This window comes from Micromonospora echinofusca (genome assembly GCF_017614955.1).
Classification (GTDB): domain Bacteria; phylum Actinomycetota; class Actinomycetes; order Mycobacteriales; family Micromonosporaceae; genus Micromonospora; species Micromonospora echinofusca_A.
Map to the genome: position 1 here is coordinate 1 of NZ_WVUH01000005.1, position 57,412 is coordinate 57,412.

48 protein-coding genes (1 of these 48 cut by a window edge) are annotated in these 57,412 nt (G+C 72.6%); 27 read left to right on the forward strand and 21 right to left on the reverse strand.

Annotated features, from left to right (window positions below; all coding sequences use genetic code 11):
* Positions 1-201: 201 nt before the first annotated feature.
* The 4 genes from GSF22_RS01675 to GSF22_RS01690 all read right to left on the reverse strand — a co-directional run bounded on the left by GSF22_RS01675 (position 202) and on the right by GSF22_RS01690 (position 9,803).
* On the reverse strand, positions 202-6,036 hold the full coding sequence (locus GSF22_RS01675; protein ID WP_208810912.1) for a ThuA domain-containing protein: 5,835 nt from the start codon (positions 6,034-6,036) through the stop codon (positions 202-204).
* 403 nt (positions 6,037-6,439) lie between these two features.
* On the reverse strand, positions 6,440-7,990 hold the full coding sequence (locus GSF22_RS34390) for a hypothetical protein (RefSeq protein ID WP_244365786.1): 1,551 nt from the start codon (positions 7,988-7,990) through the stop codon (positions 6,440-6,442).
* Positions 7,991-8,065: 75 nt separating this feature from the next.
* Positions 8,066-9,022: an LLM class F420-dependent oxidoreductase gene (locus tag GSF22_RS01685; protein ID WP_208810913.1), complete on the reverse strand. Its 957-nt coding sequence runs from the start codon at positions 9,020-9,022 to the stop codon at positions 8,066-8,068.
* Between the two features lies 1 nt (position 9,023).
* Positions 9,024-9,803 carry an ABC transporter ATP-binding protein gene (locus GSF22_RS01690; protein WP_208810914.1) on the reverse strand — a complete coding sequence of 260 codons (780 nt, stop codon included), beginning with the start codon at positions 9,801-9,803 and terminating at the stop codon, positions 9,024-9,026.
* Between the two features lie 273 nt (positions 9,804-10,076).
* Between GSF22_RS01690 and GSF22_RS01695 the strand changes: the two genes are divergently transcribed.
* The gene (locus tag GSF22_RS01695; protein WP_208810915.1) at positions 10,077-11,102 is read left to right on the forward strand and encodes an ABC transporter substrate-binding protein; all 1,026 of its coding nucleotides are present in this window, start codon (positions 10,077-10,079) and stop codon (positions 11,100-11,102) included.
* A gap of 97 nt (positions 11,103-11,199) precedes the next feature.
* Positions 11,200-12,051: an ABC transporter permease gene (locus tag GSF22_RS01700; RefSeq protein WP_208810916.1), complete on the forward strand. Its 852-nt coding sequence runs from the start codon at positions 11,200-11,202 to the stop codon at positions 12,049-12,051.
* Between the two features lie 62 nt (positions 12,052-12,113).
* On the opposite strand, the gene GSF22_RS01705 is transcribed toward GSF22_RS01700, so the two are convergent.
* On the reverse strand, positions 12,114-13,286 hold the full coding sequence (locus tag GSF22_RS01705) for an ABC transporter substrate-binding protein (RefSeq protein ID WP_208810917.1): 1,173 nt from the start codon (positions 13,284-13,286) through the stop codon (positions 12,114-12,116).
* Positions 13,287-13,735: 449 nt separating this feature from the next.
* On the opposite strand from GSF22_RS01705, the gene GSF22_RS01710 reads away from it, so the two are divergent.
* The 6 genes from GSF22_RS01710 (at position 13,736) to GSF22_RS01735 (ending at position 21,217) form a co-directional block, all read left to right on the forward strand.
* A complete protein-coding gene (locus GSF22_RS01710; protein ID WP_208810918.1) occupies positions 13,736-17,116 on the forward strand; it encodes a sensor histidine kinase in 3,381 nt (1,126 codons plus the stop codon).
* Positions 17,113-17,520 carry a roadblock/LC7 domain-containing protein gene (locus GSF22_RS01715; RefSeq protein WP_208810919.1) on the forward strand — a complete coding sequence of 136 codons (408 nt, stop codon included), beginning with the start codon at positions 17,113-17,115 and terminating at the stop codon, positions 17,518-17,520. The genes GSF22_RS01710 and GSF22_RS01715 overlap by 4 nt, the downstream gene beginning before the upstream one ends.
* Positions 17,521-17,593: 73 nt before the next feature.
* Positions 17,594-17,974 carry a DUF742 domain-containing protein gene (locus GSF22_RS01720; protein WP_208810920.1) on the forward strand — a complete coding sequence of 127 codons (381 nt, stop codon included), beginning with the start codon at positions 17,594-17,596 and terminating at the stop codon, positions 17,972-17,974.
* On the forward strand, positions 17,955-18,578 hold the full coding sequence (locus GSF22_RS01725) for a GTP-binding protein (protein WP_208810921.1): 624 nt from the start codon (positions 17,955-17,957) through the stop codon (positions 18,576-18,578). The genes GSF22_RS01720 and GSF22_RS01725 overlap by 20 nt, the downstream gene beginning before the upstream one ends.
* Before the next feature lie 235 nt (positions 18,579-18,813).
* The gene (locus GSF22_RS01730; protein ID WP_208810922.1) at positions 18,814-19,776 is read left to right on the forward strand and encodes a ferritin family protein; all 963 of its coding nucleotides are present in this window, start codon (positions 18,814-18,816) and stop codon (positions 19,774-19,776) included.
* Between the two features lie 505 nt (positions 19,777-20,281).
* The gene (locus GSF22_RS01735) at positions 20,282-21,217 is read left to right on the forward strand and encodes a LysR family transcriptional regulator (RefSeq protein ID WP_208810923.1); all 936 of its coding nucleotides are present in this window, start codon (positions 20,282-20,284) and stop codon (positions 21,215-21,217) included.
* Between the two features lie 64 nt (positions 21,218-21,281).
* Here the strand turns inward: GSF22_RS01735 and GSF22_RS01740 are convergent, their stop codons facing one another.
* Genes GSF22_RS01740 through GSF22_RS01750 form a run of 3 tightly spaced genes read right to left on the reverse strand, consistent with a single transcriptional unit; the run spans position 21,282 to position 22,898 of the window.
* The gene (locus GSF22_RS01740; protein ID WP_208810924.1) at positions 21,282-21,824 is read right to left on the reverse strand and encodes a GntR family transcriptional regulator; all 543 of its coding nucleotides are present in this window, start codon (positions 21,822-21,824) and stop codon (positions 21,282-21,284) included.
* Positions 21,825-21,836: 12 nt separating this feature from the next.
* Positions 21,837-22,025 (reverse strand): DUF397 domain-containing protein, encoded by a 189-nt coding sequence (locus tag GSF22_RS01745; protein ID WP_208810925.1) that lies wholly within the window; start codon positions 22,023-22,025, stop codon positions 21,837-21,839.
* Between the two features lie 15 nt (positions 22,026-22,040).
* Complete coding sequence (locus tag GSF22_RS01750) at positions 22,041-22,898, reverse strand: helix-turn-helix domain-containing protein (protein ID WP_244365787.1); 858 nt, start codon at positions 22,896-22,898, stop codon at positions 22,041-22,043.
* Between the two features lie 232 nt (positions 22,899-23,130).
* Here GSF22_RS01750 and GSF22_RS35305 point away from each other — a divergent pair, with 232 nt between their 5' ends.
* The 3 genes from GSF22_RS35305 (at position 23,131) to GSF22_RS01760 (ending at position 24,247) form a co-directional block, all read left to right on the forward strand.
* Complete coding sequence (locus tag GSF22_RS35305; protein WP_280116737.1) at positions 23,131-23,253, forward strand: hypothetical protein; 123 nt, start codon at positions 23,131-23,133, stop codon at positions 23,251-23,253.
* A gap of 143 nt (positions 23,254-23,396) precedes the next feature.
* A complete protein-coding gene (locus GSF22_RS01755) occupies positions 23,397-23,723 on the forward strand; it encodes a hypothetical protein (protein WP_208810926.1) in 327 nt (108 codons plus the stop codon).
* The gene (locus GSF22_RS01760; RefSeq protein WP_244365789.1) at positions 23,720-24,247 is read left to right on the forward strand and encodes a hypothetical protein; all 528 of its coding nucleotides are present in this window, start codon (positions 23,720-23,722) and stop codon (positions 24,245-24,247) included. The genes GSF22_RS01755 and GSF22_RS01760 overlap by 4 nt, the downstream gene beginning before the upstream one ends.
* 138 nt (positions 24,248-24,385) lie before the next feature.
* Here GSF22_RS01760 and GSF22_RS01765 read toward each other — a convergent pair whose 3' ends face one another.
* The 5 genes from GSF22_RS01765 to GSF22_RS01785 are packed head-to-tail and all read right to left on the reverse strand — an operon-like array spanning position 24,386 to position 31,941.
* Positions 24,386-25,474, reverse strand: a complete 1,089-nt coding sequence (locus GSF22_RS01765; RefSeq protein ID WP_208810927.1) for a uroporphyrinogen-III synthase — start codon at positions 25,472-25,474, stop codon at positions 24,386-24,388.
* Positions 25,464-25,874 (reverse strand): nitrite reductase small subunit NirD, encoded by a 411-nt coding sequence (gene nirD, locus GSF22_RS01770; RefSeq protein ID WP_208810928.1) that lies wholly within the window; start codon positions 25,872-25,874, stop codon positions 25,464-25,466. The genes GSF22_RS01765 and nirD overlap by 11 nt, the downstream gene beginning before the upstream one ends.
* A complete protein-coding gene (gene nirB / locus GSF22_RS01775; protein ID WP_208810929.1) occupies positions 25,871-28,396 on the reverse strand; it encodes a nitrite reductase large subunit NirB in 2,526 nt (841 codons plus the stop codon). Before nirB ends, nirD begins: the two co-directional genes overlap by 4 nt.
* The gene (locus GSF22_RS01780) at positions 28,393-29,832 is read right to left on the reverse strand and encodes an FAD-dependent oxidoreductase (RefSeq protein ID WP_208810930.1); all 1,440 of its coding nucleotides are present in this window, start codon (positions 29,830-29,832) and stop codon (positions 28,393-28,395) included. Before GSF22_RS01780 ends, nirB begins: the two co-directional genes overlap by 4 nt.
* Positions 29,833-29,835: 3 nt before the next feature.
* Positions 29,836-31,941 (reverse strand): molybdopterin oxidoreductase family protein, encoded by a 2,106-nt coding sequence (locus tag GSF22_RS01785; protein ID WP_208810931.1) that lies wholly within the window; start codon positions 31,939-31,941, stop codon positions 29,836-29,838.
* 250 nt (positions 31,942-32,191) lie between these two features.
* Between GSF22_RS01785 and GSF22_RS01790 the strand changes: the two genes are divergently transcribed.
* The 4 genes from GSF22_RS01790 to glmM all read left to right on the forward strand — a co-directional run bounded on the left by GSF22_RS01790 (position 32,192) and on the right by glmM (position 36,176).
* A complete protein-coding gene (locus GSF22_RS01790) occupies positions 32,192-33,592 on the forward strand; it encodes an MFS transporter (RefSeq protein ID WP_208810932.1) in 1,401 nt (466 codons plus the stop codon).
* Positions 33,593-33,773: 181 nt separating this feature from the next.
* The gene (gene rplM, locus GSF22_RS01795) at positions 33,774-34,217 is read left to right on the forward strand and encodes a 50S ribosomal protein L13 (RefSeq protein WP_208810933.1); all 444 of its coding nucleotides are present in this window, start codon (positions 33,774-33,776) and stop codon (positions 34,215-34,217) included.
* A 20-nt stretch (positions 34,218-34,237) separates the two neighbouring features.
* Positions 34,238-34,690 carry a 30S ribosomal protein S9 gene (gene rpsI, locus GSF22_RS01800; protein ID WP_208810934.1) on the forward strand — a complete coding sequence of 151 codons (453 nt, stop codon included), beginning with the start codon at positions 34,238-34,240 and terminating at the stop codon, positions 34,688-34,690.
* Between the two features lie 127 nt (positions 34,691-34,817).
* Positions 34,818-36,176, forward strand: coding sequence for a phosphoglucosamine mutase (glmM, locus tag GSF22_RS01805; RefSeq protein WP_208810935.1), 1,359 nt, complete (start codon positions 34,818-34,820; stop codon positions 36,174-36,176).
* Positions 36,177-36,317: 141 nt separating this feature from the next.
* Here glmM and GSF22_RS01810 read toward each other — a convergent pair whose 3' ends face one another.
* Positions 36,318-37,496, reverse strand: a complete 1,179-nt coding sequence (locus tag GSF22_RS01810; RefSeq protein WP_307803673.1) for a pyridoxal phosphate-dependent aminotransferase — start codon at positions 37,494-37,496, stop codon at positions 36,318-36,320.
* A gap of 282 nt (positions 37,497-37,778) precedes the next feature.
* Between GSF22_RS01810 and glmS the strand changes: the two genes are divergently transcribed.
* Complete coding sequence (gene glmS, locus GSF22_RS01815) at positions 37,779-39,677, forward strand: glutamine--fructose-6-phosphate transaminase (isomerizing) (protein WP_208810937.1); 1,899 nt, start codon at positions 37,779-37,781, stop codon at positions 39,675-39,677.
* A gap of 51 nt (positions 39,678-39,728) precedes the next feature.
* Here glmS and GSF22_RS35575 read toward each other — a convergent pair whose 3' ends face one another.
* Together GSF22_RS35575 and GSF22_RS34400 are read right to left on the reverse strand one after the other, a co-directional pair.
* Positions 39,729-41,303, reverse strand: coding sequence for an alpha/beta hydrolase (locus tag GSF22_RS35575; RefSeq protein ID WP_307803672.1), 1,575 nt, complete (start codon positions 41,301-41,303; stop codon positions 39,729-39,731).
* A complete protein-coding gene (locus GSF22_RS34400) occupies positions 41,300-41,704 on the reverse strand; it encodes a hypothetical protein (RefSeq protein ID WP_244365790.1) in 405 nt (134 codons plus the stop codon). The genes GSF22_RS35575 and GSF22_RS34400 overlap by 4 nt, the downstream gene beginning before the upstream one ends.
* Positions 41,705-41,854: 150 nt before the next feature.
* Here GSF22_RS34400 and GSF22_RS01825 point away from each other — a divergent pair, with 150 nt between their 5' ends.
* From GSF22_RS01825 to tsaE, 4 genes are read left to right on the forward strand one after another with little or no spacing between them, the layout of a single operon-like run.
* Complete coding sequence (locus GSF22_RS01825) at positions 41,855-43,357, forward strand: NAD(P)H-hydrate dehydratase (protein WP_208810939.1); 1,503 nt, start codon at positions 41,855-41,857, stop codon at positions 43,355-43,357.
* Between the two features lie 9 nt (positions 43,358-43,366).
* The gene (alr, locus tag GSF22_RS01830; protein ID WP_208810940.1) at positions 43,367-44,479 is read left to right on the forward strand and encodes an alanine racemase; all 1,113 of its coding nucleotides are present in this window, start codon (positions 43,367-43,369) and stop codon (positions 44,477-44,479) included.
* Complete coding sequence (locus GSF22_RS01835) at positions 44,472-45,560, forward strand: alpha/beta fold hydrolase (RefSeq protein ID WP_208810941.1); 1,089 nt, start codon at positions 44,472-44,474, stop codon at positions 45,558-45,560. The genes alr and GSF22_RS01835 overlap by 8 nt, the downstream gene beginning before the upstream one ends.
* The gene (gene tsaE, locus GSF22_RS01840; protein ID WP_208810942.1) at positions 45,557-46,078 is read left to right on the forward strand and encodes a tRNA (adenosine(37)-N6)-threonylcarbamoyltransferase complex ATPase subunit type 1 TsaE; all 522 of its coding nucleotides are present in this window, start codon (positions 45,557-45,559) and stop codon (positions 46,076-46,078) included. Before GSF22_RS01835 ends, tsaE begins: the two co-directional genes overlap by 4 nt.
* Here the strand turns inward: tsaE and GSF22_RS01845 are convergent.
* Positions 46,047-46,727: a hypothetical protein gene (locus tag GSF22_RS01845; protein WP_208810943.1), complete on the reverse strand. Its 681-nt coding sequence runs from the start codon at positions 46,725-46,727 to the stop codon at positions 46,047-46,049. The genes tsaE and GSF22_RS01845 overlap by 32 nt on opposite strands.
* Positions 46,728-46,826: 99 nt before the next feature.
* Here GSF22_RS01845 and ung point away from each other — a divergent pair, with 99 nt between their 5' ends.
* Positions 46,827-47,528 carry a uracil-DNA glycosylase gene (gene ung / locus GSF22_RS01850; RefSeq protein WP_208810944.1) on the forward strand — a complete coding sequence of 234 codons (702 nt, stop codon included), beginning with the start codon at positions 46,827-46,829 and terminating at the stop codon, positions 47,526-47,528.
* Here the strand turns inward: ung and GSF22_RS01855 are convergent.
* On the reverse strand, positions 47,517-48,242 hold the full coding sequence (locus GSF22_RS01855) for a helix-turn-helix domain-containing protein (RefSeq protein WP_208810945.1): 726 nt from the start codon (positions 48,240-48,242) through the stop codon (positions 47,517-47,519). The genes ung and GSF22_RS01855 overlap by 12 nt on opposite strands.
* Positions 48,243-48,422: 180 nt before the next feature.
* Here GSF22_RS01855 and tsaB point away from each other — a divergent pair, with 180 nt between their 5' ends.
* The 6 genes from tsaB (at position 48,423) to GSF22_RS01885 (ending at position 54,609) form a co-directional block, all read left to right on the forward strand.
* Entirely contained in the window at positions 48,423-49,100 is a 678-nt protein-coding gene (tsaB, locus tag GSF22_RS01860; protein WP_208810946.1) for a tRNA (adenosine(37)-N6)-threonylcarbamoyltransferase complex dimerization subunit type 1 TsaB, read from the forward strand.
* An 8-nt stretch (positions 49,101-49,108) separates the two neighbouring features.
* Positions 49,109-49,558: a ribosomal protein S18-alanine N-acetyltransferase gene (gene rimI, locus GSF22_RS01865; protein WP_208810956.1), complete on the forward strand. Its 450-nt coding sequence runs from the start codon at positions 49,109-49,111 to the stop codon at positions 49,556-49,558.
* A gap of 21 nt (positions 49,559-49,579) precedes the next feature.
* Positions 49,580-50,626 (forward strand): tRNA (adenosine(37)-N6)-threonylcarbamoyltransferase complex transferase subunit TsaD, encoded by a 1,047-nt coding sequence (tsaD, locus tag GSF22_RS01870; protein ID WP_208810947.1) that lies wholly within the window; start codon positions 49,580-49,582, stop codon positions 50,624-50,626.
* A gap of 56 nt (positions 50,627-50,682) precedes the next feature.
* A complete protein-coding gene (locus GSF22_RS01875) occupies positions 50,683-50,937 on the forward strand; it encodes a hypothetical protein (RefSeq protein ID WP_208810957.1) in 255 nt (84 codons plus the stop codon).
* 91 nt (positions 50,938-51,028) lie between these two features.
* Positions 51,029-52,738, forward strand: coding sequence for an ABC transporter transmembrane domain-containing protein (locus GSF22_RS01880; protein WP_208810948.1), 1,710 nt, complete (start codon positions 51,029-51,031; stop codon positions 52,736-52,738).
* Positions 52,738-54,609 (forward strand): ABC transporter ATP-binding protein, encoded by a 1,872-nt coding sequence (locus GSF22_RS01885; protein ID WP_208810949.1) that lies wholly within the window; start codon positions 52,738-52,740, stop codon positions 54,607-54,609. Before GSF22_RS01880 ends, GSF22_RS01885 begins: the two co-directional genes overlap by 1 nt.
* A gap of 30 nt (positions 54,610-54,639) precedes the next feature.
* Here GSF22_RS01885 and GSF22_RS01890 read toward each other — a convergent pair whose 3' ends face one another.
* The 3 genes from GSF22_RS01890 to GSF22_RS01900 form a co-directional block, all read right to left on the reverse strand.
* Positions 54,640-55,596, reverse strand: a complete 957-nt coding sequence (locus GSF22_RS01890; RefSeq protein WP_208810950.1) for a hypothetical protein — start codon at positions 55,594-55,596, stop codon at positions 54,640-54,642.
* A 176-nt stretch (positions 55,597-55,772) separates the two neighbouring features.
* Positions 55,773-56,954 carry an ROK family transcriptional regulator gene (locus tag GSF22_RS01895; RefSeq protein WP_208810951.1) on the reverse strand — a complete coding sequence of 394 codons (1,182 nt, stop codon included), beginning with the start codon at positions 56,952-56,954 and terminating at the stop codon, positions 55,773-55,775.
* A gap of 97 nt (positions 56,955-57,051) precedes the next feature.
* Positions 57,052-57,412, reverse strand: partial view of a sugar ABC transporter permease gene (locus GSF22_RS01900; RefSeq protein ID WP_208810952.1) — the 3' portion only. The gene runs 899 nt beyond the window's last position; only the last 361 of its 1,260 coding nucleotides appear in the window; the start codon falls outside the window, past its right edge; the stop codon is at positions 57,052-57,054.

Consider the following 57,412-nt stretch of genomic DNA (forward strand, 5'->3'; position numbering starts at 1 on the left):
GAGGGCGAGCAGGGCGGCGACGGTCCGGATGGGGCGCATGGGTCGATCCTTCCGCTTCGGTGCTGGTGGGAGACGCTTCCGCTCCGGTGATGGTGGGCGAAGGCAGCACGGCGGTGCCGTCGGACGACGGCACCGCCGTACCTGGTGAACGAGGGGTGGAGGGGCCCGTCCGGGGTACGCCCGGACGGGCCCCTCCGTCGGTCAGAGCCGGCTACCCGGTCGGACCCGGGTCGGGTCCTCGGCCAGCCGGCCGGTGCCCTTGAGCGACCCGCCGTCGTTCGCCGCGATCCCGGCGGCGCTGGCGGTACCGCCCAGCCGCTGGATCATGGCGTCGGCGTCCCGGACCAGGACGGCCCGGACCTCGGCCTCGGGTACCAACCCGGCGTTGCCGGCCAGGGTGCGGAACGCCTGGAGGTGCTTGATCGCCTGGGCGTCCCGGCCCTTGGCCTCGGCGGTCCGGGCGTCGGACAGCTTCGCCGACAGGTCCCGGTACGCCTTGGCCGACAGGCGGCCGGTCGCCCGGAACCGGTCGAGCAGGTTCTGCATGTCCCGCAGCGAGGTGGTGACGTAGAACCGCACCGTCGAGGTCGTCGTGTTGCCGGCCCTGTCCGTGGCGGTCACGGTCAGCTCGTGCAGGCCGAGGGTCAGCTCGTACATGGCCTGCAACGTGCCGGTGGCGTACGCCTGACCGTCGAGCGTGCCGACGGTCGCCTGGACGCCCGAGGTGGGGTCCACCGCCTCGAAGGTCACCCGGACGTCCTGGCTGTCACCGTAGAGCTGCCCGTCGGCCAGCCCGGCCACGATCACCGTGGGTCGGGTGCCGTCGATCTTCAGGATCGCCGACTTGAGCGTCTCGACGTTCCCGGCCGCGTCGGTGGCCCGGTACAGCAGTTCGTGCTGCCCGTCGCCGCTGACGTCGACCGGCTCGGTGTACGGGGTCCACGGGCCGCCGTCGAGCGACCATTCCAGTCCGGTCACCCCGGAACCCGCGTCGGTCGCGGTGAGGGTGACCGGGGTACGGCCGGCCTGCCACCCGTTGTCGTTCGGCGGGGCGAACGACGCGGTGGTGACCGGGGCGGTGGCGTCGATCCGCACGTCGACGCTCTTCGTCGCCTCGACGTTGTCCGCCTTGTCCACCGACCGGAAGCGCACCTGGTGGGTACCGTCCCCGGAGACCGCGACCGGCCCGGTGTAGGCGGTCCAGCCGGTGGCGTCGTCGAGCTGGTACTCGGTCCGGGCCACCCCGCTGCCACCGGCGTTGTCGGTGGCGGTCAGCGTCACCGTGACCGGGCCGGTGTACCAGCCGCCGTTCGCCGTACCGTCGACCGTGGCCGTGGTGACCGGCGCCGCCGCGTCACTCGGCGGGGTGGTCAGCCGGAAGTAGTCGAACGAGGCGGTCTTCGACGCGGTCTGGCTGGCGCCGAGGGTGAACAGCCCGACCTTCGGCGTGGCGCCGACGACCGTGTTGGTCAGCGACTCGAACGTCGTCCAGTTCGTGCCGTCCGCCGAGTACGACGCGGTGTAGACGTTGCCCTTGCGGGCCAGTCGCAGGTGCCACACCGCCGAGGTCAGGTCCTGCACCTGCGGCTGCGGGTTCTGCACCGCACCGGCGACCTCGCTGCGGTACTCGATCCGCCGGGCGACGGGCTGCCCGACCTGGTTGTCCGCGATGAAGTCGAACTTCAGGTAGTTGTCGTCGTCGGCGTACACCAGCAGACCGGCCTGCTGGTACTGCTCGTTCAGCAGGCTGCCGTCGACCTTCGTCTCCAGGGTCCAGTCGCCGGCCGGCGCGGTCTGGAGGATGAAGTTCGTCGGCCCGGAGTTGCCGGTGCCGTAGATGTCACCGTTCGGCACGTCGATCCGCAGCGCGCCACCGTCGACCCGGTAGGCGGTGGCGTCCTCCCGGACGATGCCGTTCCACCGGCACTTGTCCAGGGTGGCGCCGTCGAACTCGTCCGACGGGGTGACCGGCCCGGCCGGGGCGTCCGGCGAGAGCTGGAACCAGTCGAACGAGGCGTTCACCACGGTCGCCGTGGTGCCGCCGTTCAGGGCGAACAGCCCGACCTTCGGGTTGCTGATGCCGGCCAGCGCGGCCGTCCGGCCCACCGTGGTGAAGGTCTGCCCGTCGGCGGACATCGCCGCGGTCAGGTTCGTACCGTCACTGGTCACCCGCAGGTAGATGGTGTCCGAACCGGCGGGGGCCGCCGTGCTGTCGGCACCCTCGTTGCGCGGGGTACCGGCGGTCTCCCGGATGAACTCGACCCGGCGGCTGCCCGACCAGATCACGTCCAGCTTGGCGTAGTTGTCGTCGTCGCCGTAGACCAGCAGACCGGCCTGGTCGTAGTTGGCCGCCGCCGCCAGGTTGACCTTCGTGGTCGCCTGCCAGGCCCCGGCCGGTGCCGGCTGGAGGACCAGGTTGGTGGCGTCGTTACGGTTGCCGTAGAGGTCACCCGGTGAGGTCGGCAGCACCAGCGCCCCGTTCACCACGGAGTAGAGCTGGTTCTCCCGGACCACGGTCGTCCACCGGTCCCGGTTCAGGGCCGAGCCGAGGAAGTCGTCCGAGCGCGCCCCGAAGCAGGACGTGTTCGGTGCGTCCACCTTGACCGTGGTGTTCGCGTACGACTTCGCACCCTTGGCGTCGGTCACCGTCAGGGTGGCGGTGAACGTACCCGGCACGGTGTAGGTGTGCGTGGCGTTCAGGGTGGACGCCGTACCGCCGTCACCGAAGTCCCAGGCGTACGTCAGCGGGGTGTCGTTCTCCGCGTCGGTGGCCGTACCGGTGAAACTGACCTGTACCGGCGCGGTGCCGGTGGCCGGCGTGGCGGCGGCGGTGACCACCGGCGGCGCGTTGTCGGTGACGCCCCGGCCGAGGAAGTCCACCCAGTTGACGTTGAACAGCGAGCCGTTCTCGGTGCTGCCCACCGGCCGGCGGGCGACGAAGTACAGCGGACCGCTGGTGGTGCTCGGTGTCGTGACGGTGGCCGTCGCGTCGACCCAGGTCTGCCAGCCGCCGGTCGATCCGAAGGTGGCGGTGGCCACCAGCGGGCCGTCGGCCGCCCCGGTCCGGACCTCGATCCGGCCGCCCACGGTGGCCGAGGCCACCCGGAAGCGCAGCGCGTCGATGCCGGTCAGGCTGGCGGGGTCGAAGGTCCACCAGTCGCCGTCCTCGATCCAGCCGATGTTCTGACCGCCGCCGGCTGGGTCGGTGGTGGCCTCCTCGCCCACCCCGGGGTCACCGGTGGCGGTGCTGTCCGGCACCCGGCCGGTCGCCGCGAAGTACTCGGCCTGCTTCCGCTTGGGCTGGAGCTGCTCCAGGTCCCGGCCGGTCAGCGGGTTCGCCCCGCCGGAGCCGCCGCCGTCGGTGTAGGTGGCCTCGAAGACCGCGAACACGTTGGCCTCGGCGCCGTGCCCGGACGCCAGCGAGGTCTGCACCACGCCGGAGCAACCGGTGTACGACTGGAGCGGGTGGGCGTGCTCGTCGTGCCCGAGGAAGGTCTGGAGCACCACCTTCGCGCAGTCGATCTCGCCGTCCTCCGGGTCGGTCACCTTGACGGTGTACCGGACCTGGTCGCCCCACTCGAAGAAGCCGCCGTCCGGCGGGAACTCGATGCGCACCGTCGGTGCGGTGTTGCCGACCGTGATCGGCACGTTCGCCACGGCGGTACGTCCCTGCGGGTCGGCGACCGTGAGCTGGGCGGTGTAGTTGCCGGCCGTGGTGTAGGTGTGCGACGGGTTCGCCTCGGTGGAGGTACCGCCGTCACCGAACGTCCACGCGTAGGTGATCTCCTCGCCGTCCGGGTCACGGGAGCCGGCGCTGGAGAACTGCACGGTCAGCGGAGCCTGACCCGAGGTCGGCTGGCCGGTGGCGGCGGCGATCGGAGCCCGGTCGCCGGCCACGTAGTCGACCCGGTAGACCCCGGAGTTGTCGTTGTTGCCGCCGAAGCCGCTGCCCCACTCGATGAGGTACATCGCGCCGTCCGGGCCGAACTCGAAGTCCATCGGCCGGACGAAGGTCATGCCGGTGAGCAGCTGGTTGATGTCCACCAGGGACCGACCGTCCGCGGTGACCTGCATGGTGTACATCTTCGACTGGTTCCACTCGCCGAACAGCGCCTTGCCGTCGTAGTACGCCGGCCACTTCCGCTCCGAGTTCAGGTTGGCGTCGAAGCGGTAGACCGGGCCACCCATCGGCGCCCCGCCGCCACCGATCTCCGGGAAGAGCGGGTTGGTGGCGTAGCCGTACCAGACGGTCGCCGGCAGGGCCGGCGGCAGGTTGGTCAGGCCGGTGTTGTTGGGCGAGTCGTTGACCGGCGCGGCGCAGTCGAACTTCGCCCCGCTCGGCCCGGACGGGAAGGTGTAGTCGTTGTACGCCGAGTTGGCGCCGGTGCAGTACGGCCAGCCGTAGTTGCCGGGCTGGGTGAGGATGTTCCACTCGACCAGGCCCTCCGGGCCCCGGCTCGGGTTGGCCGAACCGGCGTCCGGTCCGTAGTCACCGACGTACACCGTGTCGGTCTTCGGGTCGATGCCGATCCGGAACGGGTTCCGGAAGCCCATCGCGAAGATCTCCGGGCGGGTCTTCGCGGTACCCGGCGCGAACAGGTTGCCGGCCGGCACGGTGTAGCTGCCGTCGTCCTCCGGGTGGATCCGGATCACCTTGCCGCGCAGGTCGTTGGTGTTGCCCGAGGTCCGCTGCGCGTCGTAGTCCTGCCGACCGGCCCGCTCGTCGATCGGGGTGTAGGCGTTGGACTCGAACGGGTTGGTGTTGTCCCCGGTGGCGAGGTAGAGGTTGCCCGCGCTGTCGAAGGCCATGCTTCCGCCCGCGTGGCAGCAGGTGTTGCGCTGGGTGTCGACCCGCAGCACGACCTTCTCGCTGGCCGGGTCGATGGTGTCCCCGCTGACGGTGAACCGGGAGAGGTTGTTGTGGGCGATGCCGTCGTCCGGCGCGTAGTACAGGTAGATCCACCGGTTGGTGGCGAAGTCCGGGTCGAGCCGGAGCCCGATCAGCCCGTCCTCGTTGCCGGTGAAGACGTCCAGGGTCAGCGCGGTGACCGTGCTGCCGGTGTCCGGCTTGATCACCTGTACCCGGCCGTCCCGCTCGGCGTAGAAGACCCGACCGTCCGGCGCGATGTCCAGCTCCATCGGGTTGCTGGTGTTGCTGTCCAGCGTTACCTTCTCGAAGCTGCTGGTCAGCGAGGCACTGCAGTCGGCGTCGAGGACCCCGGCCGCGGTCCGGATGCCGCCGAGCAGGTGGGCGAGGAACTGCGGTTCGGCGTACGACTCGTCGGTGTGGCCGCCACCGGTGTACCACGCCCGGCCGCCGTCGTAGTCCTGGCACCAGGAGGTCGGGTGGTCCGCCCCCATCGCCCCGGCACCCGGCGCGTAGCTGGTCTCGTCGAGGCTGGCCAGGACGTGCACGCTGCCGCGCGGGTTGGTCTGGAAGTTGTACCACTCGTCGTAGCGGGACCAGCGCTCCGGCAGGTGCTCGGTGGCCGGGTGGTCGTGGTCCTCCACCTTGACGGTGGCCTGCTGGTTGGCCGGGTGCGAGGCGAAGTACGAGCCGACCAGCTTGCCGTACCAGGGCCAGCTGTACTCGGTGTCCGAGGCGGCGTGGATGCCGACGTAGCCGCCCCCGGCCTTGATGTACCGCTCGAAGGCGGCCTGCTGCGTGCCGTCGAGGACGTCACCGGTGGTGGAGAGCCAGATCACCGCCTGGTAGCGGGCCAGGTTCTCGTCGGTGAAGGTGGCGGCGTCCTCGGTCGCGTCCACGGTGAAGTTGTGCGCGGTGCCGAGCTGCCGGATGGCGGCGATCCCGGCCGGGATCGAGCTGTGCCGGAAACCGGCGGTCTTCGAGAAGACCAGTACGGAGAAGGGGTCCGTCTCGGCAGCCGCTGCGGGGGCGGCGGCCGGTACCGGGGCGGCGGCGGGCTGGGCGGTTGCCGGTGCCCCGACCAGCGCGGTCGGTACCACCAGCGCGGCGGCGAGCGCGGCGCGGGTGAGGACTGCGGGCAGGGGTAGTCGTCGGCGATGTGGGGACACGTCGTCTCCTCGATCCACACGGACAGTGGTGGTGTCCCGTACGGCTCGCCGAAGACCGTCCGGGGTGAAGCCTGTGCGGAGGCGCTGCCGAGGCGACTCCGCATTCTGTCAGGCCATTGAACAAATTAAGGCGGCTGCGCAGGGCCGGAGCAATACGGCCGCCAGTCAAATCTGGTAACGGTTGGGTAACGGCACTCGTCTATTTCATCGCAAGCCCGACGAATGGCGTCGATGCCGGGTCCGCCCCGAGGTGGACCGGGGCCGGCGGCGTGGCTGGTCGGTCCGCCCGAAAGTGGACCGGGGCCGGCGGCGTGGCTGGTCGGTCCGCCCGAAAGTGGACCGGGGCCGGCGGCGTGGCTGGTCGGTCCGCCCGAAAGTGGACCGGGGCCGGCGGCGTGGCTGGTCAGTCCGCGTGGTGCCGACCCGGCGACCGCAGGGTACGGCGCGGGATGTGCTCGTCCCGCCGGGGTGCCGGGTCGGGCACCGGCCGGCTCAGCCGGCTGACCCAGTCCACGTACTCGTCGTCCGGCGTGGCGGACGGCGGGACGTCGTCCGGGGCGGCCGGTCCCGGCTCGGCCCGGTCCCGCCGGAACAGACCCCGTCGCCACCGGCCCGACCGGGGCCGCCCGTCCGAGGGTGGTCCGGCCGGCTCCGCGTCGGCTGCGGTCCCCGCCCCGGCTGTGACCCCTTCTGCGGTCTCCGTCTCGGCCGTGGTCCCCCCTGCGGTCTCCGCCTCGGTCCCTACCGCGCCTGCCGTCTTGCCGTCTGTCCCGGCTGCCCTCTCGGCTTCCAACCCAGGTGCGGGCTCGGGAGTCGGTGCCGGTGCGGGCTCGGGAGCCGGGGCCGGAGCGGCGGCCGGCACCGGGGCCGGAGCGGGGACGACGGGCTGCTCAAGGGCCGGAGCGGGGACGACGGGCTGCTCAAGGGCCGGTTCGCCCACGGTCTCGACGTCGGTGACCTCCCCGTCGTAGCCCGGTCCCGGTACCTCCGGCCCGGATGCGGAGCGGGGGAGGGGCGCCAGGATGTCCGTCGGTTCGATCGCTGCGCTCCGGGTGGGACGGGTCACCAGGGGCCAGCGCCACAGCACGGCGAGAGCCGAGCCGAGCGCACCGCTACCGACCGCGACCAGCACCGGCCAGTACGGCGTGGGCTGGTGGCCGGCACCGACTCCGGCGACGAGCTGGCTCACCGCGTACATGGCCGGACCGACCGCTCCGGCACCACCGGCCCACAGCGACCGGTCACCCTCCCGGCGGGCCAGCAGGCCGACCAGGATGCCGGCCAGCAGCGCGAGGATCGGCACGACCAGCGGGTCGGGCAGCCAGGCGAGACCCGGGCCGGGCGCGCCGAGCCGGACCTGCGGCAGCGGGTCGGTCGGTCCCAGCGCGGGTACGACCGCAGCGACGGCGAGCACCCAGAGCACAGCGGTCAGCAGGAGGACGTTCCGTCGGACCGGCCGGAAGTGGAGCGCCGCGACGGCGACCAGCATGCCGAACGCGACCGCGACGCCGACGGCCAACCCGACCGCCGCCACCGGGCCGAGCGCACCGACCGATACGGCGCGGGCCGGGAAGGCGGCGAACGGTAGCACCACCAGGGCGCCGACGGCGGCCATTGCGCAGCCGAGCAGTTGGCGGGCGACCCTGCGACCCCTGTCGGTACGGCCGGTGGGGGCCGGCCGGTCCGGATCGGCCCCGGTCGGATCGTCGACCCGGTCCGGGCCGGCGCCGGTTGCCCGTCGGCCGCCGACCAGCGCCCCGGTCACCGTGGCGACCAGCGCGACCCAGGCTGCCCAGGTCAGCTGCGTGGCCCATTGGTCCGTGGTCAGCCCGGTGAGGCGGGGCGGTAGGCGCAGCAGACCGAGCCCGTACCCGACGCCGAGCTGGGCGCTGCCGGTGAGCAGAGCGACGGCGAACGCGACGGGCAGCGGTCTGCCCCAGCTCCGGTGGGCCATGCGGGGCAGGTTACGGCCCGTCCGCACCGCCCGCCACCCGTGGCTGACCCGACGGTCAGGGCACCGGCCCGGCGGTCAGCGTACGGGCCCGGCGGTCAGTTGCGGGAGCACGTCGCCGGCGATCAGCTCCAGGTGGTCGAGGTCGGCGAGGTCGATCAGCCGCAGGTGCACCCGGGTGGTGCCGATCGTGGCGAACTCGCCGATCCGGTCGACGAGCTGGGCGGGCGAGCCGATCACCGGGTCCTCGGGCGGGAGGGCGCTGCGGACCTGCAACGGTGCCGCCCGGCGCTGCGCCTCGGCGTCGGTACGGCCGATGGCGACCACGATCCCGGCGGAGAGGGTCAGCGGGGCGCGACCCCCGGCGGCCCGGTCGAACCGGTCCGTGGCCTCGGCCACCCGGTCGTACGCCTGCGCGGTCTCGGCGACCCCCTTGAACGGCATGTTGAACTCGTCCGCGAAGCGGGCGGCCAGCTCCGGGGTACGTTTCGGACCGCGCCCGCCCACGATGACCGGTGGCCCGGGCACCTGCACCGGTTTGGGTAGCGCGGGCGCGTCGACCAGCCGGTAGTGCCGGCCGGTGTAGCTGAAGCCCGTTCCGACCGGGGTACGCCACAGCCCGGTGACGATCTCCAACTGCTCGGCCAGCCGGTCGAAGCGTTCCTGCACGGGTGGGAACGGGATGCCGTACGACGTGTGCTCCCGCTCGTACCAGCCGGCGCCGATACCCAGCTCGACCCGGCCCCCGCTCATCTGGTCGACCTGGGCGACCAGCATGGCGAGCGGACCGGGCAGCCGGAAGGTCGCCGAGGTGACCAGGGTGCCCAACCGGATCCGGGAGGTCTCCCGGGCCAGGGCGGCCAGCGTCAGCCAGGCGTCGGTGGGGCCGGGTAGCCCCGGGTCGTCGCCCATCGACTGGTAGTGGTCGGCGCGGAGGAAACCCTCGAAGCCGCCGTCCTCGGCGGCCCGGGCGAACCGGAGCTGGTCGTCGTAGCTGGCCCCCCGGTGCGGCTCGGTGAAGACGCAGACCCGCACCTCACCGGCTCCCGGACCCGGCGGGGGCGTCCCGTTCCATCAGCAGTTCGTGCAGGTCGGCGCTGCACCGGGCGACCTCTTCGAGGTGGGCGTTGCGGCCGAGGGTACGGGGACGGGGGATGTCGATGTCCACGATCTGCCGGATCCGGCCGGGGCGGGGACTGAGCACCACCACCCGGTCGGCGAGCAGCACCGCCTCGTCGATCGAGTGGGTGACGAAGACGATGGTGGCCGCGTTCTCCATGTGTACCCGCTGCAACTCGCCGGAGAGTTCCTCCCGGGTCAGCGCGTCGAGGGCGGAGAACGGCTCGTCCATCAGCATCACCCGGGGCTGCCCGATCAGGGACCGGCACAGCGACACCCGCTGCTGCATCCCGCCGGACAGCTCGTGCGGCAGCCGCTTCTCGAAGCCGGCCAGCCCGGCCAGCTCCAGCAGCTGGACCGCCCGGTCCCGGTGGTCGGCCTTGCGCCAGCCGAAGATCTCCACCGGGAGCAGCACGTTGTCCAGTACGGACCGCCACGGCAGCAGAGCCGGTCGTTGGAAGAGCATGGCGATGTCCCGCCGGGAGCCGGTGACCCGCTCACCGGCGACGGTGATCTCGCCGCCGGTGACCGGTAGCAGGCCGGCGATCAGCCGGAGCAGAGTGGACTTACCACACCCGGACCGCCCCAGGACCGCGACGAACTCGCCCTCGGCGACGTCCAGGTCGATCCCGCGCAGAGCCTCCACGGTGCCCGAACGTCCGGTGAACGTCCTGGACACGCCCGACAGTCGGATCATCCGGGGGCTCTCCATCCACAGGCGATCTACAGATCCGGCCAGGTTATCCGGACCGTGGACCGGTGTCGTCTACGGGGGCCCATACAAAGTTGTTTCCGTTCCGCAACCCAACACGCCTTGTGTCACAAACGTGATCTTCTCGTACGCTGTGCCCGCGAAGGATTCCACACAGTGGCGGTGCCGGGTTCCCACCCCTCTCCTCCGGCACCGTCCTGATTCGACGAACCCCTCCGTTGGCGTACTGCCCGCGGTCGGAAAGGACAAAAGGTGCACATGAACAGGCTCGCCCGTACGATCGCCGCCGCGTCCCTGGCTATGGGGCTCGCGTTCGTGGCGGGTTGCAGCAGCGACTCGGACAGTGGGTCCAAGGGCGGCGACGGCAAGTCCCTGGAAAAAGTGACGTACCTCACTTCCTTTGGTAACTTCGGCCGTGACTCGTACGCCTGGGTCGCGAAGGAGAAGGGCTTCTTCAAGGAAGCCGGCTTCGACGTGGAGATCCAGGCCGGACAGGGTACCGGCGCGGTCATTCAGCAGGTCGTCGCGGACAAGGCGCAGTTCGGCCCGATCGACCTCACCGGTGGTCTGCTCCAGATGGGCAACGGGCAGGCCAAGGACTTCGTCGCGGTCGCCGCCATCCAGCAGCGCACCATGGCCGCCATCGCGACCACTGCGGACAAGGGCATCACCACCCCGAAGGACCTGGAGGGCAAGAAGCTCGCCGACACGCCCAGCTCCGTGGTGCGCAACCTCTTCCCGACGTACGCCAAGCTGGCCGGCGTCGACCCGGCCAAGGTGACCTGGGTCAACGGTGACGCGGCGACCCTGATGGGCACCCTCGCCTCGGGCAGCGTGGACGGCATCGGCCAGTTCGTGGTGGGTAAGCCGACCATCCAGGCGGTGACCAAGAAGGACGCCGTCCTGCTGCCGTACAGCGACGTGATGACCGACCTCTACGGCAACGTCCTGATCACCTCGGCCAAGCTGGCCAAGGAGAAGCCGGACATGGTCAAGCGCTTCTCCGCCGCGCTGCTCAAGGGCCTGGAGTACAGCCTGGCCAACCCGAAGGAGGCCGGCGAGATCCTGAAGAAGAACGTCGACGCCGCCAACCCGCTCGCCGCCGCCGCCGAGCTGGAACTGATGGCCGCGTACGTGCGCTCCAGCAACACCGGTACCGCGATCGGCACCCTGGACGCCGGCCGCGTCGCCAAGAGCATCGCGATCCTCCAGGGCGCCGGGGCCCTGAAGCAGGGCATGACCCCGGAGCAGATCATCGACTTCAACCTCGCGCCGAAGGCCTGACCGGCCACTTCGACCCGTACACTGCGCCCCGCCGGCTGTCCGGCGGGGCGCACCGGTTTCGGCACCGGCCTCAGCCGGTCGATCCGAGGAGGATGAGATGACGCTGACCCGTACCCCAACACCGGCTGCCGCCCCGGCGGACCCGGCACCGGCCGCGGCCTCCGGGCGGCGGGCGGCGGCCGGTCGGAGCGCCGGCAACGCGCTGCTGCCGGCAGCCGGACTGCTGGTCGCCCTGGCGGCCTGGTGGCTGCTCACCTCCGGGTTGGAACTGGTCCACCCGCTGGTGCTGCCGACGCCCGGGTCGGTGCTGGACGCATTCGTGGCCGCCCCGGCCCGGATGCTGGAGCACACCTGGGCCACCACCCTGGAGACGCTGATCGGCTTCCTGCTCTCCACCGTGGCGGGCATCCTGATCGGACTCTCGCTCGCCGCCTCCCGGGTGGTCGAGCGGATGTTCTCCCCGCTGCTGGTCGCGGTGAACGCGGTACCGAAGATCGCGCTCGGCCCGCTGCTCGTGGTGGCCCTCGGCTGGGGTCAGAAGCCGATCCTGACCATGGTGTTCCTGCTCTGCTTCTTTCCGATCGTGCTCTCCACCGCCACCGGGCTGACCTCGACCCCGGCCGACCTCGCCGAGCTGGCCCGGTCGCTGTCCGCCTCCCGGTGGCAGGCGTTCCGCAAGGTACGGCTGCCCGCCGCTCTGCCGCAGATCTTCGTCGGCCTGAAGGTGGCGATGCCGCTGGCGGCGATCGGCGCGGTGATCGGCGAGTTCCAGGCCGGCGAGGGCGGGCTCGGCTACGTGATCGTGCAGACCAGCGGGGTGGGGGACAGCGCCAGCGCCTGGGCGGCGATCATCCTGATCGCGCTGATGAGCATCCTGCTCTACTTCCTGCTGGTGCTGGTGGAGCGGCTGGCGTTGCCCTGGGTCCGGGAGACCACCTCCGCCCGCTGAGATGTAAGGAAGGGCCCCTTCCTATACCGAATGCGATAAGAAGGGGCCCTTCCTAACACCGGTCAGCCGGCGAGGCGCCAGCGTCCGCCCCGGGAGACCAGGGTGGTCAGCGCCTGCGGCATGAGGCCCGAGTGGTTGTCCGGGGTGATCCGGATCGGCCCGGAGAGGCCGTCCATCTGGGAGGTTTCCAGCACGCTCCGTACGCCGTCGCGGTCCACGCCGGCCCCGGAGCGGCTCACCGCGTCCACGATGAGCTGCACGGCGTCGGCGGCGAACGACGAGAAGCCGTAGTACCCGCCGAACCGGGCGGTGTAGTCCCGGAACCACTGCCGCCGGGCCGCCTTGGCCGGAGTGGTGGCAATCACGTCATCGATGACCATCGTCTGCGTGAAGATCAGCGTCGTGGTGTTGGCCGCGTGGTGCCCGCCCCCCATGAAGAGGTCACCGGCAGCGGCCGCGTCCAGGAACAGCGGGCCGGTGAACTTCGCCTGCTCGGCGGCGGTGTGCACCAGCCGGGCCTGCTCGGCCGGGGTCCAGATGATCAGGGCGGCCGGGTCCTCGTCGACCAGCTTACGGACCGGTGCGCTCAGGTCCGTGTCGGTGACCTTCGCCGACTGCGAACCGGTGAGCTTGATCTGCGCCTTCGCCAGTTCGGCGGTGAGGCTCTGCAGACCCTCCCGGCCGTAGTCGTCGTCGCTGTGCAGCAGGGCGACCTTCTTGACGCGCTGCCGCTTGAGGTCGGCGGCGAGTACGGCGGCGGTGTCGGCCGCGTTCGGGGCCAGCTTGAACATGTACCGACGGTCGGCCACCGGGCTGGCCACCGCGCCGGCCGGCGCCAGGGCGATGGTCGGGATCTTCCGGTCGGTGACCGCCTTGGCCGCGCCGACCGCACAGGCGTTGCAGCTGCCCATGATGACGGCGGTGACGGCGTCGTCCTCGGCGAAGTCGTCGACGTTGCGCAGCGACTCGGCCGGGTCGGAGCGGTTGTCCTTGACCCTGAGGTCGATCTTCCGGGCGCCCAGCGCGCCGGACTCGTTAAGCTGTTCGACCTTGAGTTCCAGGGCGCGCTGGTACGCCCGGCCGATGGGTGCCGTGGAGCCGGAGAGCTCCAGGTCGGCGCCGATCACGATGGGGCTGGCATCCTGTTCCTCCGCACCGAACTGGCAGCCGGTGAGCGTGGTGGCCAGGACAGCCGATGCGAGCGCCGCGATTGTCGCGGAGCGGATGGGGCTCAACTCAGTCCTCCAGATGCGCGGCGCGCGGGCGATTGCCCGGTCACCGCGGCTTGGTCCGTCCTCCGTGGAACGACGGTAGTGGTCTGCCGTACGGTGTGCGCGAAGCCTGGAAAACCTTGCCAATGGCGGGCCCCCCGGTCAAGCGAGGACCTTGCAACGTTTCGGGATCTTCATCCCACATGCTGGCGACGACAGATGTTTGCAAACGCTCACTTTGCAGATGCAAGCGAACACTCTGGGGATAATGCCCTGTTCAGGGCCTTGGGGAAATGAAGGTATTCATTGACCACATCAATGGTTGCGTGCTGTCCGACCGTTTCCTGCCTCACTGCGACTTCCCAAAGTCGATCTGTTCTGATGAAATCGCGCCCGTGCCGCGCGCGGCGCTGTCCGCTGCATCAGGCGCGGTTCGGCGGGTCGGGCGTGGAAGAAACGACGGAGGCGATGTCGTGAGCACCGGACCTACGACCCTGCCCGAGAGCGGCCTGCAGGAGGAGCAGACCCGGCGTCGGTGGCTACCCCGGCTCCGGGACGCCCGGATCCGGTCCAAACTCGCGCTGATCCTGGTCGTGCCCGTTGCCGCCGTCATCGCGCTCGCTGCCATCCGGCTCGTCGCCGTCGGCCAGGGCGCCCTCGACGCCACCCAGGTGCGTGCCCTCACCGCGCTCTCCCTCGACATCTCCGCGCTGGCCCAGGACGTCCAGAAGGAACGGATGGCCGCGGCCCAGTTCCTCGCCGGGGCGCAGGCCAAGCCGGACGCGTACAACCTGGTGGTCCGCCGGACCGACGAGCAGATCAGCGAGTACAACAAGGAGCGCCGGGCGCTCGGCGAGGTGCCGGCCGCCGTCCGGGACCGGCTGCGGGCCATCGACGACCACCTGGCCACCCTGAACAGCACCCGTCAGGAGGTGCTCGACCGGGAGCAGATGCCGGTCGCCGAGGCCGTCCTGCGGTACGGCGTGATCCTCACCGACCTGGTCTCCTACGGCGAGTCGCTCGCCCAGCTCCCCGGTGACGACAGCCTCGCCGACGCCCGGCGGTCGGTCGCCGCGTTCGCCCGCGCCAAGGCGGCCACCGCCGAGGAGGAGGCGGTCGTCTTCGCCGCCCTCTCCTCCGGCCAGCTCGACGAGGAGCAGTTCTCCTCCTTCGTGGCCACCCTGACCAGTCAGCAGGAGGCCCTGCTGGCCTTCTCGCTGGCCGCCGACGCGCCCCAGCAGTCCCTGGTGAACCGGACCGTCACCGGCGACGCCGTGGTACTCGCCGACCGGGTCGCCACCGACGTGACCCGCTCGGTCGGGCAACGTACGCCGCTGGTCACCGCCATGGACGCGGCGACCGCCATCGGCGCCGTCAACGACCTGATGCGGTGGGCCGAGATCCAGCTCCAGAACCAGTTGCTGGCCGACGCCGACCAGGCCCGCTCGGACGTGATCCAGCAGGCCATCGTCGAGTCGGTGCTGGTCCTGCTCGTGCTGGTCGTCGCCATCGTGCTGGCCGTGGTGCTGGCCCGGTCGCTCAACCACTCGCTGCGGCGGCTCCGGGAGGGTGCCCTCTCGGTGGCCAACCACGACCTGCCCGACGCGGTCGCCCGCCTGCAGAACGTCGGCAGTGTCGGCGACGGCGGCGTGGACGAGATCGTCCGGCAGGTCCGGGACCCGATCAAGCTCCCCAACCGGGACGAGGTCGGGCAGGTCGCGCAGGCGTTCAACGTCGTACACCGGGAGGCGGTGCGGATCGCGGCCGAGCAGGCCGCCCTGCGGACCAGCGTCTCGGCGATGTTCCTCAACCTGGCCCGGCGTAGTCAGACGCTGGTCGACCGGATGATCGGCGAGCTCGACATGATCGAGCGTGGTGAGGAGGACCCGAAGCGTCTCGCCAAGCTCTTCGAGCTCGACCACCTGGCCACCCGGATGCGCCGTAACGACGAGAACCTGCTGGTCCTCGCCGGTGCCGACTCGGCCGCACCGCGCCGCGACGACGCGCTCCTGATCGACGTGCTGCGCGCGTCGCAGTCCGAGGTGGAGCTCTACAACCGGATCGAGTTCGGCACCGTCGACACCGACATCTCGGTCGCCGCGCACGCGGTCAACGACGTGGTCCGGCTCGTCGCCGAACTGCTGGACAACGCGACCCGGTTCTCCCCGCCGACCACCACGGTGGTGGCGGACGCCCGGCGGATCCGTGACTACGTGCTCATCCAGATCGAGGACCGGGGTCTCGGGCTGACCGACGAGCAGCTCGACTCGCTCAACCGGCGGCTCGCGGCCGCCGCCACGGTGGACGTCGCCGCGTTCCGGCTGATGGGTCTGGCCGTGGTCAGCAAGCTGGCCGCCCGGTACAACATCCGGGTCGAGCTGCGCCGCAACGTCGAGGGCGGCACCGTCGCGCAGGTGACCCTGCCCAACGCGACCGTGGTCCTCCCGCAGCCCCGGGGCCTGGAGCAGCCGCGTACCCGTCGTCAGCCGCTGCCCGTCGAGTCGGCCCCGGCCGGCCCGCCGTCGCCCGCGCCGGCCGCCTTCGGCGAGCCGATGGCACCGGTCGGCCGGACCGCGACCCTGCCCGACCAGTGGCGTACCGAGACGCCCGGCCCGACGCCGTCCTGGCAGGAGCGGGCCGACTCGCGGGACGACGCGTTCACGGTGAACGCCGGTTCGGCCACCGCCGGCTACCCCGCACTGAGCGGACCGACCGGGTTGAACCCGCAGACCGGCCTGACCAACCCGGCCGCGCTGACCAACTTCGGCGGGCCCAACCCGTCGTCCGCCCGCAACGACGTGCGTGCCGACAGCGGCGCCGGCCTGACCACGCCGAACCTGTTCACGCCGGTCAACAGCCAGCCCCCGGGTACCGTGCCGGGCGCACCGGCCGGTCCGGCCGGGCTGAGCGGCCCGACCACCCCGCTGACGACGACCGGGGGTCCGAACCCGGGCTCCTCGACCCAGGCGTACCCGGCGGTCGGATCGCTGCCCAAGCGTTCCCCGGGGGTGGCGACCCAGCCACTGGTGCCGTACACCCCGCCGCAGCCGCCGGCACCGCACCTGCCCCAGGGCGGTGGCCTGCCGGCGGGCCCGGTGGCCGGGATGGCCGCTGCCTCCGCCCCCGGGGTACGCCGCCCGGACGAGCCGGTCGAGGCACCGATCTTCCGCGAGATGGAGGCCGTCTGGTTCCGCTCGCACGGCAACGACTCGACGGCCATCTTCACCATGCCGCCGATCGAGCCGGAGAAGCCGCCGGTGCCGCCGGCCGCCCAGCCCGTCGCCCAGCCGGTCTCCCAGCCCGTCGCCGGTTACCAGTCGGGGGCCACCGTGGCCGGCGCCATGGCCACCCCGGGCCGCCCGCCGCTGCCCACCCGCTCGCCGGGGGAGTCGGCCGGGACGACCACTCCGACCTCGTCGTACCCGGGAATGCAGGTGCCGACCCAGAACCAACCGCAGGTGGCAGCGCCCGCTCCGGCACCGGCTCCGGTGCAGCCCGCCGCCCCGCCGACCCCGGAACCCGCCCCGGCGGCTGCCGGCCCGACCGGCAACGAGGCGTGGCGGACCGCCGCCGACGAGGGCTGGGCCCGGGCCACCCGGGCCGCCGAGCCGGCCGTAGCCGGGACCACCCGGTCCGGTCTGCCGAAGCGGCAGCCACAGGCACAACTGGTACCCGGTGGGGTCGAGACCAAGGCCAGCCGGGACCGCAGCCGGCGTACGCCGGACGAAGTACGGGGTCTGCTGTCGGCGTACCACCGTGGGGTGCAGCGCGGCCGAACGGCCGGCGGTGACCTCACCGGCCGCCCGACCGGCAGTGACCCGAACAGCACCTCAAACAAGGAGACGAGTCGATGAACAGGCCAGCTGTGATGCAGGACATGGGTTGGCTGCTCAGCAACTTCGCCGACAGTGTGGCCGGGATCGCGCACGTGGTGGCGGTCTCCGCCGACGGGCTGCTGCTCGCCTCCTCCCGGGACCTGCCGACCGACCGGGCCGACCAGCTCGCCGCGATCGCGTCCGGTGTGGTCAGCCTGACCGACGGGGCGGCCCGCATGTTCAGTGCCGGCGGCGTACTCCAGACCGTCATCGAGATGGACAGCGGGTACCTCTTCCTGATGTCCATCAGCGACGGTTCGTCGATGGCCGTCCTCGCCGCGCGGAGCTGCGACGTCGGGCAGGTCGGGTACGAGATGGCGCTGCTGGTGGAACGGGTCGGTGCGGCACTCTCGCCGCTGCCGCGTGAGGCCGTGACGCGCTGACCGGTGGGTACCACCACCCGCCCGGTGATGCCCACCGCTGGCGGTAACTGCTGGAGAGGGAGGTGATCGTGTTATGGACAGACGTGACGATCCACATCGGCGTGACGATCCGCGTGGGGCGCTGGTGAGGCCGTACGCGGTCACCCGCGGCCGGACGGAACCACGCCAGGACATCGCGCTGGAGGCGGTACTCACCGCGACCAGCGCGGCGGTGGCCGAGTCCCGGTTCGCCGGGCACGACAAGCACCGCATCGCCACGATCTGTGAAGGCCGGGCCCAGTCGCTGGCGGAGATCGCCGCGTACACCCGCCTGCCGCTGGGTGTCGCCCGGGTGCTGGTCGCCGACATGGTGGCCGACAGCCTGCTGACGTTGCACAGTTCCGCTCCCGCTGAGGCGTACGAGGAGCGGATGGAACTGCTTGAGAGGGTGTTGAGTGGACTTCGCAGGCTATGACCCGGCCAGGGCGCAACGCAACCGGGGGATCACCTCCGCCAAGATCGTGGTTGCGGGCGGCTTCGGCGTGGGCAAGACGACACTCGTCGGCGCGGTCTCGGAGATCACTCCGCTGACCACCGAGGCGGTGATGACGGCTGCCGGGGTGGGCATCGACGACCCGTCCAAGGTCCCGGGCAAGGAGACCACCACGGTCGCCATGGACTTCGGCCGGATCACCATGGCCCAGGACCTGATCCTGTACCTCTTCGGTACGCCCGGACAGACCCGGTTCTGGTTCATGTGGGACGAGATCATCCGGGGTGCCGTCGGTGCCGCCGTGCTGGTCGACACCCGCCGGATCACCGACGCGTTCGCGCCGCTGGACTACTTCGAGAACCGGAAGCTGCCGTACGTCGTGGCGCTGAACGCCTTCGACGGCGCCCCCCGCTACGACCTGGAGGAGGTCCGTGAGGCGTTGGCGATCGCGCCGCACGTACCGCTGATCATGACCGATGCGCGGCACCGCGACTCGGTCAAGCGGGTCCTGGTGACCGTGGTCGAGCACGCCATGATGCGGTTGCAGGCCGAGCACGGCCGGGGGTATCCCGCCCCGGTCGGCTGACCCGCGTCGTCCGTCGCCTGGTGGGGCCGATCGCGGGGAATCGGCCCCCTGCCCCGAACAGACAGTGGCCACAACGCCTTCGTTGTGGCCACTTTTCGTCGTACACGCGGGTCCTCGACCGACGGGTACGTGACGGCGGTGAGACGCGGCTGCCGGTAGGAGTTGCCGGGGGCGCGGGCGGGTGCCGGTCGCGGTACGTCGCCGCGCGGATCGGCGAGCCGTCCGGGAGACGACGATGAGAACAGCAAAAGGTATGTCCATCATGGTGGTGAGCGCGACGCTGGGGCTCGCCCTGGTCGGCTCGGCGTCGGCGGCGCCCCGGCCGGTCGAGGTCGATCCGGGTACCCGGGCGGACGCGTCGACCGCGATGGCGGGGGAGGCGTACACGTACGCCAGCTACCTGGCGTACGGGCAGGTGGCCGACCGGACCGGTGACCGGCGGCTCGGCCGGCTCTTCCGGGACACCGCCCGGGTCGAACTGTACGACCACTTCACCGCCGAGGCCCGGCTGATCGGGTTCGTCGGCGGCAACGAGGAGAACCTGGCCGACTCGATCGCCGGGGAGGAAGAGGAGGCCACGGTCACCTATCCGGCCTTCGCCGAACAGGCCCGCCGGGACAACTGCCCGGAGGTCGCCGCGCACTTCGCGGAGCTGGCCGCCGACGAGGCGGTGCACGCCGGACGGTTCCGGACCGCCCTGACGGCGGTCACCGACCCCGGCTCCGGTGTCGAGGTACCGGTCGGGGAACGGGTCCAGCAGATCCCGGTCGAGGTGACCGAACCGCAGTGCTCCGGGCAGACCCTGGCGAACCTGCGGGCGACGCTGCGCGGTGAGGCGTTCGCGACCGCGAAGTACACCCTGCACGCCCAGCAGGCCCGGCGGACCGGGCAGACCCGGCTGCTCCGGCTCTGGGAGAACACCGCCTGGCAGGAGCTCAACGAGCACTTCGCCGGTACCGCCAACCTGGCCGGACTGGCCGGCTCGAACGAGGAGAACCTGCGTACCTCGATCACCGGTGAGACCGACGAGGCGACGGTCATGTACCCGACCTTCTCGCGGGAGGCGTACGCGGTCGGCGACCGGGCGGCCGGTGCGCTGTTCCGGGAGATCGCCTACGACGAGGCCGACCACGCCTCGGCCTTCCTGCGGGCCCTGGTCCGCGTGGTCACCCCACCCGGCGCCGGTACCCGCACCTGACCACCGTCTACGCACGTCGGTATCGGTGTCGTGGCGGTCATCGGCAACGCCTGGCCGGGCGCTTCAGAGGGAAGCGCCCGGCCAGACCCCTGTCCCTGCCAGTCACTGTGCCGGAGACGCCCTGGTTGACGCCGCCCCCCGTTTCGATGGCAGATGCCAGCGGCGTCGTTACGATGGGTTCCGTCATGTGCGGTTGGTGTGGTGGGGACAGTTCAGGTTCGCCCGCTGGTTGCTCCGCCGGAACCACAAGTTGATCATGAAGTTGTTGTCAACTGGTCCGGCGTGTCGTGGCGATAACTTCATGATCAACTCCCGTGCGATCATCAGCTCCGGGGTGCCCCGTCCTGTCTACGTATCGACCCTGGGATGCACTGTCAGGGGCAGTAGGCTGACGAATGGCTTCTGGGGCGGATCCATAGGTTGGTGCTTATGGTTGGTGCTGTGGGAGAGCGGCGGGCTGATGGGTCGTCCTGAACAGGCTCGGTCCGCTTCCCGTGAGCCGAGCGTGCGGCAGTTGCGGCAGTTCCTGGTGCTGGCCGAGGAGTTGCACTTCGGCCGTGCGGCACAGCGACTGTTCCTGAGCCAGCCGGCGCTGAGCCAGCAGATCCGGGCACTGGAGGAGCGCCTCGGGGTCGACCTGGTGCGACGTTCCTCCCGCCGGGTGGAACTCACCGCCGCAGGTGAGGCTCTGGTACCCGAGGCGCGTGAACTCGTCGCGGCGATGGCCCGCCTCCAGGGGGTCGCCGATTCCTACCTCCGTCAGACGCGGGGGCGGCTGAGGATCGGGGCCATCGGCGGCGAGGCCTTCATGCCCTACGTGATCGACATCCTCGCCGAGCTGTCCGCCCGGCATCCCGGGATCGACGTCGAGGTCCGTTCCCTCGATTTCGTCGAGCAGGTCTACGCCCTGCCCCGGGGGGACGTCGACGCCGCTTTCCTGCGCCCGCCGCTGCCGCCCGGTCTACGGAGCCTGCACCTGTCGACCGAACCCCGGGTGGTCTGTCTGCCCGCAGACGACCCGCTGGTGGATCGGGGCCCGCTCACCCTCGCGCAGCTGTCCGACCGCGTGGTGGTCGACGTCCCGATACCCGAGCTGCGCCAGTGGTGGGACTTCTGGACGATCAACCCCCGCCCCGACGGTAGCGCCGTCCGCTACGGTCCGACGGCCGGCGACATGGACGCGCTGCTCTCGGCCGTGGCCCGTGGTCAGGCGATCGCCTTCCTGCCCGCCGAGGCCCGCCGCGACTACTCCCGCCGAGGCATCGCGTACGTCGACGTCACGGATCTGCCCCTCACCACGGCGGCCCTGGCCTGGCTGCCCAACCCTGACCACGCGGCCCTCACCGCCCTGCTCCAGGTGGCGCGTGCCGTGCTACAGCGCAACAGCTACGGGGTCGACCATGCGGACCCGTCAGTCAAGCGCCCGTCTGCCAGCCGGTGAGGACCAGGCCGGAGCCGCCACCAGGCAACAGCGGCCCAGCACCGCCAGCGGTGCCGGATCAGGTTTAGTCGATCATTAGTTCGTACCGGAGGCGACGCTGCTCGGCCAGCATTGTCATCATGCTGACCTCGATCGGCTGGCCGCTTGCGGTGCTGAGCAGCCGGGTCAGGGTGAGGACCCAGTCCCCGGCCGGTAGGGCGAGTGCCGCCCGCTCCTCCTCGGTGGGCCGGCGCGCACAGACGTCCTCGCAGGCGTGTCGGGGCCGGTGGCCGAGTTCGGTGAGGAGGCCGACCGCCCCGCCCCTGATTTTGCGATGCTCGGCGAGCGCGGTACTCCGGGCGATCGTCGTCGGGTAGTACGAGTCGGTCAGTTCCACCGGGCGATCGTCCAGCAGCATCAGCCGGCGCCGCACCACGACTGTGGCGCCGTCCTCGACCCGTAGCGCCTCGGCCACCTCGGCGGGCGGCACGACCTCGGCGACAGCCAGCAGGCGCTGGGTGCCGACACCGCCGTGTCGGGCCGCCTCCGCACCCCAGGGCTCCGGTTGTCCGTCCGCCCGTGGGGCGACGTACGGCATCGACACGCTGACCCACCCGGGGTGACCCATGGCTCTCCCCGGTCAGTGACGCGTCGCGCCGTCGACGAAGGTGCGCCAGGCGGTGCGGGGGAAGGTGAGGACTGGGCCGGAGCGGTCCTTGGAGTCCCGGACGGCGACGACCTCGCCGGCGTCGGCGACCTCGACGCAGTCGCCATTGCCGCCCCCGCTGGAGCGGGTGCTCTTACGCCACACGACGTCTCGCAGATCCATGGCCGTCAGCCTCCCCTAGAGCGCGTCCCGCGCCGCCGCGATCAGCTCCCGGGAGTCCTCGACGCTCGCCGCCGCTGCGCGCAGGTAGTCGAAGGCAAGGGTAGACGCTTCGACGTCCTCGGCGCTCTCCACGTTGACGTCCCCGGTCAGCGACTCGACGAAGAGCGCCGCCGGATGGTCCTGGAAGGACATCAGGGTGAAGGCACCGTTCAGGCCGGCGTGCCAGACGGTCTGCTGCCGGAGCACCTGGATGACCACGTTGTCCGGCAGGGTGAGCAGATGGTCGAGCTGGCCCCGCAGCACGTCGGTGCCGCCGATCGGCCGGTGCAGCAGGGACTCGTCCAGCACCGCCCAGAGCCGGAGGGAACCGTCGGTGAGCCGCCGTTGGCGGGCCATCCGGGCCTGGACCAGCTTGTCGACCTCGCCGGCACTGCGGCCCCGGCCGGCGGGCTCGCCGCCGAACGTCGCCCGGGCGTAGTCGCCGGTCTGGACCAGGCCGTTGATCGTCCCCCAGGACCAGGTGCGCAGCTCGGTCGCCTCGGACTCGAACGCGATGTAGGCGCTCAGGCCGCCCGTGATCACCTCCCGGTAGTCCTCCCACCAGCCGCGTCCGCGCGCCTCCCGGGCCAGTTTCCAGTACCGCTCCTTGGTCGCCAGGTCGGACAGCCCGTAGAGGTCGAGCATCAGATACAGGTCGCCCTTGCTGATCCCGGTCTGGGCCAGCTCGATCCGGGAGACCTTGCCCTGCGAGCAGCCCAGCGCCTCGGCTGCCTGCTCTGCGGAGAGCCCGGCTTCGCTCCGGAGGCGTTTCAACTCGATGCCCAACTGCCGTCCCCGCACCGTGGGCGTCCGCCGGTCGCGCTTGATGACCATCCGTCAAGTCTCGACTACACGAAGAGCTGATTCAAGGGTGACGCATCGCAAGGTGATGCTTGCGTTACTCATGGTCATGTGATTACGTCTAGTGCGTCCAGTGTGAATGATGCACATCGGACTTCGGCGCGAGTGTCGGCGTCACACAGTCCAGAGAGAGAACGGACCGGGGTGGGTCGGTTTGGCGGCCTCTCCCACTCCCGGTCCGGCACGAGTCGACGGGAGCAATCACATGGACCACGTCCCGGGGTACGACTCCCCACCTGTCTACCACCCGCCGGTCGCCGGGTACACCCGCGCCGCCGCGCGTCGGGGCGTACCCGGTCATTGCCCCTGCGACCCGGTGGTGCGCTGACCCGACAGCGCGCCACCGGCCTGCGCCGGGGCGGGCGCACGGCCTCCGCCGTACGGCAATACGGCCCCCACCTGCCGCGATTCTTCCCCCTCGCGGCGGGCCGGTGAGCCGTGCGCCCGCCCCTGCCATCCGGAGGGGCACCAATGACCGTCTACCGATCGTCGAGCAGCCTGCGGTGGCACCGGGACGAGGCGGACGCCGACGCCGCCCGACAGGTGCTCGCCGAGCACGTACCCGATGACGAGACCGGCCGGTGCGTGGTCTGCCTGACCCCCGCACCGTGCCGCCCGGCGAACGCGGCGGCGAACCGCCTGGTCGACCTGGGCCGCCCGATCGGCCCACCCGACGAACCGGACACCCGTCGGCCACGGGGCTGGCGGGGCTGGCTGACCCCGCGCCGCCGGCCGATGCCGCGCAGCGCCCCGCTGCTGACCTTCGGCTGGCGGGTGCGACTGGGCCTGGTGACGTGAACCGGCCCCGCCCGCCGGTCGTCCGGATCGGCGACATCGTGACCGTGGACGAGGGGCGGTACTGCTACGGCCTCGGCCCGCTGACCGTGGAGGTGATCGAGGTCGGGGCCCGGGAGCGGCACACCGACGGCCTCTGGCTCAACCTGCGCGGCGTGGAACTGTGCCCGGTCGACGGGGTGCGGCTGCGTCAGCGCCGGGTCCTGGTCCGGCTGGACGCGGTCCGCATCCGGCCCGGCCCGCTGTCCCGGGCCCGCCGCGCCGGCCCGCTGCCACCCGTCCCGGCGGGAACTGCGGTGCTCGCGCACCTGGCGGCCCGCCCGGCCTGGACCTGCACCGGGTGCGGGGAGCCCTGGCCCTGCCCGGCCCGCCGGGCGCGGCTGTCGACCGAGTACGCCGACAGCCGGCTGAGCCTGCTGGTCTACCTGGCCGGGTACCTGCTGGATGCGGCAGCCGACCTGCGGCACCTCCCCGCCGACGAGTTGTACGCCCGATTTCTCGGCTGGGTGATCAGAGGGGGAATCTGACGGTGCCGCAGGACGAGAGCGCAGACCGGCTGCGCAGGGCCGGGGCGCTGGCAGCGTTGAGCGCCCGCGCCGAGACCGGTGACTTCGACGAGCTGCTGGACAAGCAAACCTACCGCTCGCGATGCTGGTCGGGACCGGTCACTCCACCCGGAGCCGGTAGCCGCGCTTGACCACGGTCTGCACCACCCGGGGCGTACCGAGACCGGCCCGCAGCCGGGCCACCGCCATCTCCACGGCGTGCTCGTCCGCGCCCCGGGGCAGGGTACGCAGCAGGGCCGTCCGGGACAGCACCCGCCCCGGTGACTGGGCGAGCGCCCGGAGCACGGCCATCGGGGCCGGGGCGAGCGGGCGTAGCTCCCCGTCGAGCAGGGCCGCGTGGCCGCGCAGGGTGAGCTGGTGACCGGCCACCCGGAGGTCGAGGGTGCGTCGGGGCAGTTCGTCGACGATCGTACGGACCAGCGCCCCGAGCCGGGCCCGGCCCGGGGTGACCACCGGTACGCCCCGTTGGCGCAGCGGCTCGGCGGTGACCGGGCCGACGCAGGTGGCCAGGACGTCCCGGCGCAGCGCGTCGAGGACCGTCTCGACCCGTTCCCCGGCGGTCCGCAGCAGTGCGCTCACCGCTGCGGCCGAGGTGAAGGTGACCGCGTCGACCAGTCGCCCGGCGACCAGGTCGACCAGCCGGTGCAGCGGGGCCGGGTCGGTCGGCGGCGCCCACCGGTAGACCGGTACCTCGATCACCGTGGCGCCGGCGTCCTCCAGGGCCTCCGTGCACTCCGGCTGCCGTTCGCCGTGCAGTTGCATGGCCACCACCTTGCCGGCCAGCGGCCGGCGGATCAGGTGGTCGACCACCTCCTCGCAGCTCTCCGAGTCCGGTGACCACTGGTCGAACAGCCCGGCGGCCCGGATCGCGCCGCGCGCCTTGGGCCCCCGGGCCACGATGTACGCCCCGCTCAGCGCGTCGCGCAGCGGTTCGGCGAGCCCCCAGCCCTCGGCCGCCTCCAGCCAGCCGCGCATGCCGATGCCGGTGTTCGCCATCAGGATGTCCGGCGGCCGGGACAGGCAGGCCCGGGTGGCGGCCCGCAGTTCCGAGTCGTCGGCCAGGGGCACGATCCGTAGGGCCGGGGCGAGCACCACCCGCGCGCCGCGCCGCTCCAGCAGGGCGGCGAGTTCGTCGCGACGGCGGTCGGCGGTCACCCCGATGGTGAACCCGGCAAGCTCACCGCCCATCAGGGCGCCCGTTCCCCGGCGGGCGCCGCAGGAGAGAAGGGGGCGCCGACCGGTCGAGGAGGACCTCCACCAGGCCGTCCCGCTCGCGGACCGGGTAGCTGACCAGCGCGACCCCGGGCAGGTCCAGGCAGCGGCCGGTGCGCAGGTCGTACACCTGCTTGTGCAGCGGCGCGGCGAGGGTGGGCACGTCGCCCCGGCTGCCGATGATGCCCCGTGACATCACGTACGCGCCGGTGACCGGGTCCCGGTTCTGCACGGCGTACAACTCGTCGCCGCAGCGGAACAGGGCCACCTGTTCGCCGTCCAGCAGTGCGGCCACGCCCCGGTCCGGCTCCAGCCGGTCGTACCGGCAGACCGCCGTCCACGCGGTCAGGACAGGAGCCAGGACGTCCGTGCTCATCGGGCCACCTCCGGCATACCGAGTACGACAGGGCGCCGCTCGGGGACCGGCTGTCCCCGCTCGACGGTGAAACTGATCGACGGGTCGGGGACCTCCGGCGCGTTGACGAACGAGGTGAACCGGCGCAGCCGGTCCGGGTCGGCGAGGGTGTCCCGCCACTCGTCGGAGTACGACCCGACGTGCCGGGCCATCGCCGCGTCGAGTTCGGCGGCCAGCCCGAGCGAGTCGTCGACGATCACCGACCGGAGGTGGTCCAACCCGCCGTCCATCGCCTCGATCCAGGCGGCGGTACGTTGCAGCCGGTCGGCGGTACGGATGTAGAACATCAGGAACCGGTCGACGTGGCGGACGAGTTCCTCGGTGGTCAGGTCGGTGGCGAACAGGTCGGCGTGCCGGGGCCGAAAACCGCCGTTGCCGCCGACGTAGAGGTTCCAGCCGTTGTCGGTGGCGATCACACCGAAGTCCTTGCTGCGTGCCTCGGCGCACTCCCGGGCACAGCCGGAGACCGCCGACTTGATCTTGTGCGGGGCACGCAGCCCCCGGTAGCGCAGCTCCAGGGCGATGGCCAGGCCGACCGAGTCCTGCACCCCGTACCGGCACCAGGTCTCCCCGACGCAGGACTTCACCGTGCGCAGCGCCTTGCCGTACGCGTGGCCGGACTCGAACCCGGCGTCCACCAGCCGGCGCCAGATCTGCGGCAGCTGCTCGACCCGTGCCCCGAACAGGTCGATCCGCTGCCCGCCGGTGATCTTCGTGTAGAGCTGGAAGTCCCGGGCCACCTCGCCGATCACGATCAGCTTCTCCGGGGTGATCTCCCCGCCCGGGATCCGGGGCACCACCGAGTACGTGCCGTCCCGCTGGATGTTGGCCAGGAAGTGGTCGTTGGTGTCCTGCAACGACGCCTGCTCGCCGTCGAGGACGTACCCGTTGCCGAGCGAGGCGAGGATCGAGGCGACCACCGGCTTGCAGATGTCACAGCCCCGGCCCCGGCCGTGCTCGGCGATCAGCCGGGAGAAACTGGTGATGCCCCGGACCCGGACGATGTCGAACAGCTCCTGCCGGCTGGCGTCGAAGTGCTCGCAGAGCGCCGTGGACTGCACCACCCCGGCCGAGTCCAGCAGCTGCTTGAGCATCGGCACACAGGAACCGCAGCTCGTGCCGGCCCGGGTGCACGCCTTCAACGCCGGCACGTCCGCGCACCCGCCACCGATGGCGGTCAGGATGTCGTCCTTGGTCACCGCGTTGCACGAGCAGACCTGCGCGGTACCGGGCAGCGCGGCCAGCCCGGCCGCCGCCCCGGCGCCGCTGTCGGCCGGGGCGAGCAACCCCAGCGGCGGGCCGGGCAGCGGGCCGCCGACACTGGCCCGCAGCGTCGGATAGGCCGAAGCGTCACCGACCAGCACTCCGCCGAGCAGGGTCTTCGCGTCGTCGGAGAGGACCAGTTTGGCGTACACCCGGGTGGCCGGGTCGACGAACGTGACGTCCAGGCAGCCGGGGGTGGTGCCGTGCGCGTCACCGAACGACGCCACGTCCACCCCGAGCAGTTTGAGTTTGGTGGCGGTGTCCGCACCCGGGAAGACCGCCGACCCGCCGAGCAGCCGGTCGGCGACCACCTCGGCCATCGCGTACCCGGGGGCGACCAGCCCGTAACAGACCCCGTCGACCGCCGCGCACTCGCCGACCGCCCAGATCCGCTCGTCGTCGGTGCGGCAGGACGGGTCGACCAGGATCCCGCCCCGGGCGCCGACGGCCAGTTCGGCAGCCCGGGCCAGTCCGTCCTGCGGTCGGATGCCGGCGGCCACCACGACCAGGTCGGTGTCGAGCCGGTTGCCGTCGGAGAGGCTCAACCCGGCCACCGCGCCGTCCGCGCCCGGGTGCAGCGCGGTGGTCGCCACCCCCAGGTGGGTACCCACCCCCAGCTCCTCGACGTACCGGCGGAGCATCGCCCCACCGGCCTCGTCGACCTGTACCGGCATCAGCCGGGGGGCGAACTCGACCACGTGGGTGTCCAGCCCGAGCAGGCGCAGTGCGTTCGCCGCCTCCAGCCCGAGCAGCCCGCCCCCGATCACCGCGCCGGTACGCCGTCCGGCGGCGTACGCCCGGATCGCCGCCAGGTCGTCCAGGGTGCGGTAGACGAAGACCCCGGGCAGTCCGGTACCCGGCACCGGCGGGACGAACGGGTACGACCCGGTGGCCAGCACCAGCGCGTCGTACCGGTACTCCCCGACGGCGGTGGTGACCACCCGGCGGTCCCGGTCGATCCCGGTGGCCGCCTCGCCGAGCCGTAACGTCACGCCGTCGTCCGGGGTGTGCAGGTTCAACTCGTCGGCGTCCGCACCGTCGAAGAACGCCGACAGCCGGACCCGGTCGTACGCGGGCCGGGACTCCTCGGCCAGTACGGTGACCCGCCAGCGCCCGCCGGTGTCCCGGGCCCGCAGCGCCTCCACGAAACGCTGCCCGACCATGCCGTTGCCGACGACGACGAGTTCGCCGCCGGTGGCCCCCACCGGTTCGCCGCTCATGCTCCCACCTCCACCGAGTCCACTGCGGACAACCACTTGACGATTCCCTCGACGGCGTCCCGGCAGCTGCCGCAACCGGTGGTCGCCCGGGTGGTGGCGACCACCTCGCCGACCGACCGGGCCCCGGCCCGCCAGCAGCGCACCAGCGCACCCTTGGTGACCGTGTTGCACTGGCAGACGGTGGTCGCGTCCGGCATCAGCGCCGGGGAGGTGACCGGGGCCGCCGCCGGCACCCCGGTGGCCCGGCCGAGCAGCAGCGAGCGCCGGTCCGCCGGCACCGGGGCACCCCGGTCGAAGAGTTGGATGACGGTGCCGACGCTCGGGTTGTCGCCGAGCAGGATCGCCCCGGTCAGCCGGTCGCCGTCGATCAGCAGCCGGGCGTACGTGCCCCGGGCCGGGTCGGTGAAGGTCAGCTCCTCACCACCGGCCACCGGGTTCGGCTCGCCCATCGCCGCCAGGTCGATGCCGGCCGCCTTGAGCCGGGTCACCACCGGCTGCGGCCGGTACCGGGCGCCCGGCTCGTCACCGGTGAGCAGCCCGGCCACCACCCGGGCCTGGGCCCAGGCCGGGGCGACCAGCCCGCCGACCGTGCCGTCGTGCTGGGCGCAGTCGCCGATCGCCGAGATGTCCGGATCGCTGGTACGCAGCCGGTCGTCGACCACCACGCCCCGGTCCACGGTCAGCCCCGCGTCCCGGGCCAGCCCGGTCTCGGGGCGTACCCCGCAGGAGAGCACCAGCAGGTCGGCGTCGAGTCCGGTGCCGTCGGACAGGGTCAGCCGTACCCCGTCCGGGCCGGCGGCGACGGCGGTCGCGGCGACCGCGAGCCGGGTGCGCACACCCAGGTCGGCGAGGGTACGGGCGAGCACCGCGCCGCCGGCCGGGTCGAGCTGCCGTTCCATCAGGTGCCCGACCGGGTGCACCACCTGCACGTCCAGTCCCCGGGTGGCCAGTCCCCGGGCGGCCTCCAGCCCGAGCAGCCCGCCACCGAGGACCAGGGCGCGGCGGGCGCCCCCGGCGGTGGCCAGGATGCGCCGGCAGTCGTCCAGGGTGCGGAACACCGCGACCCGCTCCGGCAGCGCCACCGGGTCCAGTCCCGGCAGGGGTGGTACCACCGCCCGGCTGCCGGTGGCCAGCACCAGGTGGTCGTATCCGATCCGGTCCCCGTCGGCGGTGCGTACCGTCCGGTCGGCCCGGTCGACGGCGGTGACCGCCACCCCGAGCCGGACGTCGACGGTCTGGCCCGCCGCCCCGGCCAGCTCCACGTCGGATTCGCCGACCTTCCCGGCGAGCAGGTTGGAGAGCATGATCCGGTTGTAGGCCCGGTGCGGCTCGGCACCGAGCACGGTCACCTTGTGGTCACCCGGCCGGGCGGCCAGCTCGGCCGCCAGTCGGGCGCCGGCCATGCCGTGGCCGACGATGATGATGCGTCCGGTCAACGGTCAGCCCACCTTCTCCACGCGCACCGCGCAGACCTTGAACTCCGGCATCCGGGAGGTCGGGTCGAGTGCGTCGTTGGTCAGCGAGTTGGCCCGCCCGGTCCCGGCCCAGTGGAACGGGGCGAAGACGGTGTCCGGGCGGATGGTCGGGGTCAGCCGGGCCGGGGCGAGCAGTTCCCCCCGGCGCGAGGTGACCCGCAGTTCGTCCCCGTCCGCGACGCCGAGCCGCTCGGCGAGGTCGGGGTGGAGTTCCACGAACACGCCCGGCGCGGCGGTGCGCAGCGGCGTGATCCGGCGGGTCTGCGCGCCCGACTGGTACTGGGCCAGTACCCGACCGGTGGTCAGGTAGAGCGGATAGTCCGGGCTGACCTCCTCGGCCGCCGGCCGGTGCTCGACCGGGTGGAACCGGGCCCGCCCGTCCGGGGTGGGGAAGCGGTCGACGAAGAGGCGCGGGGTGTCCGGCCCGGCCACCGACGGGCACGGCCAGAACACCCCGTCCCGGTCGTCGATCCGTTCCCAGGTGACCCCGGTGTAGTCGGCCGGCCCGCCGGCCGACGCCCGGCGCAGCTCGTCGAAGACGGTGCGCGGGTCGGCACTGAACCGCCCCGGGCTGCCCAGCCGTCCGGCCAGCTCGGTCAGCACCGCCAGGTCGGTGCGGACCCCGGGCGGTGGCTCGCGCAGGGCCCGACGGCGCAGCACCCGCCCCTCCAGGTTCGTCATCGTGCCGTCCTCCTCCGCCCACTGCGCGGTGGGCAGCACCACGTCGGCGATGGCAGCGGTCTCGGAGAGCACCAGGTCCGACACGACCAGCAGGTCGAGGCTGCGCAGCCGGGCCTCGACCCGGGCCGCCCGGGGTGCCGACACCACCGGGTTGGAGCCGAGCACCAGCAGCGCCCTCGGGCCGTCCGGGGTACCCAGGGAGTCCAGCAGTTCGTACGCCGACACCCCCGGGCCGGGCAGGTCGTCGGCGGGTACCCCCCACACTGCGGCGACATGTTCGCGGGCCGCCGGGTCGTCGATCCGCCGGTACCCGGGCAACTGGTCGGCCTTCTGCCCGTGTTCCCGGCCACCCTGCCCGTTGCCCTGCCCGGTCAGGCAGCCGTACCCGGAACCGGGGCGGCCGGGCAGGCCGAGGGCGAGCGCCAGGTTGACGTACCCGGTGACCGTGTCGACGCCCTTGGCGTGCTGCTCGGCGCCGCGCGCGGTGAGGATGACGACCCGGCCGCCGGTGCCCAGCGCCCGGGCGGTCGCCTCCAGGTCGGCCACCGGTACCCCGGTGAGCCGTTCCACCAGCGCCGGCCAGTACCCGGCGACCACCCGGCGGACCGCGTCGAACCCGGTGGTCCGGGCGGCCACGTAGTCGTGGTCCACCCAGCCCTCGGTGAGCGCGACGTGCAGCAGCGCGTTCGCCACCGCCAGGTCGGTGCCGGGCAGCGGTTGCAGGTGCCGGGTGGCGGCGCGGGCGGTGGCGGTGGCCCGGGGGTCGACGACGATCAGTTCGCCACCGGCGTCCCGCTGCTCGGTGAGGTAGCGCATCAGCGGCGGCATGGTCTCCGCCGGGTTCGCCCCGACCAGCAGCAGGGTGTCCGCCCGGCCCAGGTCGGCCAGCGGGAACGGCAGCCCCCGGTCGATGCCGAAGGCGCGCATCCCGGCCGCCGCCGCCGAGGACATGCAGAACCGGCCGTTGTAGTCGATGTTGCGGGTGCCCAGCGCCACCCGGGCGAACTTGCCCAGGGCGTACGCCTTCTCGTTGGTCAGCCCGCCGCCGCCGAACACGGCGACCGCGTCGCGGCCGTGCCGGGCCTGGATGTCCCGGATGCCGTCGGTGATCCGGGTCAGCGCATCGTCCCAGCTCGCCGGGCGGAGTTCGCCGGTGGTCCGGTCCCGCAGCAGCGGGGTGGTCAGCCGGTCGGGGTGGTCGAGCAGTTCGGCGGCGGTCCAGCCCTTCTGGCAGAGCCCGCCCCGGTTGGTGGGAAACTGCCGGGGGTGGACCTCCACCCGGCCCTCGACGTGGCGCAGGGTCATCCCGCACTGGAGGGCGCAGTACGGGCAGTGGGTGGCCGCCTCCTGCGGAGCCACCGCTGTCCCGGGTCGCGCACTGTCCGTCATGACGGCAAAGCGTGCCGCCGGGCGGTTTCGGCCCGAGGTCCCGTTTGTTTCGAGCCTGTCAAGCAGTACGCACACCGCACAGCGGCAGCCGGATGTCTCGCAAGGTCGGACTCCCGCCCACCGGGGTTTTCACGAATGCTCCGGCCCGCCGGTGCGATCTCCGTAGCCGACCCGACCCGGGACGGGCAATCTCGCCGAAACGGTCGCTTCGTAGCTTCGGCTCCGGCACCCACGGAGAAGGAGCAGGCCGATGAGTACGGTGACCAGCCCGGTGGACGTCCCGGCGACCACCACCACGACGACTGCCCGCCGGCACCGCCTGGCCGACTGGCGCCCGGAGGATCCGGCGTTCTGGGCGCGCACCGGGGCCCCGATCGCCCGCCGTAACCTGCTCGTCTCGATCTTCGCCGAGCACGTCGGATTCTCCGTCTGGAGCCTCTGGTCGGTGATGGTGCTCTTCCTCGGCCCCGCCTACGGCATCGACCCGGCCGGCAAGTTCCTGCTCACCGCCGTACCGGCCGCGCTGGGCGCGGTGCTGCGGCTGCCGTACACCCTGGCGGTGGCCCGGTTCGGCGGCCGGAACTGGACGATCTTCAGCGCCCTGATGCTGCTGGTACCGGCGGTACCGATGGCGGTACTGATCGAACCGGGCGTGTCCTATTCCACCCTGCTGGTGCTGGCCTGCCTGGCCGGCGTCGGCGGCGGCAACTTCGCCTCGTCGATGGCGAACATCAACCTCTTCTACCCGGACCGGCTCAAGGGCTGGGCGCTCGGGCTGAACGCCGGTGGCGGCAACCTCGGGGTACCGGCGGTGCAACTCGTCGGGCTGGCGGTGCTGGCCACCGCCGGGGCCGCGTACCCCCGCCTGGTCCCGGCGGTCTACCTGCCGCTGATCGTGCTCGCCGCGCTCGCCGCCGCCCGCTGGCTGGACAACATCCCCGGCGCCCACAACGAACCGGGCGCGCTGCGTGAGGCGGCCCGGGACCGGCACACCTGGATCATGTCGCTGCTCTACATCGGCACCTTCGGCTCCTTCATCGGCTTCGGTTTCGCCTTCGGGCAGGTGCTCCTGATCCAGTTCGGCGACCGGTTCGCCACCCCGGTCGAGGCCGCGTACCTGACCTTCCTCGGCCCGCTGGTCGGCTCGCTGATCCGGCCGGTCGGCGGTGCGCTCGCCGACCGGTTCGGCGGGGCCCGGGTGACGTTCTGGAACTTCGTGGCCATGGCACTCGGCGCGGCCGGGGTGCTCGCCGCCGCCCGGGACCGGTCGTTCGTGCTCTACCTGGTCGGGTTCGTGTCGCTCTTCGTCTTCTCGGGCATCGGCAACGGCTCGACGTACAAGATGATCCCGGCGATCTTCCGGGCCCGGGCGACCGCGGCCGGCTCCCCGGGGACGATGGCCCCGGCCGCCTCGGCCGACGAGGTGGCCCAGCGCTGGGCCCGCCGGATGAGCGGCTCGCTGATCGGTATCGCCGGGGCGGTCGGCGCGTCCGGCGGGGTACTGGTCAACATCGCCTTCCGGCAGTCCTTCCTGACCACCGGGAACGCCGAGGCGGCCTACGTCACCTTCATCGGGGCGTACGTGGTCTGCGCGGTGGTGACCTGGGTGGTGTACCTGCGCCCCGGCCGGCACCGGCTGCGTGGCGTGTGACCTGGGTGACCGTACGTTGGCGGCGGTGTACCCCGTTTTGACCTGAGGGTGGGGCACCGAGTATCGTCGCCTGCTGTTGTGCGACATCAGAGGGCGTGCCTCATCAGGTACGCTTGGTCGTTCGTGCGCGTCTGGTCATCCGGCGCGCGATCCCAGACCGACGACGAGACAAGGTAGACCTGTGCGTACGTACAGCCCGAAGCCGGGTGAGATCGAGCGTCAGTGGCACGTCATCGACGCCTCTGATGTCGTGCTGGGCCGACTGGCCACCCACGCTGCCACGCTGCTGCGTGGTAAGCACAAGCCGACCTTCGCGCCGCACGTCGACACCGGCGACTTCGTCGTCGTCGTGAACGCGGGCAAGGTTGCGCTGACCGGCAACAAGCGGCAGACCAAGATCGCCTACCGGCACTCCGGCTACCCGGGTGGTCTGAAGCAGGTCGGTTACGACGAGCTGCTGACCAAGAACCCCGAGCGGGCCATCGAGCTGGCTGTCAAGGGCATGCTCCCGCACAACAAGCTCGGCCGTAAGCTGATCAAGAAGCTGAAGGTCTACGCCGGTGCCGAGCACCCGCACGGCGCGCAGCAGCCGGTGCCGTTCGAGATCAAGCAGATCGCGCAGTGAGCGCGGGCGAAGGAAGCAGCATGACCGACACCATCGCGACCGAGGTCGCTGAGGCTCCGGCGCCCGTTGCCCGCGCGCCGCGTGGCGACCGGCCGATCCAGACCGTGGGCCGCCGCAAGGAGGCCATCGTCCGGGTGCGTATCGTCCCCGGCAGTGGCAAGATCACCTGCAACGGCCGGGAGCTGGAGAACTACTTCCCGAGCAAGGTGCACCAGCAGCTGATCAAGGACCCGCTGGTCACCGCCGAGAAGGCCGAGACCTTCGACGTCATCGCCAACCTGCGCGGCGGCGGCATCACCGGCCAGGCCGGTGCGCTGCGGCTGGCCATCGCCCGGGCGCTCATCGCGAGCGAGCCGGACGACCGCCCGGCCCTCAAGAAGGCCGGCTTCCTCACCCGGGACGCCCGGGTCAAGGAAAGCAAGAAGTACGGCCTCAAGAAGGCCCGCAAGGCGCCGCAGTACTCGAAGCGCTGACCAGCTACACCTTGTACGTCTGACGGACGGCCGGTCCGCCTCCCCCTCACGAAGGTGGTGGCGGCACCGGTCGTCCGGCTTTTTCAGCAGTTCTCCTCATCGGGTGCTCATTCGGAGGTTCTCGGGTATGGGTCGGTTGTTCGGCACGGACGGCGTACGCGGTCGCGCGAACGTCGACCTGACACCCGAGTTGGCGATGGCCGTCGCGGTCGCCGCCGCGCACACGCTCGCCGAGACCGACCGGAGCCATCCGCCCCTGGCCGTCGTCGGCCGGGACACCCGGGCCAGCGGCGAGATGCTGGAGGCGGCCGTGGTGGCCGGACTCGCCAGCGCCGGCGCGAACGTCATCCGGGTCGGTGTGCTGCCCACCCCGGCGGTGGCGTTCCTGGTCGCCGAGGCCAAAGCCGACCTGGGCGTGATGCTCTCCGCCTCGCACAACCCCATGCCGGACAACGGCATCAAGCTCTTCGCCGCCGGTGGGCACAAGCTGCCCGACGAGATCGAGCTGAAGATCGAGGCGGCGATCGAGGCGAACGCCACCACCGCCTGGTCCCGACCGGTCGGTGCCGGGGTCGGTCGGGTGCACGACCTGCTCGACGGCGCGGACCACTACGTGCAGCACCTGACCGGGACCATCGGCCACCGGTTGGACGGGCTGAAGGTCGTGGTGGACTGCGCGAACGGCGCCGCCGCCGAGGTCGCACCGGTCGCCTACCGCGAGGCCGGCGCCGAGGTGATCGCGATCCACGCCGAGCCGGACGGGCTCAACATCAACGACGACTGCGGCTCCAACCACATCGACGGCCTCCGGGCCGCCGTGGTGGAGCACGGCGCGCACCTGGGGCTCGCCCACGACGGTGACGCGGACCGGTGCGTGGCGGTCACCGCCGACGGGGACGAGGTGGACGGCGACCAGATCATGGCGATCCTCGCGCTCGCCATGCGGGACGCCGGCACGCTGGCCGGCGACACCCTGGTCGCCACCGTGATGAGCAACCTCGGTCTGCGACTCGCGATGTCCGCCGAGGGCATCCGGCTGGTGGAGACCAAGGTCGGTGACCGGTACGTGCTGGAGGAGCTGCGCGCCTCCGGGCTGGCCCTCGGTGGCGAGCAGAGCGGGCACATCGTCATGCCGGCGCACGCCACCACCGGCGACGGGGTGTTGACCGGCCTGCACCTGATGGCCCGGATGGCGCAGACCGGCCGCTCCCTGGCCGAGCTGGCCTCGGTGGTGACCAAGCTGCCGCAGGTGCTGATCAACGTGCCGGTCGCCGACCGCACGGTGGGGGCCGGCGCGCCGGCCGTACTGGCTGCGGTGGAGGCGGCGGAGGCCGAGCTGGGGGAGACCGGCCGGGTCCTGCTGCGCCCCTCCGGTACCGAACCGTTGGTCCGGGTGATGGTGGAGGCGGCCACCGGGCAGACCGCCCAGGCGGTGGCCGAGCGGATCGCCACCGAGGTACGCACGGCCAGCCCTGCGGGCTCCTGACCTCGTACGAAGTCGGCGTGGGGTCGGGGCCCGGCTGACCGCCCGGCGCGGTCAGGCTTGATCCCCTCGCCGGTCACCCGGGCCCCGACCCCGGGAGCGATTCTGCCCGTGGGGTCAGGGTCCGGTTGGCCGGTGGCGCGGTCAGGCGAGGGCGCGTAGCCGGGTGACCGCCTCGGTGAGCATCTCCGGGCGTTTGCAGAAGGCGAACCGGATCAGCCGGCGGCCCGCCTCCGGGTCGTCGTAGAAGACCTGGGTCGGCACCGCCACCACCCCGCACCGCTCCGGTAGGGCGCGGCAGAACTCCACGCCGTCCCGGCCGCCGAGCGGGGCGATGTCGGCGGTGACGAAGTACGTCCCCTCCGGGGTCAGCACGTCGAACCCGGCGTCGACCAGGCCGCCGACGAGCTGGTCCCGACGTTGCTGCATACCGGCCCGGAAGTCGTCGTAGTAGCTGTCCGGCAGGGCCAGGGCGACCGCGACCGCCGGTTGCAGGGGCGCGGCGTTGACGAAGGTCAGGAACTGCTTGACCCGGGTCACCGCCGAGACCAGCCGGGCCGGCCCGCTCACCCAGCCGACCTTCCAGCCGGTACAGGAGAAGGTCTTGCCGGCCGACGAGATGCGCAACGTCCGCTCCCCCATGCCCGGCAGGGTGGCCAGCGGTACGTGCGTGCCGGCCGCGTCGGTGAACACCAGGTGCTCGTAGACCTCGTCGGTGACCGCGTACACGTCGTGCTCCTGGCAGAGCCCGGCGATCAGGGTCAGTTCGTCGACCGTGAAGACCTTCCCGGTCGGGTTGTGCGGGGTGTTCAGCAGCACCAGTCGGGTACGCGGTCCGAAGGCGGCCCGCAGTTCGTCCGGGTCGAAGGCGTACCGGCCGTCGGCGGCGGGACGCAACGTGACCGGGCGACGGACCGCACCGGCGAGCGCGATCGAGGCGGCGTACGAGTCGTAGTACGGCTCGAAGCAGACCACCTCGTCGCCCGCCTCGCAGAGAGCGAGGATGGTGGCGGCGATCGCCTCGGTGGCGCCTGCGGTGACCAGGACCTGCCCGTCCGGGTCGTACTCCAGTCCCCAGAACCGGCGCTGGTGGTCCGCCACCGCCGTCCGCAGGGCGGGGATCCCCGGGCCGGGTGGGTACTGGTTCTGCCCGCCGCGCAGCGCCTCGGCGGCGGCGGCCAGCATCTCCGGTGGGCCGTCGGTGTCCGGGAAGCCCTGCCCCAGGTTGACCGCGCCGGTGGAGACGGCCAGCGCGGACATCTCCGCGAAGATCGTGGTGCCGAAGGGGCGCATCCGGGCCACGAGCGGGTCGGTATCGGCGATCGTCGTCACGCCGCTCAGCCTAGGCGACCAGCGGGGCGTTTCCGGGTACGCGGACCCCTCCCCGTCGATCATGGACCTGTGGTGGGGGGATGCAGGTCTTATGCACCTTTTGCGGGGCGCCACAACTCCATGGTCGACGCGTCGGAGGGGTGGGCGTCGGCGGGTGGCGGCGTCGTCGACGTTGTCGGATTTTCCGCCACCCGCCGTATCGATCAGGTAGGCTGCGTGTTTAGCCGTCTTTCGCGCAAGCAGCGTGAGCGAAAGTAGGTTAGGCTGCGGGCCATGTGCGGAATCGTGGGTTACGCCGGTGCCCGACCGGCGCTGGGCATCGTGCTGGACGGCTTGCGGCGGCTGGAGTACCGCGGCTACGACTCGGCGGGCGTGGCGATCGTCTGCGGCGACGAACTGCTCACCGAGAAGAAGGCCGGCAAGCTGGCCAACCTGGAGAAGATCCTCGCCGAGCGGGACGCCGCCGACTGCGACGCGCTGGGCATCGGGGACGGCACCACCGGCATCGGGCACACCCGCTGGGCCACCCACGGCGGTCCCACCGACCGCAACGCCCACCCGCACGTCGCCCGGGACGGCCGGGTCGCCGTGATCCACAACGGCATCATCGAGAACTTCGCCCGGCTCCGCGCCGAGCTGGAGGCCGACGGGGTGCAGTTCACCAGCGACACCGACACCGAGTGTGCCGCCCACCTGATCTCCATCGCGCTCGGCCAGCTGCGGGCCGCCGGGCACGCCGACTCCCCGCAACTGCTCGCCGAGGCGATGCGGCAGGTCTGCCAGCGGCTGGAGGGCGCCTTCACCCTCCTCGCGGTGGACGCCGGCGTCCCCGGCGCGGTGGTCGGCGCCCGGCGCAACTCCCCGCTGGTGGTCGGCCGGGGCCAGGGGGAGAACTACCTGGCCAGTGACGTCTCCGCATTCATCGAGCACACCCGGGACGCGGTCGAGCTGGGCCAGGACCAGATCGTGCTGATCACCGGCGACAGCATCGAGATCACCGACTTCGACGGCAACCCGGCCGCCGGCAAGGACTTCCACATCGACTGGGACGCCTCGGCCGCCGAGAAGGGCGGCTACGACTGGTTCATGCTCAAGGAGATCGAGGAGCAGCCCCAGGCGATCGCCGACACCCTGCTCGGCCGGCTCACCGAGACCGGTGAGATCGCCCTGGACGAGGTCCGCCTCAGCGACCAGGACCTGCGCGACGTCGACAAGATCTTCATCGTGGCCTGCGGTACGGCATACCACTCCGGCATGGTCGCCAAGTACGCCATCGAGCACTGGACCCGGATCCCCTGCGAGGTGGAACTGGCCAGCGAGTTCCGCTACCGCGACCCGGTGCTCGACCGGTCGACGCTGGTGGTGGTGATCTCGCAGTCCGGCGAGACCATGGACACCCTGATGGCGCTCCGGCACGCCAAGGAGCAGAAGGCCCGGGTACTGGCCATCTGCAACACCAACGGGTCCACCATCCCGCGCGAGTCCGACGCGGTCCTCTACACCCACGGTGGCCCGGAGATCGCGGTCGCCTCCACCAAGGCGTTCCTCACCCAGCTCGTCGCCTGCTACCTGATCGGCCTGCACCTGGCCCAGGTCCGGGGGATCAAGTTCGCCGACGAGGTCGCCGCCGTGGTCGACCAGCTCCAGGAGGTACCGGACAAGCTGCGCGAGCTGCTCGGCCGGATCGAGCCGGTCCGGGAGCTGGCCCGGGACCTGAAGACCGCACCGACCGTGCTTTTCATCGGCCGGCATGTCGGCTACCCGGTGGCCCTGGAGGGCGCGCTCAAGCTCAAGGAGCTGGCGTACATGCACGCCGAGGGGTTCGCCGCCGGGGAGTTGAAGCACGGCCCGATCGCCCTGATCGACCAGGGCACCCCGGTGGTCTGCGTGGTGCCGTCGCCGGCCGGCCGGGGCATGCTGCACGACAAGGTCGTCTCCAACATCCAGGAGGTACGCGCGCGTGGCGCCCGCACCATCGTGATCGCCGAGGAGGGCGACGAGGCGGTGCTGCCCTACGCCGACCACGTGATCTACGTGCCGCGTACCCCGACCCTGCTCGCCCCGCTGCTGACCACCGTGCCGTTGCAGGTCCTCGCGGCGGAGATCGCCGCCGCCCGGGGACACGACGTCGACCAGCCGCGCAACCTGGCCAAGTCGGTCACCGTCGAGTGACCCGCCGACCCGGGCCCCTCTCTCAGCGTGGTGAGAGAGGGGCCCGGGTCGTCATCCGGTGCGGTCGAGCACGATCCGGGCCATCCCGTCCAGCGCCGGATTGTCGTGGTCCCAGTAGCCGGTGTGGCCGTGCCGCCCGCTCGGGAAGGTCCGGCCGCCGAACTCCGTACCGCTCGGATCGGTGCCGAACCAGTGGTCGTCGTCCCGCCCGAACAGCAGCGTGGGCAGTCCGCCCAGGACCATCCGACCGGCCAGCTCGGCCGGCGGGCGGGTGTACCGGATCAGGTCGTCGTCGGCCGTGCTGGCCCACACCCGACCCGGCTCGGTGCGCAGCTCGGCGGCACTCTCCACGCCCACCCCGGGGGAGCCGACGAAGACCAGCGCGTCGGCGGACAGCCCGTGGTCCCGGGCCGCCGTACCGACCACCAGTGACCCGTAGCTGTGCCCCAGCACGGTCTGCCGGGCCGGTGGCCCGTCGTGGGTCTCCCGCAGGCCCTCCTGGAACCGGTGCAGGGCCGGGCCGGCCGCCACCGCCTGCCGGTCCCGGGACGCCTCGCCGACGAAGTCCGGGGCGTCGTAGTCCAGCCAGAGCACCGCCGCCGTCTCGGTCGTCGGATCCAGCTCGGCGCAGCGCGCCGCCACCCGGGCGGCCCGGCCCAGCTCGCCGTCCAGGCTGGCCAGGTCGGAGGTCATCCCCGGCACGTAGGTGAGCACGTTCGCCGCCCGGTCCGGGTTGCCGAGCGCCACGATCGCCCGGCCGTCCCCGCCCTGGTCCAGGCCGAGCAGGTACCCGCGCGGCACCCCCTCGGCCAGCCGTCCGGCGATCCCGTCGATGCCGGCGATCCGCCCGTCCAGGTGCCGCAGCGCGGCCAGCTCCAGCGGGCCCTGTGGGAGCCGGGCGGCGATCATGGACCGCTCGGCGAGCAGGGCCGCCCGGCGGGTGCCCAGCAGCAGCCGGTTGGCCTGGTCGCGGGCGGTCGCCGGTACCCCGTCCAGCCGGCCGACCAGGGCCGGTTCGTGCCCGACCAGCCAGCGTCGCTGCGCCGGGGTCAGCCGGTCCCACCAGAGCCGGACCAGGGCCGGATCGGCCCCGACCGGCGGCCGGTACGCCCCGGGCGGCTCCGCCCAGCTGCCCGCCAACGCGTCGGCGAGGCCGGTGAGCCGGGCCGCCGCCTCCCGGTCCGCCGCGTCGGCCACCGTCAGCGCGGCGCCCACCTGTGCCGACACCTGGGTGACCGTCGGCCCGGCGTGCACCGGCTGCCGGGGCACCGCAGGATCGAGGGAGACCCGACCCTGCCGGTCGATCTGCGCCCCGGCCTGCGGCAGCAGAGCCACCGCCGAGGCGAGCCGGGCCCGCGCGGTGCGCAGCCGGACGGCGTACTCGGCGAGGATCTGGTCGACCTCGATGCCGAGCGGTACCCGGTCCAGCAGCCCGGTGCGGAGCGTGCCCAACCGGCCGGTGGCCGCCCGGGACGCCGCCCCCGTCCAGCTTCGGTCCAGGTCGGCGGCGACCGCCGCCAGTTCACCGGCGCGACGCTGGAGCAGGTCACCGACGCCCCGCCAGGCGGCGCCGGCCTGCTCCCAGGCCGCCGGATCGGCCGCCCAGAGCTGGGCGTACGTGGTCACCGGGGCACCCCGGTCAGCCGGCCGGCGGCGCGGGAGTCCACCGCGTCGTACCCGTCGGCGGCGGAGCCCACCCCGGTGGCGCCGTCCGCCACCCGACCACCGAGCCGGCACAGCCAGCCGTGCAGGACGGAATCCAGCTCGGCGAGCGCCCCGGTGGCCTGCCAACCCGGAGCCGGCACGAGCAGCCCCGGCTGGCCGGTCAACCCGTGCCCCAGCCGGTACCCGGTCTCCGCCAGTCGTCGGGCGGCGGCCCGTAACTCGCCGGTCTCCACCCGGAGCACCTCGTCCACGTCGGTGACCTCCTCCCCGATCCATCGACGGAACTGACGGTAGGTGGCGACGCCGGGCGGACGGCAGCCCTGTGGAAAACCGCGTTCCCGGCGTACCCGTCGGTTGTCCACAGCCGTTGCCCCGCAAGCGGAGCGGGACTAATCTGACCGGCCCCCGCCGGTAGGGTGAGGGCCTGATCGCCGTGGGCGACACCGGAAGGCGTGGCGACACCGGAAGGCGTGGCGACACGGACGGCACGGCGACACGGGAGGGCGGGCGGCATGAGAGCGGCATGGCGGGTCACGGATGTCCGGGCGGCCGAGGCGGCGCTGATGGCCACGCTGCCGCCCGGGACGCTGATGCACCGGGCCGCCGCCGGGTTGGCCCGCCGCTGTGCGCTGCTGCTCGGTGACCGGGGCGGGGTGTACGCCGCCGGTGTGCTGCTGCTGGTCGGCTCGGGCGACAACGGCGGGGACGCCCTCTACGCCGGTGCCCACCTGGCCCGGCGCGGCGCGGCGGTCCACGCCCTGCTGCTGAACCCGGAGCGGGCCCACGCCGCCGGGCTGGCCGCCCTGCGCGCCGCCGGTGGCCGGGTCGTCGACGTACCCCCGGCCCGGGTGGACCTGGTACTCGACGGCATCGTCGGCATCGGTGGCGCCGGTGGCCTGCGCGGACCCGCCCTGGCGGTGGTGGCCGGGCTGGCCACGGCACGCGGCCGGGACGGCCGACGGCCGACGGTGGTCGCGGTCGACGTGCCGAGCGGGGTCGCCGTGGACACCGGGGACGTGCCGACCGGGCCGGACGGGCGCCCGTCGGCGGTCACCGCGGACGTGACCGTCGCCTTCGGCTGCCTCAAGCCGGCCCTGGTGGTCGGCCCGGCGGCGGCGCTGGCCGGGCAGGTCGAGCTGGTCGACATCGGGCTCGGGCCGTGGCTGCGGGGTACGCCCGCACTGCGGGTCACCGAGTGGTCGGACGTGGCCGCCGGGTGGCCCCGGCCCGGCCCGGCGGCGGAGAAGTACACCCGGGGCGTGGTCGGCCTGGCCACCGGTTCGGCCACCTACCCGGGAGCGGCGCTGCTCTCCGTCGGTGGCGCGCTCGCCGGCCCGACCGGCCTGGTCCGCTACGCGGGCAGCGCCCGGGCCGAGGTGGTCCGCCGGTACCCGTCGGTGATCGCCACCGACCGGGTCGCCGACACCGGCCGGGTGCAGGCCTGGGTCTGCGGCTCCGGGCTGGGTACCGACGCCCCGGCCGCCACCGAACTGCGCTGCGTGCTCGCCTCGGCCGTCCCGGTGGTGCTCGACGCGGACGCGCTCACCCTGCTGGTGGACGGTTCGATGGCCGAGCGGCTGCGGCGGCGCGACGCGCCGATCGTGCTCACCCCGCACGACCGGGAGTACGCCCGGCTCTGCGGCGAGGCGCCGGGCGGTGACCGGGTCGGGGCCGCCCTGAAACTGGCCGCCTGGACGAACGCGGTGGTCCTGCTCAAGGGGGACCGCACGGTGGTCGGCACCCCGGACGGCCGGGCGTACGTCAACCCGACCGGTACCCCGGCGCTGGCCACCGGGGGCACCGGTGACGTGCTCGCCGGGCTGCTCGGGTCGCTGCTCGCGGCCGGGTTGCCCGCCGCGCGGGCGGCGGTGCTGGCCGCGTACCTGCACGGGCTGGCCGGCCGGGAGGCGGCCCGGCACGGCCCGGCGACCGCCCCGGACGTGGCGGCGGCCCTGCGCACGGTTCTCGCCCCGCTCACCGCCGACCCGGCCGGGGATGATCACCAGGGAAAGTAGGCTGGTGGCATGTGGCAGGCCGAGGTACGCGTCGACCTCGACGCGATCCGTGAGAACGTGGCCCGGTTGCGGGCCGGCACCAGCGCTGAGCTGATGGCCGTGGTGAAGGCCGACGGCTACGGCCACGGCATGCTGCCCGCCGCCCGGGCCGCGCTCGACGCCGGGGCGACGGCCCTCGGCGTCTGCACCCTCGACGAGGCGTTGACGCTGCGCCGGGGTGGGGTGACCGCCCCCGTGCTGGCCTGGCTGCTGGCCCCCGGGCTGCCGTTGCACGAGGGCGTCGCCGCCGGGGTGGACCTCGCTGCGGCGAGTACCGACCAGCTCGACGAGCTGGTGGTCGCCGCGCAGCGGGCGGGTCGCCCGGCCCGGGTGCACCTGAAGATCGACACCGGCCTGGCCCGGGGCGGTGCGACCGTCGCCGACTGGCCGGTGCTGCTCGACGCCGCCGCGAAGGCCCAGGCCGACGGGACCGTCGAGGTGGTCGGGGTGTGGAGCCACTTCGCGTACGCCGACGCGCCCGGCCACCCGACCATCGACCGGCAGCTCGCCGTCTTCGTCGAGGGCGTGGCACTCGCCGAGCGGGCCGGGCTGCGCCCCCGTTGGCGGCACCTGGCCAACTCGGCCGCCACCCTGACCCGCCCGGACACCCACTTCGACCTGGTCCGGCCGGGCATCGCGGTCTACGGGCTCTCCCCGGTCGAGGGGGAGCGGTTCGGGCTGCGGCCGGCGATGAGCGCCCGGGCCCGGGTCACCCTCACCAAGCGGGTACCGGCCGGCAGTGGCGTCTCGTACGGCCACACCTACCGGACCGAACGGGAGACCACGCTGGCCGTGGTGCCGGTCGGGTACGCCGACGGGGTGCCCCGGCACGCCTCCAACGTCGGGCCGGTGCACCTGGGCGGGAAGGTCCGGACCGTCGCCGGGCGGGTCTGCATGGACCAGTTCATGCTGGACTGCGGCGACGACCCGGTCGCCCCCGGTGACGTGGCCACCCTGTTCGGCAGCGGAGCCGCCGGGGAGCCGACCGCCGACGACTGGGCCGCCGCGGTGGGCACCATCAACTACGAGATAGTCACGCGCTTCGGCGGGGTACGGGTACCCCGTGCCTACGACGGTGAGTGAACGCAGGTTCCGTGTCCCGAGTCCCCGCTCGGGTGCGGCGAAGGTGGCCGGCATCGTCGGCGCGACGGTCGGGGTGGCCGCCGCCGGGATGGCCCTGGAACGGTTCCTGGTCCGCCGGGCCAAGGCCGACCCGGCTGACCGGTACGCCGACGAGCCCTTCGGTACGCAGCGGTACGACGAGTCGTGCCAGATCGAGATGCCGGACGGTACCGACATCCACGTCGAGGTGGTCGAGCCGACCCGGGACGCCGGACGGCATCCGACGGTGGTGCTGGTGCACGGCTTCTGCCTGGACATGGGCACGTTCCACTTCCAGCGCAAGATGCTCGCCGAGCGGGGCGACTACCGGATCGTCGCGTACGACCAGCCGGGGCACGGCCGGTCGGGGCGACTGGAGACCGGCGAGTACGACCTGGCCGTGCTGGGGCGTACCCTGCGCGCGGTGATCGACCGGACCACCCCGGAGGGGCCGCTGGTGCTGGTCGGCCACTCGATGGGCGGCATGACGATCATGGCGTTCGCCGAGCTGTACCCGGAGATGTTCGGTGACCGGGTGGTCGGCACCGTGCTGATGGCCACCTCGGGCGGCCTGCTGGCGGAGACCAAGCTGGTCGTGCCGGCGCTGCTCGGGCGGGCCGGCGGGCCGCTGCTGTTCATGGTCAACAACGCCACCCGGTACGGCGGCACGTTCATCGACCGTGCCCGCCGCTCCGCGTCCGACGTCGCCTGGCTGCTCACCCGCAGGTACGGCTTCGGCAGCCCCAGACCGTCCCCGGCCCTGGTGTCGTACGTCGAGGAGATGAACTCGCGTACCTCCGCCGACACGGTCACCCGCTACCTGCGTACCCTGGCCACCCACTCGCGGTACCCGGCCCTCGCCGCGCTGGCGGACACGCCGACGCTGGTGCTGGTCGGGGACAAGGACATGATCACGCCGGTGGTGCACTCCGAGGAGATCCTGCGGCGGCTGCCCGGGGCGGAGTCGGTCACCATCCCGGACAGCGGCCACGTGGTGATGCTGGAGCACGCCGACGAGGTCAACGCCGCGCTACTGGACTTCCTGGAGAGACTGCCGACATGAGCCACGTCGTCGAACTGGCCACCGTGGACGACACCCGCGCCTTCGGGGTACGCCTCGCCGACCTGCTGCGGGCCGGGGACCTGGTCGTCCTGTCCGGCCCGCTGGGCGCCGGCAAGACCGCCCTGGTGCAGGGGATCGGTGCCGGTCTGCGGGTACTCGGTGACATCACCTCGCCGACCTTCGTGATCGCCCGGGTGCACCGGCCCGACCCGGCCCGGGGCGGCCGGGTGGCCCTGGTGCACGCCGACGCGTACCGCCTCGGTGACGCGGCCGACCCGCGTGCCGAGATCGACGACCTCGACCTGGACGCCTCGATGGACGAGGCGGTGACCGTGGTCGAGTGGGGCGAGGGGATGGTCGAGCAGCTCGGCGACGCGCACCTGCGGATCACCATCGACCGGCGGGACGACGACACCCGGGTGGTCGAGCTGACCGGGGTCGGCGGCGACTGGCCGACCCGGCTCGCCGACCTCGACGGTGCCCGGGTCAGGGGGTGTACGGCGCGTCCGTGTGGCTGACCTCGTCGAGCGTGCCGCCGCTCAGCCGGTAGATCGCGGTACGCCGGATCGCGATCTCGGCCATGGCTGCGTCGTCCGGCCGGGTCAGGTAGACCACCTTCACCTGCCGGCTGCTGATCGTGACGTTCTCGATCGGGGTACGGTCGCCGATGTCGGTCACCGTGACGTAGGACGGTCGGCCGTTGACGTTGCGGAACACGACGAGCTGCCAGAACTTGCCGGTGCCGCCGCCGTCCATCATCGCCGGGACCACCGCGTCCGCCGCGCCGTCACCGGTCAGGTCGCCGATGGCGCAGGGCGCCTGCAACGTGACGACCACCCCGTCCTCGCCGGACCACATGCCGTCGAGCAGCGGGATCGGATCGGCGTAGCCGTTGTACCGCGATGTCGAACTGCCCAGCTGCGCGGTCTCCAGCTGCTTGCAGGTCAGCGCGGCGACCTTCTTCCGGGTGGGGCTGGCGCTCGGCTTGGCCACCGGGGTCGGGTCACCGGCGTCCGGGTTGCCGTCGGAGTCGCTGCCGTCCGTACCCCGGTCGGCGGAGCTGTTCCCGCTGCCGGACGACTTTCTTCCACCGGAACCGGAGCCCGAACCGCAGGCCAGCCCGGTGACCAGGGCCAGGACCAGGAGGGGCAGCAGGGTCTTGCGCATCGGGGGTCCTTTCGTGAGGTGGCCGCAGCGTAGTGCGCCGCCGCCACTGTCGGCCCCGACTGGTAGGAAGGAGCCGACCCGCTGCGAGGAAGGTGGCCGATGGCCGACGACGTACCACCCCTGGACCTGTTGGAGCTGCTCCCCGCCGGTTGGCGGACCGTGCTCACCCCGCACCTCGACCCGGCCCGGACGGCCGAGCTGGGTGCGTTCGTCGCCGGGGAGTACGCGACACAGACCGTCTTCCCGCCGGTCGAGGATCTCTTCTCGGCGTACCGGCTCTGCGCCCCGGAGGACTGCCGGGTGCTGATCCTCGGTCAGGACCCGTACCACAAGGCCGGGCAGGCGCACGGGCTGAGCTTCAGCGTCCGGGACGGCGTGTCGGTGCCGCCGTCGTTGCGCAACGTCTTCAAGGAGTTGGGCGAGGACGTCGGCGTGCCCAAGCCGACCAGCGGCAACCTGAGCGGCTGGGCCGCCCAGGGGGTGCTGCTGCTCAACGCGGTGCTGACCGTCCGGCAGGCGAAGCCCGGCTCGCACGCAAACTCCGGCTGGGAGGAGTTCACCGACGCGACCATCAAGGCGTTGGACGCCATGTCCAGCCGGGTGGTGTTCCTGCTCTGGGGCGGGTACGCCCGCAAGAAGCGGGACCTGGTGACCAACCCGCAGCACGTGGTGCTGGAGGCCGGCCACCCCAGCCCGATGAACCCGCGTGGTTTCCTCGGCAGCCGCCCGTTCAGCGCCACCGACAAGGCGTTGGCCGACGCCGGGCTGCCGCCGATCGACTGGGCGCGCTCAGCCGGCTGAGACCGGCCGTCGTTCCCCACCGCCGCTCTGCGACGCCCGGTACCGGTGCAGCAGGGCGGCGGTGCCGGTATCGGTGATCTCCACCTGCGCCAGCGGCACCACCCGGTAGCTCCGCTCGCCGTGCCGTACCTCGATCGCCTCCGGCAGCGCGTCGCACATCGTCGCCCGGATCTCCCCGACCGAGGTGCTCCACCGGTGTTCGCCGGGCTCCTCCGGCTCCAGCCGTAGATAGCCGAACCGCTGCCACCGGGCGTTCCACCGCTGCGCGTAGACGTCGGCGAGCCAGTTGGTGAACCGGGCCGAGTCGGCCCAGCGCAACGCGATCTCGGTGGCCTCGGCCGGCACCGGTGCGCCCTGGAGCAGGGCCGCCGTGGCGCCGGTGAGGACGTACGGCAGGTCACCCAGGCTGCGGACGGTCCGGTCCAGCGACGTGCCGTCGATCCGTTCGACGAGCGGCTGCCCGGCCAGTTCGTCGATCCGGGCGTCCAGATGCGCGTCCAACGGCTCGACCGTCACCGCGAGCTGGCTGTCCAGGGCGGCGAGGATCCGTTCCAGCAGGGGGATGGACGGTACCCGGTCGCCGCGCTCGATTCGGGCGATGGTGGCCTGACTGACCTCGGCCAGCTCCGCCAACTCCTGCTGGGTGAGCTGGTGCAGTTCGCGTTGCCGGCGCAGGGTTCGGCCGATGATGGTGACCAGTCGGCTGGTGGGCATCCCCGGATGCTGCACGATGCGCAACGAGCCGCATACCGGAGAGTCATGAATATGCCTCAGCGGTATCAGCCGCTCAGCGACATTGCCGCCAGGACGACGCCGAGCCGGCCGCACCGCGTCCGGCCCCCACCGCGGCCCGCCGGACCCCGCCCGTCGGGTGGCCGGATAGGGTTGCTCACTGTGTTGGTACTCGTGGTGGACTCGTCGACCCCGGCGGTGACCGCGGCGCTGGTGGAGGTCTCCGCCGAGGGTGTCGCGCTGCGCGCCGGGCGGTGCACGGTCGACGCCCGCGCCCACGGCGAGCTGCTCGCGCCCCAGGTCGACGCCGTACTCGCCGAGGCCGGCGCCCGGCCGGCCGACCTGGCCGCGATCGTCGCCGGGCTCGGTCCCGGCCCGTTCACCGGCCTGCGGGTCGGGCTGGTCACCGCCGCCGCGATGGGGCAGGTGCTCGACATCCCCACCTACGGGGTCTGCTCACTCGACGCGATCGGGTACCCGGCCGCCGCCGGGGAGCCGGTCCTGGCCGCCAGCGACGCCCGGCGGCGGGAACTCTACTGGGCGGTGTACGACGGGGCCGGGGAGCGGATCGCCGGGCCGAACGTCGACCTGCCCGCCGAGGCCGCCGTCCGGGCCCGGGACCTCGGCGTCACCGTGGCGGTGGGGGACGGCGCCCACCGGTACGCCGACACACTCGGCCTGCCGGTCCGGGTCGAACCGCGCTATCCCGATCCGTACGCGCTCGCCCGGCTCGCCGCCGGGCGGATCCGCTCCGGTGCCCCGTCCGAGCAGCTCACCCCGCTCTACCTGCGCCGACCGGATGCGGTGGCCGCCACCGGACACAAGTCCGTGCTGCCGTGACCGGCGGGGTGACGCTGACCCGGTTCCGCTGGTGGCACATCACCGACGTGCTGCCCGTCGAGGCCGACCTCTTCGGTGCCGAGCAGTGGTCGGCGGCGATGTTCTGGAACGAGCTGGCCAACGGGCACCACTACCTGGCCGCGCTGGACGACGCCGGCCGGGTGCTCGGCTACGCCGGGCTGAGCGTGGCCGCCCCCGACGAGGCCTGGGTGCAGAACATCGCGGTACGCCGGGACACCCAGCGGCGGGGGATCGGACGGGCCCTGCTGGAGGCGCTGCTCGCCGAGGCCGACCGGTGCGGGGTCCGGGCCGTCCTGCTGGAGGTGGCGGTGGACAACGCCGCCGCCCAGCAGCTCTACGCGACGTACGGGTTCGAGCCGGTCGGCGTACGCCGGGGCTACTACCAGCCGAGCAACACCGACGCGCTGGTGATGCGGCGCGACGCGGACCACGACTGACGGTGGGGGACGGAGCGAAGCATGGCTGACCAGCCGCTGATCCTGGGCATCGAGACCTCCTGCGACGAGACCGGGGTCGGCATCGTGCGCGGGCACACCCTGCTCGCCGACGCGCTCGCCTCCAGCGTCGAGCAGCATGCCCGGTTCGGCGGTGTGGTACCGGAGGTGGCCAGCCGGGCCCACCTGGAGGCCATCGTGCCGACCATGGACCGGGCTCTGAAGGAGGCCGGGGTCACCCTCGCCGACATCGACGCGATCGCGGTCACCGCCGGACCGGGGCTGGCCGGCGCGCTGCTGGTCGGGGTCGCCGCCGCCAAGGGGTACGCGGTCGCCGCCGAGAAGCCGGTGTACGGGGTGAACCACCTCGCGGCGCACGTCGCGGTGGACACCCTCGAACACGGTCCGCTCCCCGAACCGGCGGTGGCCCTGCTGGTCTCCGGCGGGCACTCGTCCCTGCTGATGGTGGACGACCTGGCCAACGGGGTCACCCCGCTCGGCGCGACCATCGACGACGCGGCCGGCGAGGCGTTCGACAAGGTGGCCCGACTGCTCGGACTGCCCTTCCCCGGTGGCCCGTACATCGACCGGGAGGCCCGGTCCGGGGACGCCGCCGCGATCGCCTTCCCCCGGGGCCTGACCGCTCCGAAGGACCTGGCCACGCACCGGTACGACTTCTCCTTCTCCGGTCTGAAGACGGCGGTGGCCCGGTGGGTGGAGGCCCGGCAGCGCTCCGGTGAGCCGGTACCGGTCGCCGACGTGGCGGCCAGTTTCCAGGAGGCGGTCTGTGACGTGCTGGTCCGCAAGGCGATCGACGCGTGCCGCAGCAACGGGGTGGAGACGCTGGTCATCGGCGGTGGCGTGGCGGCCAACTCACGGCTGCGGGTGATGGCGGAGGACCGGGCCGCCCGGCACGGCATCCGGGTGCGGGTACCCCGCCCGAAGCTGTGCACCGACAACGGGGCGATGGTGGCCGCGCTCGGCTCCCATCTGGTCGCCTCCGGGGTGGCCCCGAGCCGACTGGATCTGCCCGCCGACTCGGCCATGCCGTTGACCCAGGTCAGCGTGTAGCGCCCGGCCAGCGTGTAACGTTCCGCCGGCAGGCCGGGGGCAGGGGGATGGGCGACGTGATCGTACGGATGTGGGAGGCGCGGGCGGAGCCGTACGGTTTCGCCGACCTGATCACCTGGGTGTGCGACCAGGTGCTGCCCGAGTTCGAGCACGATCCGCTGCACCTCTCCAGTGAGGTCTTCACCTCGACCGACCACCGGCTGGTGGTGATCTCCAAGTGGCGCAGCAACCCGCGTCCGCTGCCCGATCCGCCGGCCACCCTGGTGGCCCGGCCGCCACACTCCTGGGACTTCGCCCAGGTCGACCGCTGACCGGCCGGTGACCTCACCGGCGGCCCACCAATCGGCGTAACCGGCGGAAACCGGTCGCGCAACCGGATTTCCGGGCGCTAGCTTCCGCCGCATGCGGCCGTTACCGATCCCGGAGACGGGTACCCCGGACCATCGGTCCGCCACCCGGTTCCTGTGCTGGCTTGCGATCCGGGTACGCGGTTCGCTCGCCGTCGGAGTGCTGTACGGGGTGGTCTGGATGGTCGCCCAGGCCCTGATGCCGGCGGCCATCGGCCGCGCCGTCGACGCCGGTCTGACCGCCCGGGACGCCGACGCCCTGCTCACCTGGGGGCTGGTGCTGCTCGCCCTCGGGCTGGTACAGGCGGTGGCCGGGGTGCTGCGGCACCGCTGCGCCGTCTTCAACTGGCTGGCCTCGGCCTACCGCACCATCCAGATCACCGTCGATCAGGCCAACCGGCTGGGTGCCGCGCTGCCGCGCCGGGTGGCCGCCGGTGAGGTGGTGAGCATCGGCACCGCCGACATCGGCCACATCGGTAACGCGATCGACGTCGTGCCCCGGGCGGTCGGTGCGGTGGTCGCCATCGTCGTCGTCACCGTGATCCTGCTGGACGCCTCGGTACCGCTCGGACTGGTCGTGGTGGTCGGGGTGCCGGTGCTGACCGCCGTGGTCGGGCTGCTCATCCGGCCGTTGCACCGGCAGCAGGAGGCGTACCGCGACTCGGAGGGGAAACTGACCACCCGGGCCGGGGACATCGTCTCCGGGCTGCGGGTACTGCGCGGGGTGGGCGGCGAGCCGGTCCTGTCGACGCGGTACCGGACCGAATCCCAGGCGCTGCGCGCCGACGGGGTACGCGTCGCCCGGGTCGAGTCACTGCTGGAGGCGGCCCAGATCCTGCTGCCCGGCATGTTCGTGGTGCTGGTCACCTGGCTCGGCGCCCGGTTCGCGCTGCGCGGCGAGATCAGCGTCGGGCAGCTCGTCGCGTTCTACGGCTACACGGCGTTCCTGGTCACCCCGCTGCGTACGCTCACCGAGACGATCGACAAGTTCACCAAGGGACACGTCGCCGCCCGCCGGGTGGTCCGTCTGCTCGGCATGGACCACGACCTGGCCGACCCGGCCCGACCGGTGCCACTGCCCGACGGGCCGGGTGAACTGGTCGACCCCGACTCGCAGGTGGTGCTCCGACCGGGCCGGTTCACCGCGCTCGCCGCCGTCGCCCCGCAGGACGCGGCGGAGATCGCCGACCGGCTCGGCCGGTACGCCGACTCGACCGACCCGGTGACGCTGCACGGCGTACCGCTGCGGGACGCGGCACTGTCGACGGTGCGCGCGCGGATCCTGGTGGTCGACAACGACGCGCGGCTGTTCACCGGTCCGCTGGCGGCGGAGCTGGACCCGCACGACCGTGGTGACCGGTCGGCGGTGCAGGCCGCGCTGGTCGCGGCGAGCGCCACCGACATCGTCGACGCGCTGCCGGACGGGCTGGACAGCACCGTCGCCGAACGGGGCCGGGAGTTCTCCGGCGGCCAGCAGCAGCGGCTGCGACTGGCCCGGGCCCTGGTCGCCGATCCGGAGGTACTGGTGCTGGTCGAGCCGACCAGCGCCGTGGACGCGCACACCGAGGCCCGGATCGCGGCGCACCTCGCCGCGGCCCGCGCCGGCCGGACCACCCTGGTCTGTACGACCAGCCCGCTGCTGCTCGGCCGGGCCGACCACGTGATCTTCGTGGCGGACGGCCGGATGGTGGCCGAGGGCAGCCACACCGAACTGCTCGACGCCGAGCCGCGTTACGCGGCCACGGTCAGCCGGGAGGAGAACTGATGGCCACCGCACTACCGGTCGCCGACGCGAAACAGGTCCGCCGGTACGCGCGGAGCCTGATCCGGCGACATCCCCGGGCGCTGGTCGCCGCGCTCGGGCTGCACGCGCTGGCCGCGATCGCCGGCCTGGCCGTGCCCCGGCTCCTCGGTGACCTGGTGGAGCGGATCTCCCGGGGGACCAGCGCGCTCACCGTGGACCGGATCGCCCTGGCCATCGCCGTGTTCATGGTGGTGCAGTCGGTGCTGGTCCGGTTCGCGCACCTCGCCTCCGCCCGGCTCGGCGAACGGGTCCTCGCCGAGCTGCGGGAGGAGTTCGTCGACCGGATCCTGGCCATCCCGCTCGCCACCGTCGAACGGGCCGGTACCGGTGACCTGCTCACCCGGACCTCCCGAGACGTCTCCGCGCTGTCCCGGACGGTCCGGTTCGCGGTACCCGAGACGCTCATCGCGATCGTCACCGGTGGTTTCGTGGTCGGGGCGCTGCTGCTGGTCGGCCCGCTGCTGGCGCTGCCCTGCCTGCTGGCCGTCCCGGCGCTCTGGGTGGGTACCCGCTGGTACCTGCGCCGGGCGCCGGCCGGCTACCTGGCGGAGAACGCCGCGTACTCCGACATCACCGACGGGATCAGCGAGACCGTCGAGGGCAGCCGGACCACCGAGGCGCTGCGGCAGCAGGCCCGGCGCCGGGCCCGCACCGACGAGGCGATCGGCCGGTCGTACGCCGCCGAGCGGTACACGCTCTTCCTGCGGACCGTCTGGTTCCCGGTGGTCGAGGTCGGTTACGTGGTGCCGGTGGTGGCCACCCTGCTCATCGGCGGCTGGTTCTACCTGCGCGGCTGGGTCACCCTCGGCCAGGTCACCGCCGCGACCCTCTACGTGCAGCAGCTCATCGACCCGCTGGACCGGCTGCTCTCCTGGCTGGACGAACTTCAGGTCGGCGGAGCCTCGATGGCCCGCCTGCTCGGGGTGGCGCAGCCGGAGGGGCCGGCCGACGGATCGGGGCGCCGGCCCGCCGACGACTGCCCGCCGGTGCCGGCGCAGTTGCGCGCGACGACCGACCAGGGACTGGCCGTCCGGGATGTCCGGTACGCCTACCGGCCCGGTCGGGACGTCCTGCACGGGGTCACGCTGACCCCCCGGCCGGGGGAACGGATCGCGATGGTCGGGCCGTCCGGGGCCGGCAAGTCCACGCTGGGCCGGCTGCTCGCCGGCATCCACGTACCGCGGACCGGCTCGGTCACCGTCGGCGGGGTGCCGCTGGCGGAGCTGCCCCTGGACGAGCTGCGCCGGCACGTCGCCCTGGTCACCCAGGAGCACCACGTCTTCATCGGTACCCTCCGGGAGAACGTGTCGATGGTCCGGCCGACCGCCGCCGAGTCGGAGGTACGCGCCGCGCTCGCTGCGGTGGACGCGCTGGGCTGGGCGGAGGAGCTGCCGTCCGGGCTGGACACGGTGGTCGGCGCGGGTGGTCATCCGCTCGACGCGGCGCGGGCGCAGCAGTTGGCGTTGGCCCGTCTGGTGCTGGCCGACCCGCACACCCTGGTGCTGGACGAGGCGACCTCGCTGATCGACCCCCGGGCGGCCCGTGACCTGGAACGTTCGCTCGCCGGGGTGCTCGCCGGGCGGACCGTGATCGCGATCGCGCACCGGCTCTTCTCGGCCCACGACGCGGACCGGGTGGCGGTGGTGGAGGGCGGCCGGATCACCGAGCTGGGGTCCCACGACGAGCTGGTGGCGGCCGGTGGCTCGTACGCCGCCCTGTGGCGTTCCTGGCACGGTGAGCCGTCGGCCGGCGGTGACCGGCCGGGTTCGTCGGCCGACGTCGATCCGGACGGGCAGCCGGTGGAAACGGCCGGGGCCGGGGCGGGACGCTGATCCGTCCCCGCCCCGGCCCCGGGTGCCGGGTCAGCCGAGGAACTTGTCCAGGGCCGCCTCGATGGCGCCGCTGTCCGGGGACGCGTACGCCTTCAGGGTGTTCTTGTTGTAGGTGACGAAGCTCGGGCACCGGTTGGCCGGCGCGTTGACCGTGCCACCGTCGCCGATCTTCTCGGCGGTCTTCGCGGCGTAGAAGGTCAGCTCGTAGCGCGAGGACACGTAGTCCACCGACACGACCTTGTCGTCGCTGCCCTTCAGGTTGCACTTGATGCCGGGGCCCTCGCTGCCCTCGACGTACTTCAGGCAGCCGACCACGCTGACCGTGGTGTACTCGCTGCTCTTGGCGTAGTACGGCTTGCCGTAGCCGACGCTGCGCAGGGACCAGTTGTCCCGCCGCTCCACCGAGTTGTAGAACGTGTACGCCTTGCCGCTGCCGGCGGTGTAGGCCAGCGAGTTCAGGATCGGACTGCCCTGGCAGACCGCCTCGAAGTCGCTGGAGTAGCGGGCGGTCACGGCGTTGTTGTTGTTGCCGTTGCTGTCCGGGGTGTTGCCACCGGCCGACGGGCTGGTGCCGGGATCCGCCGGGGTGGCCGTCGGTCCGCCGGTGGCGATCGGGGTCGGCGGGTCCTCGTCGTCCTGTCCGGCCACGAACGCCACGCCGATGCCGCAGAGCGCGAGCAGGACCACCACGGCGGCACCGACGGAGAGACCGATGACCAGCCCCTTGTTGGACTTCTTCGGCGGGATCGGGGTGCCGAACTGCGGCGGCGGGAATCCGGGCTGCTGCGGGTAGCCGACCGGCTGGTCGTAGCCCGGCTGCCCGTAGGCGGGCTGGCCCGAGATCGGCTGGCCGTAGCCGGGCTGCTGCCCGTACGCCGGCTGCCCGTAGGCGGGCTGGCCGGAGACCGGCGGGGTGGGGGGCGGAGCCCACGGCTGCTGCCCCGCGTTCGGATCGGAAGGCCCGTACGGAGGGTGATTTTCGCTCATCTGAAGCCCTTATCGCTGTCGAGGGTTGCGGCGGCTCGTGATCACCAACCACGATAAACAGCGACGCAAATTTGCTGGTCGCCGGCCTTCAGTTGACGGCGCTGACCTGTGCTGACGTTAACTCTGGTGACCCGTGATGGACTTCACTGTAACTGTGAGTGAATGGGATGGAATGGTCAGCCGGCGTCCAGCGGATCGGCGAGAAGCCGCTCGAAGGCCAGTTCGGCGGCACCGATCAGGGCGGCGTCCTCGCCGAGCATCGGCGTACGCAGCCGGACGTGCTCCCGGCAGGCCGGCAGGGCGATCGAGTTGAGCCGGCTGCGGACCTGGGCAGCCGCCGCGAGATAGACGTCCCGCATCGACCCGCCGAAGATCACCATCTCCGGGTTGAAGATGTTCACCAGGTTCGCGACGCCGAACCCGAGCCAGTCACCGACCTGCCGGACCGCCGCCTGGGCGCGGGCGTCCCCGCGATCGGCGGCGTCGATGACGGTGAGTAGTGCGTCGTACCCCCGGGCGGTGTCCCGGCCGGCGGCGGTCAGCAGCGCGTGTTCGCCGATCTCGGTCTCCCAGCAGCCCCGGGAGCCGCACCCGCAGGGCCGACCGGCCGGGTTGACCACCATGTGGCCGACCTCGCCGCCGTACCCGCCGTGCCCGGTGACCCGGCGCCCGCCGGCGATGATCCCGGCACCCACCCCGACGTCGCCGTAGAGGTAGATGACGTTGTCGCAGCCGGCGGCGGCACCCCGGGCGTGCTCGGCGAAGGCGGCCACGTCGGCCACGTTGCCGATGGAGACAGGTGCGCCGCAGGCCAACTCCCGACCCAGGGCCCGACCGAGCGGCTCGTCGATCCAGCCGGTGTGCGGCGCGAGCCGGATCAGGCCGTCGTCGCGGCGGACCATTCCGCACACCGCGACGCCGGCACCGACGTACACCGAGTCGGCCGGCACCTTCCCGTGCATCTGCCGGACGAAGTCGGCCAGCAGCGGGACGGTCTGCTCGGCGGTCAGTCCCCGGGGGCGGTCGGTCTCCCGGCGGTCCAGCACCGCGCCGCCCAGCCCGACCCGCGCCGCCCGTAGCCGGTCCACCTCGATGCTGTACGCGTACGCGTAGACCCGCTCCGACTCCGGCCGGACGACCAGGGACGGTCGCCCGGCCCGGCCGGTCTCCCGGGCACTGCTCTCGCTGACCAGACCGGCGGTGGTCAGGTCGGCGGTCAGCGCCCCGATCGTGCTGCGGTTGAGGCCCAGCGTGGTGGTCAGCTCGGCCCGGGAGGTCGCCCCGTGCACGTGTACGTAGCGGAGCAGCGCACCGAGGTTCTGCCGGCGGATCTCCTCCTGGCTCGGCCCTGCGCGCATCGGTACACCTACTCCACTGTGGATACTGGTCGGCGGCTGCCCGGGCGGGGGCAGCGGCTGCCCGTCGACCGGGGCCGACGGTTGCCTGTCGACCTGGTCAACGGTTGCCTGTCGCGCCGGCCCGACGCCGGGACAGCGCGTCGACACCGGCGGCGAGCAGGAGCACGAGCCCGGTCAGCACGTACTTCACGCCCGAGCTGTAGCCCATCAGGCCCATACCGTTGACGATGACCGCGACCACCGCCCCGCCGAGTACCGCGTCGAGCACCCGGCCCTTGCCGCCGAAGAGGCTGGTACCGCCGATGACCGCCGCGCCCACCGCGTAGAGCAGCACGTTACTGCCGCCGGTGTTCGGGTCGACCGAGCGGTCCCGGCTGGCAGCGATGATGCCACCGACCGCCGCCATCGCCGAGCAGATCACGAAGGCCGAGATGCGGATCCGGTCCACGTTGATGCCG

Bases quoted from the DNA above. Each gene is read 5' to 3' on its own strand.
- GSF22_RS34390 (WP_244365786.1), bottom strand. From the start codon at position 7,990: ATGGCCCACCGGAGCTGGGGCAGACCGCTGCCCGTCGCGTTCGCCGTC.
- nirB (WP_208810929.1), bottom strand. From the start codon at position 28,396: ATGAGCGGCGAACCGGTGGGGGCCACCGGCGGCGAACTCGTCGTCGTC.
- GSF22_RS01715 (WP_208810919.1), top strand. From the start codon at position 17,113: ATGAACAGGCCAGCTGTGATGCAGGACATGGGTTGGCTGCTCAGCAAC.
- GSF22_RS01785 (WP_208810931.1), bottom strand. From the start codon at position 31,941: ATGACGGACAGTGCGCGACCCGGGACAGCGGTGGCTCCGCAGGAGGCG.
- GSF22_RS01825 (WP_208810939.1), top strand. From the start codon at position 41,855: ATGAGAGCGGCATGGCGGGTCACGGATGTCCGGGCGGCCGAGGCGGCG.
- GSF22_RS01885 (WP_208810949.1), top strand. From the start codon at position 52,738: ATGGCCACCGCACTACCGGTCGCCGACGCGAAACAGGTCCGCCGGTAC.
- tsaE (WP_208810942.1), top strand. From the start codon at position 45,557: ATGAGCCACGTCGTCGAACTGGCCACCGTGGACGACACCCGCGCCTTC.
- GSF22_RS01845 (WP_208810943.1), bottom strand. From the start codon at position 46,727: ATGCGCAAGACCCTGCTGCCCCTCCTGGTCCTGGCCCTGGTCACCGGG.
- GSF22_RS01745 (WP_208810925.1), bottom strand. From the start codon at position 22,025: ATGGATCTGCGAGACGTCGTGTGGCGTAAGAGCACCCGCTCCAGCGGG.
- GSF22_RS01695 (WP_208810915.1), top strand. From the start codon at position 10,077: ATGAACAGGCTCGCCCGTACGATCGCCGCCGCGTCCCTGGCTATGGGG.
- GSF22_RS01855 (WP_208810945.1), bottom strand. From the start codon at position 48,242: ATGCCCACCAGCCGACTGGTCACCATCATCGGCCGAACCCTGCGCCGG.
- GSF22_RS01750 (WP_244365787.1), bottom strand. From the start codon at position 22,898: ATGGTCATCAAGCGCGACCGGCGGACGCCCACGGTGCGGGGACGGCAG.
- glmM (WP_208810935.1), top strand. From the start codon at position 34,818: ATGGGTCGGTTGTTCGGCACGGACGGCGTACGCGGTCGCGCGAACGTC.
- nirD (WP_208810928.1), bottom strand. From the start codon at position 25,874: ATGAGCACGGACGTCCTGGCTCCTGTCCTGACCGCGTGGACGGCGGTC.
- ung (WP_208810944.1), top strand. From the start codon at position 46,827: ATGGCCGACGACGTACCACCCCTGGACCTGTTGGAGCTGCTCCCCGCC.
- GSF22_RS01755 (WP_208810926.1), top strand. From the start codon at position 23,397: ATGACCGTCTACCGATCGTCGAGCAGCCTGCGGTGGCACCGGGACGAG.
- alr (WP_208810940.1), top strand. From the start codon at position 43,367: ATGTGGCAGGCCGAGGTACGCGTCGACCTCGACGCGATCCGTGAGAAC.
- GSF22_RS01765 (WP_208810927.1), bottom strand. From the start codon at position 25,474: ATGGGCGGTGAGCTTGCCGGGTTCACCATCGGGGTGACCGCCGACCGC.
- GSF22_RS01895 (WP_208810951.1), bottom strand. From the start codon at position 56,954: ATGCGCGCAGGGCCGAGCCAGGAGGAGATCCGCCGGCAGAACCTCGGT.
- GSF22_RS01740 (WP_208810924.1), bottom strand. From the start codon at position 21,824: ATGGGTCACCCCGGGTGGGTCAGCGTGTCGATGCCGTACGTCGCCCCA.
- GSF22_RS01720 (WP_208810920.1), top strand. From the start codon at position 17,594: ATGGACAGACGTGACGATCCACATCGGCGTGACGATCCGCGTGGGGCG.
- glmS (WP_208810937.1), top strand. From the start codon at position 37,779: ATGTGCGGAATCGTGGGTTACGCCGGTGCCCGACCGGCGCTGGGCATC.
- GSF22_RS01690 (WP_208810914.1), bottom strand. From the start codon at position 9,803: ATGATCCGACTGTCGGGCGTGTCCAGGACGTTCACCGGACGTTCGGGC.
- rpsI (WP_208810934.1), top strand. From the start codon at position 34,238: ATGACCGACACCATCGCGACCGAGGTCGCTGAGGCTCCGGCGCCCGTT.
- GSF22_RS01730 (WP_208810922.1), top strand. From the start codon at position 18,814: ATGAGAACAGCAAAAGGTATGTCCATCATGGTGGTGAGCGCGACGCTG.
- GSF22_RS01880 (WP_208810948.1), top strand. From the start codon at position 51,029: ATGCGGCCGTTACCGATCCCGGAGACGGGTACCCCGGACCATCGGTCC.
- GSF22_RS01890 (WP_208810950.1), bottom strand. From the start codon at position 55,596: ATGAGCGAAAATCACCCTCCGTACGGGCCTTCCGATCCGAACGCGGGG.
- GSF22_RS01790 (WP_208810932.1), top strand. From the start codon at position 32,192: ATGAGTACGGTGACCAGCCCGGTGGACGTCCCGGCGACCACCACCACG.
- tsaD (WP_208810947.1), top strand. From the start codon at position 49,580: ATGGCTGACCAGCCGCTGATCCTGGGCATCGAGACCTCCTGCGACGAG.
- GSF22_RS01700 (WP_208810916.1), top strand. From the start codon at position 11,200: ATGACGCTGACCCGTACCCCAACACCGGCTGCCGCCCCGGCGGACCCG.
- GSF22_RS35305 (WP_280116737.1), top strand. From the start codon at position 23,131: ATGGACCACGTCCCGGGGTACGACTCCCCACCTGTCTACCACCCGCCG.